Raw genomic sequence first — 53,111 nt, forward strand, 5'->3', positions numbered from 1 at the left:
GGTGTGGCACAGTGCAATCGGTGGCAGGGGTTAGTCTCAGCAACTAAATCCTACGCTGCTTCAAGTGCTTAAGCTACATCCGCCAGCCTTCTCCAACCGCCTCGTGCATAAAAGCGGCTAGGCTTGTCTTGGATTTGGAGTGGCCGGTTTCTCAGCAATCCGTCCAAATTTTACGGCCTTGACCTGACAATCCCATTTCGAAATGTAATGAAGTTGTGTTACTTGCATTGATGGCGGGTGATTCTGGATAGGACGCGCGCTTTTCCTGCTTCAGGAGCATCGTGGAAAGCATAGTCAATGGTTGAAAATCCTATCCATGCTTCCATCGTGCTCAACATCCATCGTGAAGCTGTCTTTTTGAGGCGTACGCTTCTTTCCCTTTCCGAGGCTGGGGCCTTTGCACGATCAAAAGGGATCTATCTGGAGTTGATTGCGGTTCTCGATAGAACAGATGACGATACCCGGCAGGTTCTGTCATCGTCCGACTTAAGTATCTATGAAAAAATCAAGATCATCGAGGTCGACAACGGATCCTTAGGGCCGTCTCGCAACGATGGAATTAATCAATCCTCAGGAGAGTATATCTTTACCGCCGATGCGGATGATCTTGTCTCATATAATTACTTTCATGATATCTTAATAGAAGCTCATAAAAAAGGTAACAACGCCCTTTATTTCCCCGAGCAAATTTTTTGCTTCGGGGGTGAGTATTCGATTGTCACCTATAAGGGATTGGAAGTCATTCCTCCCCAGACTTTCGTCGACAGGCAGCCTTACATATCCCGCCTATGTGCCCATCGGGACATATTTCTGAGCATTCCCTATGCGGATGTTCGACTCCAGAGAGGTTATGCTTACGAAGATTGGCATTTCAACGCGGAGGCAGTGGCCTTTGGCGTCGACATTCATACCGTTCCAGGAACAATCCTTTTCTATCGCCAGAGACCAGACAGCCTGTTGAAGGCCGCCGATGCGATCTCAATCCGACAAATACCGCCGACGCGACTCTTTGAGCCTACTGTCTATCTGAAACTTTCAGAGAGCCACGAACAACGCGGCCGGGTCGAGGGCGAAAACGTCAGGTCGGAACGGCCTGAACGTTTGAGGATCCGCCTTACGGAACATCCGCAAACAAAAGACTTCATTGCACGGGCCAACGCAATCGAGCCATCTATTTCAGCGGAAAGATATAAAACTTGCCGAGTCTACGAGAATTTCACGGGACCCTATCCTCTGGGAGCCGCCTATCGCGATCTATGCGACATCGTCCGAGATCGTGATTTCAGCGATGTGTTCCTGTTGCCCTTCATGTCACGAGGCGGGGCAGAGAAATATTTTCTGCATCTTATGGAGGCCCTGTACGAACTCGATCCTTTCAAGGACTTTCTCGTCGTTCTCGGTGAAGACCTTGACAACGCGCGATGGACCGAGCGCCTGCCGCCGAACGCTGTAGTCGTCGACATGGCTGTGCATTGCCGCGCGCTTTCATTGGACCAGCGCTGCGTGCTGACCTTGAAATTGATTGAAACATGTTCATCCGAGACACGGATCCACATGCGGCAATCCATATTCGTCGACCGGTTTCTGGGTTTGTATGGCGTCGTCCTGAAGGACAGAGAAAGCACCTATTACCGCTTTCCCGATATCGAGCGCATCAAGGACGGCCAATCATCGATCGTGGCTTCTTCTCTCGGACTTATCTCCGACAATCTCGATTATCTTTCCAAGATCATCTGCGACAGCATGACGACGATTGAGAAGGATCATCATCGACTCGGCCTGCAGACACATAAATGGCACTGCCTCCATGCTCCGGTCGAAGCGCCGGCGGTGCTGCCTCCGCGCGAAAACAACGCTGCCCGGCGCGTTCTATGGGCTTCACGCCTTGATACCGAAAAGAGACCTTCTCTGCTTCCCTTGATTGCCTCGCGCCTGAGCCGCAGCGCTCCTGATGCGCATATCGATGTATTCGGCGGATCCGTCTTCAACGGATTCGATCCCTTCATGTTGGAACGGCTACGCAACCTTCAATATCATGGGTCTTACAACGGCTTTGGCGCTCTGCCGCTCTCCCGGTTTTCAATCTTTCTCTACACAAGCCTGCATGACGGCATTCCCAACGTGATCCTGGAGGCCATGAGCCATGGCCTCACGGTCATCGCTCCCGATGTCGGAAGCATTTCCGAGATCGTCATCGACGGAGAAACAGGGATTCTGCTGCCATCTCTGGCTGATGATCGCGACATGGCCTCTTCTTATGTGCAAGCCATCCAGACTCTCTTGGACGATCCCGATCTCGCCCGCGGTTTGGCCGAAAAAGGTCGTGCCTATGTTCGCAGAGTGCACTCGCCTGACGTTCACATGAAACGCGTCGCGGAGCTTTTTGGTATTCAGCAGAGGCATCTTCAATATGCTTAAAAAAGTCGATGTCCCGCAAACGCCATTCGGCTCCGAAGACATCGAATACTACAAGTCTCTTGCGCGTCTTGCAGAACGACGGGCACGGGATATCCGCCGGACTGCCGCTCTCGACCGGGATAAGCTTGAGAAGCTGCTTGCTGAGAGAGAGTTTTCCGGAAACAAGGACGACTCCGAGAAGGAGCGTTTCAAGAAAACATGCGCTCGACTACAGGACAATTTGCGCAGTACCGAGAGGGAACTCAGAGAGTTCAAGAAGATCGATGAGGCATTGGCTGCTTCACGAGCGCACCGATTGGCGGCCGCCTATATCCGATTTGCCACAGGCAATTCTCTGCTCGCCAGGGCACTGTATCCTGTTCGCGTCTTCGCTCGTCTCCTATTTCCGCTTGAAGCAAGTGAGCGTCGGAAACGGTAGCCCTGGCGGTGAAGTTATGAGTGCCGTCGGAAAGAATCGGGTGAACGGGAGTGAGCGGGATCGCTTCAGTAAAAAGAGTTGTTCCCCCGAAGTTCGCTCTGACTGAGGAGCCCGACTGGTTCTCACATAGCGAGCAGGCGTTTTGTTGAGCTTGCTTACATCCAAAACCGGCAGACGAGGCATGAAAGGATCTTCCGTTGATGCCGCTCTACTCATCCGGTGAATGAGTTCAGGATCTGGGAGATGCTTTGAATGCCAGTCTCGAATGCCATTAGCAAAATCACCGGCAAATGCAAGCGCCGCACTCGTTGCATAGAATGATGAGCGAGCCGTTTTTGTTGATCTCCAGTTACGACGCTCTTCCGCTGCATCGCCTGCACGGATTCTGTTTTCAGGACGAAGATCTCATTCTCGGCGATGCCGGCTATGAGAAGTATATCGCGTCGAGGAAGAGGTATATTCAGCCGGGCCAAGATGGAGCTTACATCGTCGTCTGCACCCTCAATGGCGAGACGGTCGTGGGCACTGATTTCAGTGGTTACTGCAAGCTCTTTCTGTATCAGCGTGGAGAACGATGGGCCCTGTCGAACTCTTTCATTGAGCTTGTACGCTTTGTTGCAGATAAGGATCTGCCTGTCACAATCGACGAGGCTCACCTTTCCAGCTTTTTTATTGAAGGATCGTTTGGAGATCAGCTGACGTCCTTAAGAACCAGCGTCAAGGAAATCCAATTGGTGCCCTCGACCATGGAAGCCGTGATCGCCCGCACGTTTTTCGGGACCGCCGTGAAGTTGCGGATGACATCGGCTGCTTCTAATCGGACCACGCATGAGGATCATAAGGGCGCATTCCGCAACTACATGAAACTTTGGATTGGGCGCATGGCGACATTGCTCCGATCGGACCTTCACATGCGTGCTGACCTGACCGGCGGTCGGGATTCTCGTGCGGTTTTGTCTCTGATGCTGGCTGCGGCCCGCAATATCGGAGATGGGGTCATCCGAAAGGTCAACTTCACGAGCAACAAAACTTCCAAGAGCGACTTCGCGATCGCGAGGGGCATCGCAGAGAAATATCACTTGCGCTTCATGGATAAAGGTGAGGATCCGCGCATGCCCGTTCGCCGAGGCACGGCAGAGGCATATGAACAGTGGAAGTCTCTGTGTCTCGGTGTTTATGGCCCGATCTATTTCCCCGTCACCCGTCCCGTTCCAACCGCGGTCCAGCTCGGTGGGGCTGGCGGTGAGGGCCACAGGCGGTTTTATCCCGATATGGCGCCGGGCAAGTTCATCAGAGCCCACCGCATATTCATTCCCTCATCGACCCATTTCAGGAAGCTAAAGCGGGATATCCTTGAGGATCTCTCGATGCTGTGCGGAGGTGCTGAAGCCTCCGTTGATCCTTTGATCGTTCATTATCGTCATTTCCGCGATCGTTGCCATGGAGGACGCGCACCGCAATATGGAAATCTTCTCTCGCCGTTGTCGGGCGCCGCTCTGAGGCAGGCTTCCTCCATGTATCCATCCGATCAGATCGACCGCAGTCAGGTGCTGGCGGATATTCTCATCAATGCCGATCGCGAGCTGGCCGCAATGCCATACGATGACCCGGGGAAGTCGTTCGATGCGCGCAATTTTGGTGACGTGGTCGATGCTGGTGACGCAGTGGTCTCAGCCCGGACGGATGGACATGTCTTCGCGGGAGAAGTCATACCGGAGGAGCCGGGAGATTTCACGAAGGAGAGAGCTCTTCACCTGCTCAGAGATGACTTTCTGAAACACTACGAACAGATGCGGGGAGCTGGCTTCTTTCCCAGATATTATCTGGATCGAGCAAAGACGACCATCGAGGAAGCGGTTCTCGCTGGACGCTTCCCCCATGCCCGGAGTGGCGGTTCCATTTCACACGTGGTTCTCGCAGGCGAGCTTTCGCGCCTATCCCGGTAATCCAGATCCTCGTTCGGCCTCACAAGGCTTTAGATACATCAACAAAGCAGGGCGCTCCAACGATGGAGCGCCCTGCTTGTCTTTGACACCCGCTCCTCATGCGAAGAGCGGGCGCTTTGTTATGTGCCTTACGCCGCGAGCTGGCGCAGGACGTAGTGCAGGATGCCGCCGTTGCGGAAGTACTCGACCTCTTCCAGCGTATCGATGCGGCAATGGACCGGCACCTTGCGCACCGATCCGTCGGCGGAGGTGACTTCCATCTCCATGCGCTGGCGCGGCTTCAGATCGCCGGCAAGGCCCTTGATGGTGATGGTCTCGTCGCCCTTGAGACTTAAGCTCTCCCACGAGGTGCCCTGCTCGAACACGAAGGGGGCAACGCCCATGCCGACGAGGTTCGAGCGGTGGATGCGCTCGAAGCTCTCGGCGATCACGGCGCGCACGCCGAGCAGGTTCGTGCCCTTGGCCGCCCAGTCGCGCGACGAGCCGGTGCCGTATTCCTTGCCGGCGAGGATGACCAGCGGCACGCCTTCCTTCTGGTAGCGCATGGCGGCGTCATAGATGAACATCCGCTCGCCGGAGGGCTGGTGGATCGTGTAGCCGCCTTCGACCACGTGGCCGCTCTCGTCCTTCACCATCTGGTTCTTGATGCGGATATTGGCGAAGGTGCCGCGCATCATGACCTCGTGGTTGCCGCGACGGGTGCCGTACTGGTTGAAGTCGGCGACGCGCACCTGATGCGACTGCAGGTATTCACCGGCCGGGGAAGCGGCGCGGATGTTGCCTGCGGGCGAGATATGGTCGGTGGTGATCGAGTCCTGGAACAGGCCGAGGATGCGCGCGTTCAGGATGTCCGTGACCGGTTTCGGCTCCTTGGTCATGCCCTCGAAGTAAGGCGGGTTCTGCACATAGGTGGAACCGGGAGGCCACTCATAGGTGAGGCCCGGCTCGAAGGTGACCTTCTTCCAGTTGGCATCGCCCGAGAACACGTCGGCGTAGCGGGTCTTGAACAGCTCGCTGGTGATCGTGCGGTCGATGAACTCCTGCACTTCCGCCGAGGAGGGCCAGATGTCCTTCAGGTACACCGGCTGTCCGTCCGAGCCCGTACCGAGCGGATCCTTGGTCAGGTCCACCAGCATGGAGCCGGCGAGCGCATAGGCGACCACCAGTGGAGGCGAGGCGAGGTAGTTCGCGCGCACGTCCGGGTTCACGCGGCCTTCGAAGTTGCGGTTGCCGGAGAGCACCGACACGGCCACGAGGTCGTTGTCGTTGATCGCCTTCGAGATGTTTTCCGGCAGCGGACCCGAATTGCCGATGCAGGTGGTGCAGCCGAAGCCGACGAGGTTGAAGCCGAGCGCATCGAGGTCGCCCTGGAGGCCGGCCTTCTTGAAGTATTCCTCGACGATCTGCGATCCGGGCGCGAGCGAGGTCTTCACCCACGGCTTGGAGGTCAGGCCCTTCTTCACCGCGTTACGGGCGAGAAGGCCTGCGCCGATCATCACGCTCGGGTTCGAGGTGTTGGTGCAGGAGGTGATGGCCGCGATCACCACGTCGCCGTGGCCGAGATCGTAATTGGCGCCGTCCACCTTCACGCGCTTGCCAATCTCGCCGGCCTTGCGGAACTCCTTCTCCATGGCGCCAAGGAACTCGGTCTTGGAGTTATCGAGCGTCACGCGATCCTGCGGGCGCTTCGGGCCGGCAAGCGAGGGAACCACGTCGCCGAGGTCGAGCTCAAGGGTGTCGGTGAAGACCGGATCCGGCGTCTCGGCCGTGCGCCACATGCCCTGTGCCTTGGCATAGGCCTCGACAAGGGCGATGCGCTCGTCGGTACGGCTCGTGGTGCGCAGGTAGGCGATGGTCTTGTCGTCGATCGGGAAGAAGCCGCAGGTCGCGCCGTATTCGGGCGCCATGTTGCCGATGGTGGCACGGTCGGCGACCGACATGTCGTTGAGGCCGGGGCCGTAGAATTCCACGAACTTGCCGACCACGCCCTTCTTGCGCAGCATCTGGGTGACGGTGAGCACCAGGTCGGTGGCGGTCACGCCTTCCTTCAGCTTGCCGGTGAGTCTGAAGCCGATGACTTCCGGGATGAGCATGGAGACCGGCTGGCCGAGCATGGCGGCCTCCGCCTCGATGCCGCCGACGCCCCAGCCGAGAACGGCAAGGCCGTTGACCATGGTGGTGTGCGAATCGGTGCCGACCAGGGTGTCCGGATAGGCCACTTCCTCACCGGAAACCGGGTCCTTGCGCGTCCAGACGGCCTGAGAGAGGAATTCCAGGTTCACCTGATGGCAGATGCCGGTGCCCGGGGGAACGACGGAAAAGTTCTCGAAAGCGGTCTGGCCCCACTTGAGGAAGCGGTAGCGCTCGCCGTTGCGCTGATATTCCAGCTCCACGTTGCGGTCGAAAGCCTTCGGGGTGCCGAATTCGTCCACGATCACCGAGTGGTCGATGACGAGATCGACGGGCACGAGCGGGTTGATCTTGCGCGGGTCTCCGCCGAGATTCTTCATGGCATCGCGCATGGCGGCGAGATCCACCACGGCCGGAACGCCGGTGAAGTCCTGCATCAGGACGCGGGCGGGACGATAGGCAATTTCCTTCTCGTCCTTGCCCTTGTTGTCGAGCCAGGCGGCCACGGCCTCGATATCGGTCTTGGTGACCGTGCGGCCGTCCTCGTAGCGCAGAAGGTTCTCGAGCAGCACCTTCATGGAGAAGGGCAGCTTTGAGGCGCCTTTCAGGCCGTTCTTCTCGGCCTCGACGAGGGAGTAATAGGTATAGGTCTTGTCACCGACCTTGAGGGTCTGGCGGGCATTGAAGCTGTTGTTGAGCGTCACGGCGAATCCTCGCGTGCATTTGGGTTACGAACATGTGTTCGGCCGAAAGCGCGATAAGCGCGCGCCGCTCCGGGGGCGCCCGGACAGGGAAGGAAGCGCGCGAGGCGGATTGGACGCCTTGGCGCGCGGCGCAGCCAGGGGTGCTATAGATCATTTCGAGCCGTCCCGCTACACGGTTTAGAACCATTCTGGGGTGCAATCAGGGCAGGGGTCTTGGGGTTTGCGTCTGAGCGTTAACAATTTGGCCTGCGAGAGGGGGGAGCGCCGTATTTTCGAAGGCGTTTCGTTTACCTTGTCTCCAGGCGAGGCTCTGGTGATCACCGGCCGCAACGGTGCCGGCAAGTCCTCGCTCCTCGAGATCCTCGCCGGCCGGCTGCATCCCGCAGCCGGCGTGATTCTTCTGGAGGAGGCAGGCGAGCGGACCCTGCCCGAATGCCTGCATTACGTGGGTCATCGCGATGCCCTGAAGGCGGCGCTCACGGCCGAGGAGAATCTCACCTTCGCCCGCGATTTCCTCGGCAACCCGGCCTTGAAGCCGCGCGAGGCTCTGGACGCGGTGGGGCTCGCCCATGCAGCCCGGCTGCCGGTGGCCTATCTCTCGGCCGGGCAACGTCGACGGGTTGCGCTCGCCCGGCTGCTGGTGGCGAAACGGCCGCTCTGGCTTCTCGACGAGCCGACCTCGGCTCTTGACACCGCGTCTCAGGAAACCTTGCGTCTCCTCCTGGAAAGCCATCGGGACAATGGCGGTATGATCGCGGCCACGACCCATTCGCCGCTGTTTCTGAACGATGCCAAGGAGATCAGGATCGAGCGGACCCCATCTCCCTCGGTATTCGCGGGAGAAGGCGCATGATTCGCTCCTTCCGTGCTCTCCTGGTCCGCGACCTGAAACTCGCCGCGCGTGTCGGCGGCTCGGGCGTCATGGGCCTCATCTTCTTCCTGATGATCGTGACGCTGATTCCCTTCGCGCTCGGGCCCGATCTCAACCTGCTCTCGCGTATCGGCCCAGCGATCCTCTGGATCGCGGCCCTGCTCGCGACGCTCATCGGTCTCGACCGGCTGTTCCAGGCCGACCAGGAGGATGGGTCGCTCGATCTCCTAAGACTCTCGCACGCGCCTTTGGAAATCGTCGTGCTCGCGAAGGTATTCGCCTACTGGCTCGTCACGGGCCTGCCGCTCGCCATTGCGGCTCCGTTTCTCGGCCTCCTCGTTGCTCTGACACCCGAGGGCATGCTTGCCATGGTGGCGACATTGCTCGTCGGCACGCCCGCGCTCACCTTCATCGGCGCGGTGGGGGCGGCGTTGACGTCGTCGTTACGACGCGGCGGGCTGATCCTAGCGATCCTGGTTCTGCCCTTCATGATCCCGACCCTGATCTTCGGGGTTTCGGCCGCCAATGCAGCTCTGGGCGGGACGATTCCGTTCGCGACACCCTTCCTGATCCTGATCGCCCTGTCGCTGATCGCGGCGGTGGTCGGCACGGTCGGCGCGGCTGCGGCCCTGCGGTCGGGGGAGTAGGGGCTCTTCCATCGAATCGCATCAGCCTTGCCCGAGGCCATATATCTGACTAAAGTCAGAGAATGGATCAGCGCCAGATCGAGCAGGTTCGCCGCTTCAACCGCATCGTCACGCAACATGTAGGCGCGCTGGAAGACAGCTATCTCCAGCGGGGTCGCCCGCTTGGACAGGCACGGCTTCTCCACGAGATCGGTCCGGATGGGATCGAGGTGCGGATCCTGCGCGACAGGCTCAAGCTCGATTCGGGCTATGTCAGCCGTCTGCTTCGCTCGCTCGAAAACCAGGGCCTTGTGAAGACTCAGCATCGGATGGGCGATGGCCGGGTCCGCCATGTTGTCCTGACGTCAAAAGGGTGCGCCGAGCGAGCAACCTACGATGCACTGTCCGATGAACTCGCTGCGTCCTTTCTGATGCCCCTCGATCAGGTCCAGCGCGAGCGCCTCATCAACGCCATGGCAGACGTCGTGCGCCTATTGCGGATCGGCGAGGTGGAGTTGCGCCTTGAGGCGCCCGACAGCGCGGCCGCGCGCTCGTGCCTGGAGCAGTATTTCAGGGAGCTTGCCGAGCGGTTCGACGTCGGCTTCGACCCTGCCAAAAGCAATTCGGCGAGCGCCGAGGAAATGTCGCCCCCGGCGGGTTTCTTCATCGTCGCCTGGCTCGACGGCCAGCCCGTTGGCTGTGGAGCGCTCAAAGTCGCAGACGGCATCACAGGCGAGATCAAGCGGATGTGGACGTCGCCCACCGCACGCGGCCTCGGGATCGCGCGAAGGGTGCTGCGGGCGCTTGAGGAAAAGGCACGCGAGGTCGGTCTCGCGAGGCTGCATCTGGAAACCAACCGCGCCCTGACGGAGGCTCAGGTGTTGTATCGTCGGGAGGGCTACGAGGAGGTCGCGCCCTTCAACAGCGAGCCCTATGCGCATCACTGGTTCGAGAAACGGCTGTCACCGAAATCTTCATGAACGGCCGAAGGCCGTCTCGAATTCCTCCACGCCCTCGCAAGTGAAAGTCAGCACGCGGCCGGCATCGCGCCGGACCCATTGTTTCTCGATCAACCGGTTGAGAATCGCGGCGCCGAGTGCGCCGCCGAGATGGCTGTGGCGCTCGCTCCAGTCGAGGCAGGCGCGACAGACGGGACGGCGGCCCTTTTCCAGCTTCGCGAGATCGATGCCGAAATCGGCGAAGAAGGTGCGGCCCTTCGTCGTGAGGGCGAGGTCCTGCCCGCCCTCGATGAGGCCCTGCCGCTGCGCGCCTTTCAGCATCGCAACGCCGCGTTCGCCGGCCAAATGGTCGTAGCAGACGCGGGCGGATCGCAGTGCTGCGTCCTTCGGGCCGGTTCTGACGCGGGTGGCACCGGTGCGCTGGGCCAAGCCCATCAGGGCCTCCAGCACCTGTGCCACATCTGGCCCCGAGAGCCGGAAATAGCGGTGCCGCCCCTGTTTTTCGGCGGTGAGCAGATTGGCGGCATCGAGCTTGGCGAGATGCCCGCTCGCCGTTTGGAGCGTGACGCCTGCAGCCTGCGCAAGCTCGCTTACAGTCAGCGCCCGCCCATCCATGAGGGCGGTGAGGATATTGGCGCGGGCCGGATCGCCGAGGAGTGCGGCCACGGACGCGATGACGGGACCTTCTTTCATACTTCGATCATAACCGAACCATCGACGTCGGACAATCGGCTAGAAACGAGCGTGGTTCAGCCAAAAGGATGTTTTGAGATGATCACCTGCTTCATCCGCTACGAGATCGACCCGTTTAAGGTGGAGGCTTTCAACGAATATGCTCGCAACTGGGGCCAGGCCATTCCCCGCTGCGGCGCGGATCTCATCGGCTATTACGCGCCGCACGAGGGCTCGGCCACGACGGCCTACGGCCTCTACAACATCAGGAGCCTTGGCGAATACGAGGCCTATCGTGAGCGCCTGCGCAACGATTCCGGTGGGCGCGCCAATTACGAATTCGCTAAAAGGGAACAGTTCATCCGCCGGGAAGACCGGATCTTTCTCCGGCTTGCCTCGGCCCCTCATGCGGAGCTTATCAAACCATGATCGCGGTGATCTTCGAAGTCTGGCCGGCCGGGGACGACGGACGGCACCATTATCTCGATCTCGCCGCCGCCCTGCGCGCCGATCTGATGGAGATGGACGGCTTCATCTCCGTCGAGCGCTTTCAGAGCCTGACTGAGCCCGGAAAACTGCTGTCGCTGTCGTTCTGGCGCGACGAGGAGGCGGTGCGGGCCTGGCGAAACCTGCCGTCCCATCGTGCCACGCAAGGAGAGGGCCGCGCCGGTGTTTTCAGCAATTACCGCCTGCGAGTCGCGAGCGTGATTCGCGATTATGGCCTGAACGAGCGCGAGGAGGTGCCTGCGGACAGCCGCGCGGCGCACGCCGGCATCACGGCCGCAGGCTGATTCCGAAAGCCTGCTCGATGGCGGCTTTTCCGTTGCGCTCAACCCGATAGATCGCCCGATAGAGGCCGGGGCGAAAGCCGCCCTGCGGCTGCTTCACGCCGGCAAAAGCCATCCATTGCGCCTTGTCGCGGTCAAGCGGCGGGGCCTTGTTCTGGGCGAGCGGCTTGCCGTCGGGATCGAACAGGGTGAGCGTCTGCACGTCGCCGCCTTTGAGGCCGATGGCGCGGATGAAGGCCACCAGGGCAGGAGACTTGGTCGTGGGCGTGTCCTGCTCGACGGATCCCGATTCGATCGCTTCCATCGTCACCGGACCGGGGGCGAAACCTTTGTTGAGCACAGAGCCGCCCTGATAGGCGAGCGTTCGCTGGAGCGAGGCTTCCCAGAGAGATTTGCCGCCGCCGCAGGATTTTTCCGTCGCGCCATAGGCGAAGGGATCGACCGGCTTGCCGTCCTTGATCACTGTGAAATGCAGATGCGGAAACTCGGTCAGCCCGGACAAACCGATCTGCCCGATCTTCTCGCCCGCTTTTACCTCGCGGCCGGAGCGCACCGTGAGGCTGCCCTTCGCCATGTGGCAATAGGCGGTACGCCAGCCATTGCCGTGATCGATCACCACGGCATTGCCGCAGCCGATCTGGCTGATCCGTTCGCGGTCCTCCGCCTTCACGAATGTGTCGGGAACGCCCTCACGGGTGCTGGCGACCTTTCCATCTGCTGCGGCAACCACGTCGATCCCGGTCTTCTGTGCCAGCATGTTCGGCAGGCGGATGTCGGTGCCGTCATGCCCGTCTTCCCCAACGGCGCCGCATTGATAATCGCGCATGGCAGGCGAGGGGTCGTGATCGACGTATTTCTGGATGAAGCAGGTGTGGCCGACCTCGCAGACGACCGGCAGGCGCAGGGTGATGTCCTGCGCTGCTGCGGGAAGAGCGAGGGTGAGGCCGATGAGGCTCAAGAGTCCAAGGCGCATGATCGCTCCGCAACAATGATACGGAATTATAGGCCGTTTCGCGTGGCGGATGAAGGGCACGAAATTAGGCTTCGCTGTCATTCCCGGCCGGAGCGCAGCGGGAGGGGAAGGGAATCCATCAGCACAGGGTCTGATCATGGATCCCCTTCCCTCGCCTCCGGCTCACCGGGGACGACACCCATTCCGTCATGGCCGGGCTCGTCCCGGCCATCCCGATCAGGAAAGCACCGAGCTTCCATAAAGCGGGATCACCGACACAAGGTCGGTGATGACGAGGGTGAGGACCAGGGAGACATTAAAGCCAAGGTCCTACGCACATTTCCGGAATGCTCGAACGGCTCCAAAGTTCTTAAAAGCCCGCAAGTGGCGAAATCGTTATTCGGCTTGCGGCGATGTCTCCGTTGCAGGCACTCTTTAAGACCGCTACATCGAGCCCCATGATCCGAGAGTTTGCCAATCCGACCCGCTTCATGAGCCTCAGCGGCACTTTTCTGCCGTGGCTGGGCGGTCTGGCGGCACTGCTGATGGCCGTCGGGCTTTACATGGTCTGGTTTACGGCGCCCGCCGATTACCAGCAGGGCGAGACGGTCAAGATCATGTACATCCATGTCCCAGCGGCCTGGCTGTCCCTGTTCTTCTACATGATCATGGCAAGCTCCGCCCTTGGCACGCTCGTCTGGCGCCATCCGCTCGCGGACGTGTCGCAAAAGGCGGCCGCGCCCATCGGGGCAGCCTTCACGCTGATCTGCCTCGTCACCGGCTCGCTCTGGGGCAAGCCGATGTGGGGCACCTATTGGCAATGGGATGCGCGCCTCACCTCCATGCTGGTGATGCTGCTGATCTATCTCGGCATTCTCGCCCTCTGGCGCGCCATCGAGGAGCCGAATCGAGCCGCGCGTGCTGTGTCGATCCTCACGCTTGTCGGTGCGGTGAATGTGCCGATTGTGAAGTTCTCCGTCGATTGGTGGAACACCCTGCACCAGCCGGCCGCCGTGTTCCGCCTCGATGGGCCGACGATCCATTCCTCCATGCTCATCCCGCTCCTGATCATGGCGGTGGCCTTCACCCTGACAGGCCTCGCGCTGCATCTGTCGGGCATGCGCACCGAGATCCTGCGCCGCCGGGTGCGCACGCTCACCATTCTCGAGGCCGAGCGCCTCGACTTACAGGTGGCCTGAACGATGTCGCACACGTTCTTCATCGCGTTTTCCTATATCCTGACGGCGCTGGTCGTGATCGGATTGATCCTGCGCGCCGTGATCGACCACCGCATCCAGGTCCGTGCGCTTGCCGATCTCGAGGCGCGCGGCATCGGCCGGAGGTCCCGCCGTGGCTGAAGTTGTTGAGCGCCCGCGCTCTCGTCTGATTTTCCTGTTGCCCGCGCTCGTCTTCATCGCCCTGGTGGTACTTTTCGGTGTGCAGCTGATCTCAGGCCGCAACCCGGCCGAGGTCCCCTCGGTGCTGATCAACAAGCCCGTTCCGAGCTTCAACCTCGCCCCGCTCGAAGGGCTTCTGGCCAATGGCCAGGCCGTGCCCGGCTTCTCGAACGAGGATCTGAAGGGCCGCGTGACGGTGGTGAATGTCTGGGCCTCCTGGTGCGCGCCCTGCCGCCAGGAGCATCCGCTGCTGGTCGATCTCGCCAGGGATCCGTCGATCCGCGTCGTCGGCATCAACCAGAAGGATAATCCGGACAACGCCCGCCGCTTCCTCGGCGCGCTCGGCAATCCTTACGCGGCTGTCGGCGTCGATCCGAACGGCCGCGCTTCCATCGACTGGGGCGTCTACGGCGTGCCCGAAACCTTCATCGTCGGCCCCGACGGCACCATCCGCCACAAGCATATCGGGCCCCTGACGCCGGAGAATTTTGAGGCGTTCAGGGAAAAGTTGCGGTTGGTGGCAGTTCGGTAATAATATTACTCTCCAGTAGGTAAGTTGGGGAGAATATTAGGCATGCCAGCTGAGCTGAAGGACGGAGTACAACCTGAAGGTCGCTACTTCTTCCAAAGAAGCAAGGTACTGGGCTTTTTTGCTCTCGCAATCGCCATCGCATTACTGTTTCTGTTCTTGGCGTATGAGCTGTCCGATCCTGATTGGTATCCCACCGGGAGACGGATGCGAAATGGCCTTTGGGGCCATTTGCTCGTTGCTGTGCCATGGTGGTTACGTACGACGCTCTTTGCAGGATTAGCCGCGGCCATATTCCTGCTCTTCGCCTGTATGCTTTTTCATGCTCTCGATAGGAAGCCGGATTGTATTATCGGTCCAGAAGGTATCAGTCGGAATGCAATCTTTCGGACTCTGAAGATCTCGTGGCTCGAACTTCAGTCGATCAGTTTTCAAGAGAACGGAATAAAATTTGCAGGAACAGCACGTCTAGATCCGCTCAAGAAAATCGAGATTGTAATTGATTCGATGTTTTTCATCGGATCGAAGAACGAAGTTCTCAATTTGATCCGTCATTATCGTCCAGATATCATCATTAATGAGCAAACACAGGCCCCTTAGAGTCTGACTCAAAATGCGGCTATCCGCTGCCACCGAGGTGTCTTCCTGGCGCTCCCCGCACCTGAAACGGTGAAAATCTGTCCCGTTTGGGCCTGATTAAGCTTCCTATTCCTGCCAGGATGCAGCCACAGGATGCGTTCCGGGAGTTTTCAGTCAGCCTCTTAGGCTCGATGATCTAATTGCCAAATCCCGCACGCTTGAGCCGGTTGATCGCAACGTCGAGTGCCGACAGAAACGCCGAGCGGTCCTTTTGCGAAAACGCCTTTGGTCCGCCCGTCACCTCGCCCATGGCGCGCAGGTCTTCCATCAGGTTGCGAGTGGCGAGCGCCATGCCGATGGAGGCTTCCGTGAAAGGCTTTCCGGTCGGGCCGATCACCTCGGCGCCGGCCTTCACGCAGCGGCTCGCCAGCGGGATATCGGCGGTGATCACGATGGCGCTGCGCCGGGCGCGCTCGGCGATCCAGTCGTCGGCTGCATCGAACCCCGAACTCACGATGACCCGCTCGATCAACGGATCCTGCGGCACCTGCAGGAAGGAATTCGAGACCACGAAGACCTTGACCCGGTGGCGCTCGGCGACGCGATAGACCTCCGACTTCACCGGGCAGGCATCCGCATCGATATAGAGGGTGATCGCCTGGAAGACCTCGCTCATGGGCCATATATTCCTGTGAGATGCGGGGATGATGCCGGGTCTGACCGGCTGGCCGTGACGGCGTAACCAATCGGTAATCGGCGTTGCGGCACGTATTGGCCGGACCATATAAATCCTTGGAAGCAGAAAGAAACCCGTGACTCCGCGATACCGCATCCGCGCCGCTCTCGGCCTGATCGACAGCCTGCGTACGACGCCTGTCTTGAGCGATGCCACGCACCGGCTGATCCGTGAGGCCGATATGGGCGCCCTGCAGCGGGCCGGGCTCGCACGCATGGTCACGGCCGGGCTGCTGCTGCTGGCCGTCGTCATCACCACAGCGAGTGTCGAACTCACCAACCCGATGGCGCTCAAGCAGATCTGGGCCGCAGAGTTGACCCTGGTGCTGTTCGGAGCCCTCGGGTGGGTCGGAGCCTGGCTCGCCTCGAAACGGATCGCCATCACGAAGCTGCCGGTCATCACCGCCATTCTCGACGCCTGCCTCATTCTCGGCAATCTTGGCTACACGCATTGGGGGCTAGGCGTTCCCGGCAGCCTTTTTTCGGTTTTTCCGGTCGCCTGGGTGGTGCCGATCACCATGGCGGCGGCGGCAATCCATTATCAGCCCCGGCTTCAGGCCTTCGTCGCGGCCATCTATGTGATTGGTCTCTCCCTCCTGGCCTTCGGCGGCGGTTTCGTAAGTCCCGCGGAGCGCCAGCAGGAACTGGTCGGGATGGGGGGACTGTTCTCGATGCAGGCCAATCTGGTGCGCATCGTCATGGTTTTCGCCGCGGGCCTGATTCTGATCCTCGTGGCGCGGCAGGGGCGCCTCATGCTGGAACGGGCCGTGCGGGAGACAACCTTGCGCGTGACGCTCACGCGCTATCTGCCGCGCGAACTCGCCCCTATCCTGACCGACCAGGCTTTCGCGTCCTTACGTCAGGGGCGGCGCATTCCGGTGAGTTTGCTCTTCGTCGACATCCGGGCCTCGACCACCTTCGGCGAGACCATGGAGCCGGCGCAGCTTGCCGTCTTCATCACCTCGTTCCGCCGCCGGGTCTTGCGAGCGGCAAGCCGGCACGGCGGCGTCATTGACAAGTTCACCGGCGACGGGGCTCTCATCCTTTTCGGCGTGCCGGGCGCGCAGGAGGGGGACGCGGAGCGCGCGCTCGCCTGCGGCCGCACGCTGCTGAACCTGATCGAGCGCTGGAACACCAAGCGCGGCTTCAGCCCGCCGGTGCGCCTCGGCATCGGCATCCATACGGGTGACGTGTTCTGCGGCGTGGTGGGCGACGAGAGCCGGCTCGAATTCACCGTCGTCGGCGAGACCGTCAACATCGCCTCGCGCATCGAGCAGGCGACGAAGGCGGCCGGCTGCGAATTGCTGGCCTCGCAGGAAACCGTCGTGGCGGCGGGGGAGGAGGCGCTCTGGATGGAGGTGGAATGCGATCCCCTGCCAGGAGTGACGCGCAGGATGGTGCTGATGAAGCCGGTGGGGTGAGGGGGCATCGTTTCCCGTCATGGCCGGACTTGTTCCGGCCATCCACGTCTCAAGAAACACGGCGGGTTAAGACGTGGATCCCCGGGACAAGCCCGGGGATGACGAGGTGTTTGGGTAAAAGGCTTAAACCTCTTCTGCCTTTTTCACCTCATGCCGCAACAGCAGCGGTGTCTGCGCCAGCGCGAAGGCGATGGTGAGCGGCATGATGCCGAAAACCTTGAAGCTGACCCAGAAATCAGTGGTCTGCGTGCGCCACACGATCTCGTTCAACACAGCGAGCGCGAAGAAGAACAGGGCCCAGCGCAAGGTGAGCTTGCGCCAGCCTTCCTCGTCGAGCGCAAACACGCTGTCGAGCACGATCTGCAGCAGGGGTTTGCGGAAATACAGGCCGCCGAGCAGCACCAGCCCGAACATCGTGTTCACGATGGTGGGCTTGAGCTTGATGAAGGTCTCGTCCTGCAGGAACAGCGTGAGTCCGCCGAACACTACCACCACGATACCCGACACCATCGGCATGATCGGCAGCTTGCGGATCAAGGCGTAGCTGATGCCGAGCGCGACCACGGTCGCCACGATGAAGATGCCCGTGGCGGCGAAGATGCGCTGACCTTCCGGGAAGCCGAACCGGTCGCCATAGGCGTTGCCGATGAAGAACAGAGCGAGCGGCCCGAGTTCGAGGGCGAGCTTGAGCAGAGGCGGGAGGCGCTTTTCGTCGGTCATGAGGTTGCTTCTAACCCGGCAATGGCTTTTGCGAAATCCCGTGCGGTGAAAGGTTCCAGGTCCTCCACGCCCTCGCCGACCCCGATGAAATGCACTGGCAAGCCGAACTTGGCAGCAAGTGCCACCAAGATGCCACCCCGCGCCGTGCCGTCGAGCTTGGTCATCACGAGGCCCGTGACGCCCGCCGCCTTCTGGAACAGCTCGACCTGGCTGATGGCGTTCTGGCCCACCGTCGCGTCGAGCACGAGCAGCGTGGCGTGCGGCGCGCTTGGATCGAATTTTTTCACCACGCGCACGATTTTTTCGAGCTCGGCCATGAGACCGGCCTTGTTCTGCAGGCGGCCGGCCGTGTCGATCAGGAGCACGTCGGTGCCGTTGGCCTTCGCCTCCTGGAGGGCGTCATACGCCAAGCCCGCCGCATCGGCGCCCTGCTCGCGGGCGAGGACCGATGCGCCGACACGCTCGCCCCACACCTTCAGCTGCTCAATGGCGGCGGCACGGAAGGTATCGCCGGCGGCGAGCATCACCTTCAGGCCCTGCTGGCGGAACTTCTGGCTGAGCTTGCCGATGGTGGTGGTCTTGCCCGCCCCGTTCACGCCGACCATGAGGATCACGAAGGGCTTTTTCGTGCGGTCGATGGTGAGGGCTTGGGCGACGGGCTGGAGCGCCTTCTCCACCTCGCCGGCGAGGATGGCCTTTACCTCCTGTGGCGAGATCTCCTTGTTGTAGCGGCCCGACGCAATCGCCTCGGTGATCCGCATGGCGGTCGACACGCCGAGATCGGCCTGGACCAGGGCATCCTCGAGTTCTTCGAGCGTGGCATCGTCGAGCTTGCGCTTGGTGAAGAGGCCGGTGACGCTCTCCGACAGGGAGGACGAGGTGCGGCGCATGCCCTCCGTCAGGCGCTGCCACCAGCCGCGAGAAGCGGCAGGCTTGGGTTCCGGAGCCGGAGCGGGAACGACCTCGGCGGGTGCAGGTTCAAGGGCCGGCAGATCCGCGGCCGGAATGTCCGCTCTCAGCACGGGGCCTGCTTCGGTCACGATCTGCGGCAGCGGCTCCAGCGGCGCGGCACCCTCCGGCTCGAAACCTTCCACAGGCTGGAGATCGGCGCCTGCCAGTTCCGGCGGCGTCTTGCTCTCTTCCGGCGTGTCGGGAGAGGCCGTGGTCACGGTTGGGGGAGCGGCCGTGAGATCGTCCGCAGCGGTCGCAGGCGGAGACGGCATCGCCTCCGGCTCGCCGCCGGCCTGCGGCGTCTCCGGTGCCGGTTCGGGTGCGACGGGGGTATCAGCCTTGCGCCCGAACAGACGGGAGAGGAAACCGGGCTTGTCGGGCTTCGTTTCGGCCATGGGTCTTGCTTTGCCTTGTCAACACTGTGCTTGCTTTAACGCGCGTGCCTCCATAGCGCATCGTGCGGAAAAGTGGATCCGGTTTTCACGGGCGTGGCCCTACGGGCCGCTGACGCGACCCTACGGGTTCGCTCCGAACGATGCGCCACCATGAAGCTTAAGCATCGGATGGATCCCAAAAGTGGCTTCCACTTTTGGGTCCGATGCTCTAGCCGAGGCGTCATGAATGCGGAAGAGATAGTAAGCCGATTGCTCTATCGCGATGCCCTGATGCTCGTGATCGACAAGCCCGCCGGGCTGCCGGTGCATCCTGGCCCCAAGGGGGGCGAGACCCTATTTCATCATCTCGATGCCCTCCGCTTCGGTTTGCCGCGCCGGCCGGAGGCTGCGCACCGTCTCGACAAGGACACCTCCGGCTGCCTCGTGCTCGGCCGCCACCCGAAGGCCATCGCGCGGTTGAATGAGCTTTTCCGCAAGAACGAGGTCGACAAGGTCTATTGGGCCGTGGTCGAGGGCGGGCCTCAGGCCGACGAGGGCGAGATCGATCTGCCGCTTGCGCCGAAATCGCCCGACCGCGGCTGGTGGATGAAGGTGGATCCGAAGGGCCAGCCTTCGCTGACGCATTGGCGGGTCTTGGGGCGGGGCGAGGGCCTGTCTCTCCTCGAACTGCGCCCCATCACCGGCCGTACCCATCAGCTGCGGGTTCATTGCGCGGCGATGAATTTTCCGATCCTGGGCGATCCGATCTACGGCACGGCCCCGCGCTTCAACGGCCCGGGCCTGCACCTGCACGCGAGAAGCGTCACCGTGCCGCTCTACCCGAAGAAGCCGCCGATTTCCGTGGAGGCTCCGGTACCCGAGCATATGCGGGAACGGGTGGAGGCCTGCGGTGTCATCCCGGACGGCGCAGCCGATCCGGGATCGTCCGAAATTTAAGGCACTACATACGGCTTACGATTCCGGGTTCCGCTTCGCGGCCCCGGAATGACGGTCATGTTACGCCGCCAGCAAATCCTTGCCGTCGTGCCCCGCGATGGTGGTCGGCACGATCTCGCCTGGCGTGACAGGCCTGTCGAAGCGAACCAGCGTAAAGCCTTCCGTGCGGCCGAGCCGGTTCGACTCGATCAGCACGTTGCGACGCGCACCGACCTCCTCACCGAGATGCTTCAACAACGCAGCCTCGCCCTTCTCGCGCAGGCGGCGGGCGCGATCCTTCACCACGTCGCGGGCGACCTGCGGCATGCGCGCGGCCGGGGTGCCGGGGCGGGGCGAGAAGGGGAAGACGTGGAGATGCGTCAGGCTGCATTCCTCGACGATGTCGAGGGAACGGGCGAACATCTCTTCCGTCTCGGTCGGAAAGCCCGCGATGATGTCGGCGCCGAAGACCATATCGGGGCGAAGTTTCTTCACCTGTTCGCAGAAGGCGATCGCGTCTTTCCGCAGATGGCGGCGCTTCATGCGCTTCAGCACCATGTCGTCGCCGGCCTGGAGCGAGAGATGCAGATGCGGCATCAGGCGGGACTCGTTGGCGATGACGTCGAGAAGGTCGTCGTCGGCCTCCACCGAGTCGATGGAAGAGATGCGCAGGCGCTCCAGCTCCGGCACGTGGCGCAAAAGGCTCTTCACCATCGTGCCGAGCTTCGGTTCGCCGGGCAGGTCCTTGCCGTAGCTGGTGATGTCGACGCCGGTGAGCACCACCTCGCGCGAGCCGTGCTCCACAAGGGTCCGCACCTGCTCCACCACCGCGCCCATGGGCACGGAGCGGGAATTGCCGCGGCCGTAGGGGATGATGCAGAAGGTGCAGCGGTGATCGCAGCCGTTCTGCACCTGCACGAAGGCGCGCGTGCGGCCGCGCATGCCGTCGATGAGATGTACGGCGGTTTCCTTCACCGCCATGATGTCGTTGACCAAAACCTTCTCGCTCGTGCCGATGCCAAAGTCGCGCATCCCGGCCCAGGTCTCGGCCTTCATCTTTTCGTGGTTGCCGACGACCTGCGACACTTCGGGCATGGCCGCGAAGGTCTCAGGCTCCACTTGCGCGGCGCAGCCGGTTACGACGATGCGGGCATTCGGCTTCTCGCGCGCGAGTTTGCGGATCGACTGGCGCGCCTGGCGCGTCGCCTCGCCGGTGACGGCGCAGGTGTTGACGATCACGACTTCGCCGAGGCCCGCTTCCTCCGCGTGGCGCTGCATCGCCTCCGACTCGTAGGTATTGAGCCGGCAGCCGAAGGTGACGACCTCGACCGCCATCACGCCACCTCGGTGAACAGGGCGGGGGAGAAGGTACCCTCGTGCTCCAGCTCGGTCGGGCCGGTCATGAGCACGTGGCCGTCGTTCTCGCGCCATTCGATGACGAGGTCGCCGCCGGGCAGCGTCACCACGGCCTTGCGGCCGGTCAGGCCCTTACGCGACGCCGCGACGAGAGTGGCGCAGGCGGCCGAGCCGCAGGCACGCGTGGCGCCAGCGCCGCGCTCCCAGACGCGCAGCACGATGTGGTCCGGGCTCGCAACCTGAGCGAACGAGATGTTGGCGCGCTCGGGAAGCGCCGGATCGTGCTCGAAGACCGGGCCGATGGCGGCGAGGTCATAGGCCCGCGCGTCCTCGACCCAGAAGATGACGTGAGGGTTGCCCATGCTGACCGCTGAAGGACCCTGAAGCTCGGGTGCCTCGGGGAGCCTGGTGTCGACCGCGATGGTGCGGGTATCCGGGTAGGGATCGCGCAGGGGAATCTCGCTCCAGGCGAGGCGCGGCGGGCCCATATCGACGGTAAACACCGTGTCCGAGACGCGTTCCACCGGCAGCAAACCGGCCTTGGTCTCGAGCACGAGATCGCCCTCGACCGGGCGGCTCATGGCCGGATCGGCCGTCATCGCCCAGGCGACGCAGCGGGTGCCGTTGCCGCAGGCGCCGGATTCCGAACCGTCCGTGTTGTAGATGCGCATGAAGGCGTCTGTGCCCGGCGTCACCGGATCGTGCAGCACCATGAGCTGGTCGAAGCGCGAGCGCGGATCGGCCGCGATGGCGCGCGCTTCCGCTGGGCTCACGTGATGGGCGGAGCCGCGCAGGTCGAGCACGGTGATCTCGTTGCCGAGACCGTTCATTTTCAGGAAGCGGCTGTTCGAAAGGGCACTCATGCGGGCGTATATGGCTTAAAATGCCGAAAATCGCGAGAGGGATCGCACTCGTCTGCGGCATTATCGTCTAAAAGGCCTGCACGATCCGGGGGATGCTGGTGGCGATGATGATCAGGCCGACCGCGACCATGAGGGGCCGGGTCGGCACGCGGCTCACCACGAAGCCGCCCAGGGGAGCCGCCAGGACGCCGCCGAGGATGAGGCCTGCGGCCGAGCTCAGCTCCGACCAGCCCAGGCTCAGGATGAAGGTGGCGGAAATCACCGAGGTGACGAGAAACTCGGTCAGGTTCGTGGAGCCGATCACCTGCCGGGGGGCGTGGCCGCGACCGATCAGGGAACTCGTGACGATGGGCCCCCATCCGCCACCGCCCATGGCATCGAGGACGCCGCCGCCGGCGCCGATCCAGGGCACCATCCAGTCCCGCACCGCGCGGGGCCAGAGCGGCCGGAACGCCTTGAAAACGATGTAGAGGCCGATTCCCATGAGATAGGCCGACACCACGGGCTGAATCGTCTTCGCGTCGATGTTGGAGAGAATGAAGGCCCCGATGGCGCCGCCGATCATGCCGGCCGGTGCGAGCCGGGCCACCAGATGCCAGTTCACGTTGCGATGGGCCACGTGGGAAGCGCCGGACGCGGCGGTGGTGAAGATCTCCGTCACATGGGTGACGGCGCTGGCGGTCGCCGGCGGTATGCCGAAGGCGAGAAGACTCGTGGTCGAGAGCACGCCGAACGCCATGCCGAGCGCCCCGTCGACGAGTTGGGCCCCGAAGCCGATCAACGCGAAAATCAGAAAATCTTCCATTCCTTGGGCGGCCTCAACGAGGGACAATGACGACTTGAGCATAGGCCAGAGACATGATGTTCCGAGAGGGCGTCAGGCACCCGGCCAGAGGATTTTTGTGCATCCCATGAATGGACGGCCTGCTGCAATCCGCCCTCCACAGAGGCGCACGGACGGCCTCGCCGCTGCAACAAATCCCCCCTATGGTGCTGCCCCATATCCCTTCGTGATTCGCGGGTGAGGCGTCTTTTTCATGCGGCTGCGCTCTACAGGTCTTCTACTCGTTCTCGCCCTCTGCTCGAGCGTGGCGCTTGCGCAGACGCCCCCAGTGGCCAATCCGCCGCCGGCCGCACCCAAGGCTCCGGCTTCATCTTCCGCTCCGGCAAGTCCGGTCACGCCTGCCGCGCCGCAGAGCACCCCGAGCCCGGCCCCGATACAGCCGCCCGCGGCCCCTCAGGCCCCGGCAACTGCGCAGCCGGCCCCAGCCGCTCCAGCTCCGGCACCGACCACATCCGCGCCTGCCCAACAAGCCGGGCGCACGACCCTGTTCCCGAACCCGAGCGATCCGACCGGCGTGGAAGAGGGCGTGCTGATGGCAAAGCCCACGGTGGTGCTCAAGGGCATCAGCACCTGGGACGATGCCTTCACCAATCTGAAAGAGGCCTTTGCCAAGATCGAGGGCGAGCTGAAGAAGGCCGGGATCGCGCCGACGGGCCGCCCGCTGACGATCTTCGTCGACACGGACGACAACGGCTTCAAATACGAGGCGATGGTGCCGATTGCCCAAGTGCCGGAGGGCAAGACCGAGCTCACACCCGAGATCAAGTTCGGCAAGACGCCGGAGGGCAAGTCCTTCCGCTTCGTGCATAAGGATGCCTATGACGAGATCGACGGCACCTACGAGACGATCACGGCCTATCTCGACATCAAGGAAATCGTCGCCAAGGACGCCTTCATCGAGGAATACGTGAGCGACTTCACGGATTCGCAGGACACCAATTTCGAGGTGAACATCTACGTTCAGCCGAAAGAATGATCGCCCTCTTCGATCTCGACGGGACCCTGACGGATCCGAAAACGGGCATCACCCGCTCGGTACAATATGCGCTCGAAAGGCTCGGCCGCCCCGTTCCGGAGGCAGATGCGCTGACCTGGATGATCGGGCCGCCGCTGATCGCAGGCTTCACGGAGCTTCTGGGCAGGGCCGAGGACGTTCAGGAGGCCGTGCGCCTCTACCGTGAGCGCTACAGCGATGTCGGCCTGTTCGAGAACGAGGTCTATGCCGGCATTCCGACCTTGCTCCAGAATCTGCAGGAGAAGGGCACCCGCCTCTATGTCGCGACGTCGAAGCTGCATGTCTTCGCGCGACGGATCCTCGACCATTTCGACCTGTCGCGCTTTTTCATCGAGATCTACGGCTCCGAGCTCGACAACCGAAATGCCGACAAGCGCGATCTCATCCGGCATATTCTCGAGCAGGAGCGCTTCGATCCCGCAGGCGCCGTCATGATCGGTGACCGGAAGCACGACGCCATCGGCGCCAAGGCGAACGGCATCACGTCCATTGGCGTGACCTGGGGCTATGGCTCCCGGCAGGAGCTGTCGGAGGCAGGCGCCGCCTGCCTCGTGGACGATCCACAGGGGCTGACGGCTCAGATTCTCACGCTGACGGCGGCGTCCACACCTCCCCGGGCCGCAACGCCCTGAACCTTTCCGCCGGAATCTCGGCCGCCTGGAGCGCTGCCGTCAGCTCCTGTGGCGGCTCGTCGACGCCCTCGTTGGTGAGCCGGAACGTGCCCCAATGGTGGCCGAGTGCCTGCTCCGCCTCGACGATGCGCAGCACTTTTACCGCATCCTCCGGGTTCATATGCTGCGGCTCCATGAACCAGCGCGGCTCATAGGCGCCGATGGGCAGATGAGCGAGGCGCAGGCGTCCGAAGCGCTCGCGCACCCGGTGAAAAATCTTGCCGTCGCCGAAGCCGGTATCGCCGATATGGTAGATCGTGCCCTGAGGCGTGGTGAGCACATAGGCACACCAGAGGGCCATGCGCCGGTCGTTGATGCCCCGCGCCGACCAGTGATTGGCGGGCTCGACATGGACCGTGACGCCGTTGCCGAGATCCACCGATCCGCCCCAGTCCCGCGTCTCGACCGGGATGTCCGGGAGTTCGGCCCGGATGACCGCATCGTTGCCGAGCGGCGCGATGAACTTGGGGCGATATCGCTGCCAGAGCCTCCCCAAGGTCTCGATGTCGAGATGATCGTAATGGTTATGCGTGATCAGCACCGCATGGATCGGCGGCAGATCCTCGAAGGCGATGCCGGGCGGATTGACCCGCTTGGGGCCGGCGAAGGAGACTGGACTCGCTCGCTCGACAAACACCGGATCGGTGAGAATGTTGAGCCCCGCCACCTGAATCAGGAACGAGGCATGGCCGATCAGCGCCGTGCGCAAGCCCTCCACCACGGCCGGAGGCTTGTCCCGGAACGGGCTCGGAAAGGTTTCAGGCCAGTCCTTGCGCCCGCCGCCGAGCTGCCAGCGGGCAAGCTCCAGAAACCCCTTGTCCTGCGGCTGGCTCGGCGAGAAGAACCGCACGCCGTCGAAATGATCGCTGATCGGACCTTCGTAATAGCGGTTGGTCGCCCGGGCGGCCGTCATCCAGCCGAGAGCGCCGGTGGCAGCGAGGACGGGAAGGCCGAGGGCCTTGAGGAGGGTGCGGCGGTTCATTGAGGTACTGTCTGTGGTGAAGCTTTAAGCGTGGGGATGCTGAGACTGATAAGCAAGAGCACGCAGCGTCATCCCGGACAGCGCAGCTGATCCGGGATCGTAAGGCAAGTATGGCGCGTGTACCGCAAACGATCCCGGATCTTCGCTGCGCTTCGTCCGGGATGACAGCTTGGGGAGGCCTTAAGACATCGCATCTTCGGCCTTTTCCTTGACTCTGCTGCCTTTTCCCCTTACGTGCTGACCGCAAATCTGTAGAGCGAGCCCTTTTGAGCCGCCGACCAGCCCGAGAGGCTGGAGGTCAACGTCCGACAGCGCGATGCGCCCTCGGGCGCGCTTTTATTTGGTCTCGCGTCAGGAATGGTGACGGATGTCGGACGACACATTGCGCATCGAGGACGCGGTCAACGAGACCTGCCCGTGGTCGGGAAAGCCGATCGCGGCGGATTCGCTCACCCTCTATCGCGGCGAGGTCGTCGGGTTCTGCAATCCCGGCTGCCGCGACAAGTTCAAGGCGGCGATCGACCACTTTGAAAAGGCCCTTGCCAAGAGCGATGTACCTCTCATCGCAAAAGGAATTGAGTGATCATGTTCGAAGGCCTTTCCGACAAGCTTTCCAATATCCTGAACGGGCTGACGCGCCGCGGCGCGCTCACCGAGGAGGATGTCAACGCGGCCCTGCGTGAGGTCCGCCGCGCTCTGCTCGAGGCTGACGTGGCGCTTGAGGTCGTGCGCTCCTTCACGGACAAGGTGCGTTCCCGCGCCGTCGGCGCCGAGGTGGTCAAGTCGGTCTCCCCCGGCCAGCAGGTGGTCAAGATCGTCCACGACCAGCTCGTCGAGATGCTGGGCTCGGACGCGGAGGTGATCAGCCTCAATGCGGTTCCGCCCGTCGGCATCCTCATGGTCGGTCTCCAGGGTTCGGGTAAGACGACCACCACGGCCAAGATCGCCAAGCGCCTGACGGACCGCGAGAACCGCCGCGTGCTCATGGCCTCCCTCGATACCCGCAGACCGGCCGCGATGGAGCAGCTCGCGGTGCTCGGCAAGCAGGTCGGTGTCGACACGCTGCCCATCGTCGCCGGCCAGTCGGCGGTGCAGATCGCCCGCCGCGCCATGGAAGCCGCGCGTCTCGGCGGCTACGACGTGGTGATGCTCGACACCGCCGGCCGCGTGACCGTGGACGAGGCGCTGATGGTCGAGGCGGCCGATGTGCGCGCCGCCACCAATCCGCACGAGGTGCTGCTCGTCGCCGATGCGCTCACCGGCCAGGATGCGGTCAACACCGCGCGCGCCTTCGATCAGCGCCTCGGCGTCACCGGCATCGTGCTGACGCGAATGGACGGCGATGCCCGCGGCGGCGGCGCGCTCTCGATGCGCGCTGTGACGGGCAAGCCGATCAAGCTCATCGGTACGGGCGAAAAGGTCGATGCGCTGGAGGAGTTCCACCCGAGCCGCGTCGCCAACCGCATCCTCGGCATGGGCGACATCGTCTCGCTCGTCGAGAAGGCAGCGGAGAATTTCGACCAGGCGCAGGCCCAGCGCATGGCCGAGAAGATGCGCAAGGGCAAGTTCGATCTCGAAGACCTGCGCGATCAGCTGAGCCAGATGGAAAAGCTCGGCGGCCTCGGCGGTCTGATGGGCATGCTGCCGGGCGTCGCCAAGATGAAGGCGCAGCTCGAGAACGCCAATCTCGACGACAAGATCATCAAGCGCCAGCGCGCCATCATCGATTCCATGACGCCCTCCGAACGCCGCAACCCGGATATCCTGAAGGCCTCGCGCAAGAAGCGCATTGCGGCGGGCTCCGGCGCGAAGGTCGAGGAGATCAACAAGCTGCTGAAAATGCACCGCCAGATGGCCGACGTCATGAAGATGATGGGCGGCGGCAAGGGCAAGGGCATGGCCGGCGCGCTCGGAAAGATGTTCGGCATCGGTGGTGGCGGTGGCATGCCCCAGCCGACGCCGGAGCAGATCGAGGCACTGCAGAAGCAGATGGGCGGCAAGCTGCCCGACTTCCCTGGCGGCGCCGGCGGCCTTCCGCCCATGCCGAAGGGTGTGCCGGGCCTGCCCGGCCTGGGTGGCGGCAAGATCCCGGGGCTCCCGGGAATCGGCGGCTTCCCGTTTGGAGGCAAGAAGAAGTGAGTTTTGAAATGACAGCTGCTGAGCTTCTTCAGCGCGCTCATGCGCTGTCAAGGAGATTGGAGAATGCGGGAATCTGGAATGAGATCCGCTTCTTCCGTGAGGACGGGCTCACCGTTCTCGCACGCGTTCCCGGTGAATACTGGGAGATTGATCTGCTCGAGGACGGTGCAACCGATGTGGAAGTGTTCCGAACCGCGGGTGACTTGGAGGACGAGTCCTCTATCGAACGCCTGATCAGCGAATTTGGTGAAAAGCCTAAACATTAGGAGCTAAAAATGTCCCTGAAGATCCGTCTCACCCGTGGTGGTGCGAAGAAGCGTCCCTATTACCGCATCGTCGTTGCCGATTCGCGCTCCCCGCGCGATGGCCGCTTCATCGAGAAGGTCGGCACCTACGACCCGATGAAGGCCAAGGACGATGCCGGCCGCGTCGTTCTCGACAACGAGAAGATCCAGGCCTGGCTCGCCAAGGGCGCCCAGCCGACCGACCGCGTCCTGCGCTTCCTCGACGCCGCCGGCCTCCTGAAGCGTTCGCCGCGCAACAATCCGCAGAAGGCCGTCCCGGGCAAGAAGGCCCAGGAGCGCGCTGCCGAGAAGGCCGCTGCGGCTGCCGCCGGCGAAGGCGAGGCTGCGTAAGCATCCCAATGAAGCGGGGGCGTTCGAATATGCGTGGCTCCAACCCTCTCCCCGAAGCGGGAGAGGGTGCCTCTCGCGTCAGCGAGAGGCGGGAGAGGGGCCGCGCTCAATCGAAGAACGCCCCCTCTCCCGGCTTGCTCCGCTCGCCACCCTCCCCCGCGGAGGGGGGAGGGCGAGTCGTGCAGCCACAAGACGATCTCGTCCTCGTCGGCGAGTTCGGCCGCGCCCATGGCCTGAAAGGCGAGGTGCGGCTGAAATCCCATACCGGCGATCCGCAGGCGATTGCCGATTACAAGCCGCTGATCGCATCCAACGGCAAAACCTATTCTCTCAAGAACGTGCGGCCTGCTCCCGGCGGGGCGCTCGATCTACTCATCGCAATCGTCGACGGCGTTACCACGCGCGAAGCCTCTGAGGCGCTCAACCGCGTTGAGCTTTATGTCGCGCGCGACAAGCTTCCGCCGCCCGACGAGGATGACGAATTCCTGCTCGCCGACCTGATCGGCCTTTCCGTTCAGACCGAAGCGGGCGAGATCGTCGGCAAAGTGGTCGACGTGCCCAATTACGGCGGTGGCGATCTGTTGGAAATCGCGCCCACGCAAAAAGGCCCGACGGCGTTCCTGCCCTTCACCAAGGCCTTCGTGCCGACTGTGGATATAGCGGGCAAGCGCGTCATCGCATCGCCACCGGACGATCTGTTCGAACAGGCGAAACCTGCACCCGAGCCTGAGGACGAGGCGTGAGCTTTTCCACCACCATCCTCACCCTTTATCCCGATATGTTTCCAGGCCCGCTCGGCATGTCGCTCTCGGGCGATGCGCTCGCGCGCGGCGTGTGGTCGCTCACGGCGAAGAACATCCGCGACCATGGCCTCGGCCGTCACCGCACGGTGGACGATACGCCGGCCGGCGGTGGTCCCGGCATGGTGATCCGCTGCGACGTACTGGCCGCAGCCATCGACGCCAATGTGCCGGCGGACGATCCGCGCCCGAAGCTTCTCATGAGTCCGCGCGGCAAGCCGCTGACGCAATCGCGTGTGCGTGAACTCGCGGCCGGTCCGGGCGTCGTCATCGTCTGCGGTCGGTTCGAGGGCGTGGACGAGCGCGTGATCGAGGCGCGCGGCTTGGAGGAAGTCTCCATCGGCGATTACGTGCTCTCCGGCGGCGAGATGGCGGCGATGATCGTGCTCGATGCCTGCGTGCGGCTTCTGCCCGGCGTCATGGGCAAGGAAGCCTCCGGTACCGAGGAGAGTTTCGAGTCGAACCGCCTCGAATATCCGCATTACACGCGTCCCCGCGAATGGGAGGGGCGGCCCATTCCCGATGTGCTTCTCTCCGGCAACCATGCCATGATCGAGCGCTGGCGCCGCGCGGAATCGGAGCGGATCACGCGCGAGCGGCGGCCAGATCTTTTGGAGTGAAGGCCAATCCGGGAGTCGCACATGACAACGCAGAACATCTACGACGATCCTGGATTCTTCGAAAACTACAGCCGCCTTCCGCGTTCGCAAGACGGCTTGTCCGCTGCCCCGGAATGGCCCTCGCTGCGGGCTCTTGTTCCTGATCTCAGCGGCCGCAGGATCGTCGATCTCGGATGCGGTTATGGCTGGTTCTGCCGCTGGGCGCGCGAGCATGGCGCGCAGCGCGTGCTCGGCCTCGATGTCTCTGAGCGCATGCTGGCACGGGCGGCAGAGATGACGTCCGATCCCGGCATCACCTATCGCCGCGCCGATCTCGAACAGCTCGATCTCGGCGCCGAGACATTCGACTTCGCCTATAGCTCGCTCGCGCTGCATTACATCAAAAATCTCTCCGGTCTCCTGACCGAACTGCACCGTGCTCTTACTCCTGGCTCAAAATTCGTCTTTTCGGTCGAGCACCCGATCTTCACGGCGCCGACGAAAGCTGGCTGGTCCCTCGGCCCGGACGGCCGCAAGACATGGCCGCTCGATTCCTATCAGAAGGAAGGTCTGCGTCGGACGAATTGGCTCACTGACGGCGTGATCAAGCGGCACCGCACGCTCGGAACCAACCTCAACCTGCTCATTCGCGCCGGCTTCACGATCGCGCATGTGGAGGAATGGGCGCCGAGCGATGTGCAGACCGCCGCTCACCCCGAATGGGCGGAAGAGCGCGAACGTCCGATGTTCCTGCTCATCGCAGTCCAGCGTTGAACAAAGGAGACATATCGATGGTGCAGGGTTTCGAGCATGTGGGCATGACCAGCAGCGATCTCGACAAGACTATCGCGTTCTATTGCGGACTGTTGGGACTGAAGGAAGTCTTGGTCAAGCGCACGGGCGAGGGCGGGCGCATCGCGTTTCTCGAAATCGGCGGCGTGATGCTCGAAATCGTCGAGCCGGCTGCCGGCGCGAAAACGCCGGCGTGCGAGGTTCCGATCACCGAGGCCGGAATCCGCCACATCACGTTTCGTGTCGACGATGTCGAGGCGGTCTACGACACGCTTCGCGCCGCCGGTGTGGACTTCACCATTGCGCCGCGTCAGGCGGTGAATGCGGAGCTCATCCGCAAGGTCGCCTTCTGCAAGGATCCCGACGGCATCGTCGTTGAATTCCTGGAGCGTCAGCCCTCATCCTGAAGCGGCATTCGCTCCGAGCCTCGCTCCAAACGTTTTCAGATATTTCATGCCCGTATCGCACATCACCGTGACGATGGTTGCATCCGGTCCCAGTCGTTCGGCCAGACGCAGGGCCGCGATCACGTTGGCGCCGGTGGACGTGCCGGCAAACAAACCTTCCTCGCGTGCGAGCCTGAACGCCATCGCCATGGCCTCTTCCGTCGAGACACGCTCGATCCCATCGGCGATGGTCTGCTGCCAGAGCGGCACAACGTAGCCTGCGCCGATCCCGTCGATCTTGTGCGCGCCCGAAGGGCCGCCGGAGAGCACGGCGGATTCCGCAGGCTCGACGGTAACAATCCTGATCGTGTCATGATGGCGCCGCAGGCCCTCTGCGATTCCCCGTAAGGAAGCTGCCGTTCCGACGCTCTGGACGAAACCGTCGATGCGGCCCTTCGTCTGCTGCCAGATCTCGTCGGCCATCCGGTGATAGGCCGCGATCTGGTCCCGGTTCTTCATCTGGTCGGTCCAGAACGAGCCTTTCGCCTCCGCGATGATGCGGGCTTCTTCGATCATGTCCTTGGTCAGCTTCTCGGTCATGCGGCCGCTGTCGCTTTTCACGATATGCAGCGTCGCGCCGAGGAGCCGCATGTGATCGAGCTTCTCTTGTGCGAAGGCGTCGGAAGTGACGATGTCGAGCGGGTAGCCCTTCACGGCGCAGACGAGCGACAGGGAAACGCCGGTGCTGCCGCCGGTATATTCGACCACGGTGCCACCCAGCCTGAGCCGCCCATCCGCCTCCGCCGCCTCGATCATGGCGAGCGCCATCCGGTCCTTCATGCTGCCGGTAGGATTCTCGTTCTCCAATTTCAGCAGGATGCGGGCGCCATTGGCGGGACGGATGTTGCGCAGGCCGATGAGAGACGTGTTGCCGATACGGTCGAGAATGGTGTGGGGCTGTGCGGTCATGAGCTTTGTCCAAAAACGTCCGCCCTCATAGGCCGAGGTGAACCGCGTGTCAGGTCCGGAATCCGGACTTCTCCAAGCTTCCTTGCCATGGTAGCGCTTCATCCATGGCAGATTACGGTCAGTTCTGTTCCGTGGCCCGCGCCCACGAGGCCATCGGCGGGCGCTGGACGCTTCTCGTGGTGCGCGAATTGCTATGCGGCGGCCGGCGCTTCAACGACATCCGCCGCGGCATCCCGCGCATCTCCCGCACCATGCTTTCCGAGCGCCTGCAGGAATTGGTGCATGTCGGAGCCGTAACACGCATCGAAGGCGAGCACGGCCCGGAATACGCGCTGACGGAAGCAGGCCGGGAGCTGATGGGCATCGTCGGTGCCCTCGGCACCTGGGGTCAGCGCTGGTTGCCGCGGAGTGCTGAGGATGAGGATCTCGATCTTGAGCCTGTGCTCGTCGATATGCAGCGGCGCGTCCGCACCGATGCTCTGCCGCCCGAGCCCATCGTCCTCCGCTTCGAAATCGAAGGACAGCGCCAGCCCCGCTTCCTGCTCATGAAGGAGGCCGAGGTCTCGCTCTGCACGCAGAACCCGGGCTTTCCCGAGCCGCTCTGCGTTCGGACCCGCCTCCCGGCATTGGTGGCTTGGTGGCGGGGCGATGTGAGCTTTGCCGAGGCGCAGCGGATGGGGCTCGTGGTGGAGGGGCCAAGAGCTTTGGCGCGGGCGTTTCCGGACTGGTTCGAGCGGTATCTGTTCGCGGAGGTCACTCCAGCAGATCGGAAATGAGACTTGGAAGCTCAGGTTTCCCATTTCGTCATGGCTGGGCTTGTCCCGGCCATCCACGTCTTTAGAACCGCAGCGCTGCAAAGGCGTGGATCCCCGGGACAAGCCCGGGGATGACGCAGAGGGTGGGAGGGCAGCCAGCTTACAGGCTCGACAATCCTCCCAATCTCCTGTATAGGCGCGACCTCAACTTAAAACAGGACGCCGAAATCCCGCGGGTTTTGAGATCGCTCAAGGCCACGCAACGGCAGGAGTATTACGATGAACCTCATTCAGCAGCTCGAGCAGGAGCAGATTGCCAAGCTCGCCAAGACCATTCCCGTCTTCCAGCCCGGCGATACCGTGATCGTCAACGTGAAGGTGAAGGAAGGCGAGCGTACCCGCGTTCAGGCCTATGAGGGCGTCTGCATCGCCCGCTCGGGTGCCGGCCTTCACGAGAGCTTCACGGTCCGCAAGATCTCCTACGGCGAAGGTGTCGAGCGCGTGTTCCCGCTCTACTCGCCGTTGGTCGAGTCCATCAAGGTCGTGCGCCGCGGCGCCGTCCGTCGCGCCAAGCTGTACTACCTGCGCGACCGTCGCGGTAAGTCGGCCCGTATCGCCGAGCGCGCCGAGAAGAAGACCGAGACCCCGGCTGCGGCCGAGTAAGGCTCTCGTCTCAATCTTCAGAATTGCAAAGGCGCGGCTGAAACCGCGCCTTTTTGCTAGTGAAGCACGTAGTGAAGCACGCTTGGCGGCAAGCAATCGCGACAAAAATATAATTGCGCGATACCCTTTGTCTGCTATGCGATCGTTTCAAGGCGGTGTGCGCTCAGGACATCTTCCCGTTCGGACGTGAGGCCGCTAAACACGCCAGACCACCATTTTTCGACCGTTGGAAGAGACACATGGCTAAGCCCCGCACCCTCTATGACAAGATCTGGGACGACCACGTCGTCGATCAGCAGGATGACGGGACGTGCCTTCTCTACATTGATCGCCACCTCGTCCATGAGGTGACCAGCCCGCAGGCCTTCGAAGGCCTGCGCGTCGCCGGGCGCCAGGTGCGCCAGCCGCACAAGACTCTGGCCGTGGTCGATCACAACGTGCCGACCTCCGACCGCTCGCACGGCATCGAGGATCCGGAATCGGCCACTCAAGTTGCGACGCTCGCCCAGAACGCCAAGGATTTCGGCGTCGAGTATTATGACGAGCTCGACACCCGCCAGGGCATCGTCCATGTGGTGGGCCCGGAGCAGGGCTTCACGCTGCCCGGCATGACCATCGTCTGCGGCGACAGCCACACCTCGACCCATGGCGCCTTCGGCTCGCTCGCCCATGGCATCGGCACGTCGGAGGTCGAGCACGTGCTCGCTACCCAGACGCTGATCCAGAAGAAGGCCAAGAACATGCGCGTGACCGTGGACGGGCAGCTGCCCGCCGGCGTCACCGCGAAGGACATCATCCTCGCCATCATCGGCGAGATCGGCACCGCCGGCGGCACCGGCCACGTGATCGAATATGCGGGCGAGGCCATCCGGTCGCTGTCGATGGAAGGCCGCATGACGATCTGCAACATGTCGATCGAGGGCGGTGCCCGCGCCGGCATGGTGGCTCCCGACGAGAAGACCTATGCCTATCTGAAAGGCCGTCCCAAGGCGCCGCAGGGCGAGGCCTGGGAAGCAGCCGTACGCTACTGGGATAGCTTGCGTACGGATGAGGGCGCCTTCTTCGACACCGAGATCCGGCTCGATGCCGCGAACCTGCCGCCCATCGTCACCTGGGGCACCTCGCCTGAGGATGTGGTCTCGATTGCCGGTGTGGTGCCGAACCCGGACGACATCCAGGACGAGAACAAGCGCCGTTCCAAGTGGCGCGCTCTGGAATATATGGGCCTCACGCCCGGCACGAAGATCACCGACATCACGCTTGACCGCGTCTTCATCGGCTCCTGCACCAATGGCCGCATCGAGGATCTGCGCGAAGTGGCGAAGGTGGTCGAAGGCAAGCGCGTTGCCGAGAGCGTCAACGCCATGATCGTGCCCGGCTCCGGTATCGTGAAGATGCAGGCCGAGGCGGAAGGTCTCGACAAGATCTTCAAGGCCGCCGGCTTCGACTGGCGCGAGCCCGGCTGCTCCATGTGCCTCGCCATGAACGCCGACCGCCTCGCGCCCCATGAGCGCTGCGCCTCCACCTCGAACCGCAACTTCGAGGGTCGCCAGGGCTTCAAGGGCCGCACGCACCTCGTCTCGCCAGCCATGGCGGCAGCAGCGGCCATCGCGGGTCGGTTCGTGGACATCCGCTCATTTTGATATAGTATCCGGCCATGACATACCGTTCATGGCCGATCTTCTCCCTGGCGGTCGCCCTTCTGCTGGCGGCGGCTCATCCTGCTCTTGCGCAGAAGCGGGACGATGCCGCTGCCCGGAAGCATTCCTGGGAATGCACCAAGAAACAAAGCGAGTTCGAAAGAACGCTCGGCATGCTGCGGCAATATCCGGATGCCGAGCTTCGATTTTTTCTCGCGAACGAGTCGGGCGCAAAGCCTGATTTTCCTGTCTGCTACAACCGGCGTGAGCGGCTGAAACGAGACATTGAGATTGCTCAATGGAGACAGACGAACTTTCCGGAATGTCGTGCCGTGTTCAACGAACGCGAAGCCAAATTAGACAAAGACGCAAAAGAACGCGGTAGACCGAGAAAATCGATCAAAGAGCGAATTGCAGAATACAACGCCTCCTGCTCGCAAACGATGGCGGGCACGCTCTGAAGAACATGGCGAAAAGGCCATGCTCGCATTCGATGGCATATGAGCCAAGGTACGATTGTCTCGGCACATCGCATCCTGGGTAGAGCGTCGTGGACGCCCGACGGGGTTCGTTTTAGCCATCCCGACCGCTTGATTTCGGAGGAGACGCAATATGGACCGATTCACCGGCGGCTGCCTGTGCGGCAAAGTCCGGATCGTGGCGTCGGGACGCCCATACCGGGTCGGCCTTTGTCACTGTCTCGATTGCCGCAAGCATCATGGGGCCCTTTTTCACGCTTCCGCAGTGTTCCCTCAGGATGCGGTGACGATCGACGGCGAAACACGCGACTACGCCGGGCGGTTTTTCTGTCCATGCTGCGGCTCGTCCGTTTTCTCACGCACCGCGGACGAAATCGAAGTGAACCTGGGATCCCTGGATGCCCCCGACCAACTGAGGCCAACCTACGAACTCTGGACCATCCGTCGCGAGTCCTGGTTGCCGCTGTTTCCGCTCACGAGACGATACGACCGCGACGCCAAAGGTCGCTTTGAGGAGTAGGTCGCACGAACGGCGCGAAGGCGACGTGACGAGGTGACAGAGATGTATGCCTTGATCGACACCTCGAACCAGATGCTCGAGGACAAGTGCCTTCGACATAGAAGGCGAAATCCGCGCCACCGTCCGGGCCGGCCAGACGTCATGCAGCGTCAATGAAACTATGGGAAAAGGCCGTGACCCGCTGAGGTCACGGCCTTTTCCAAGACAAAAGCCTCGATGGCTCAGTCCACATAGGCCCGCCGGCCGGCATAGACGCGACGGCATTCCTCGACCGGACGGCGTACCACCACGCCATTGGGACGGACCCGCTCGCGGATCACGGTCCGGCAGACCGTCCGCGACCGGACCGGGCGCACCACGCGCCGCTCGACGATGCGCTCGCGATAGCGCGGAGCGTAATGCCGCTCCTGCGTCACGCGAACGCCCGAGGGACCGACCCGCACATCCACCCCCTGTGCCGAAGCCGCACCGGCGCCGAGAACCACCAGCCCGGCCGCAGCCAGGATACTCAACATCCTACGCATCGTTACCTCGTTAACGCTTGAACTATCCAGGGCTGTTAACGGCGGAGAGCCGGAGGCGTTCCGTTGCGAAGGCGCGATCCAAGCGCCATGGTAAAGCAAGCGTGAATGTTTGGAGGAGGGATCCATGAGTGACCGGGACCGGGAAGCCCGTGAGGCGCGCGAAGCGCTGGAGCGGGTCCAGCGGGATTCGGAGACCCTCGGTTCGTCGGCGCTTGCCCGCATGGGACAGCGCGCGGGAGACCATTTCGGCGCCAAGGACGCTATCGGGGCGGCCGAGGGCGGCGGCACTGATCCGATCGAGCTCTGGGGCCGCCGCATTGGCCGCGCCCTATCGCTCATCGGCGTCGTCATCCTCGCCATATGGCTTCTGATCCAGTTGAGAATCCTCTGACACCATGACGAGTTTAGCCGATCTCCAGGCTCCCTCCCTCGCCGATCTCGAAACCCTGGCCCGGGACGCCTATGCCCGCCTGCCGGAGGAGTTCCGCCGTCTCTGCGAGGGCGTGGTGATCCGGGTCGAGGACTTTCCCGACGATGAGACGATGCGCGAGATGGAGTGCGAAACGCCCTTCGACCTGCTCGGCCTCTTCCGCGGCATCGGCCTCGCCCAAGGCGGTGGGATGATGCACACAGGCCAGTTCCCCAACATGGTCTGGCTCTACCGTCGCCCGATCCTCGATTACTGGGCCGAGCACGAGGAGAGTCTCGGCGGCATCGTCACCCATGTGCTGGTCCACGAGATCGGTCACCATTTCGGCCTCTCCGACGATGACATGGAGGCGATTGAAGCTGCGGCGGGATGAGGGCCGCACGATAAGAGCAGAATTCATGATGGAGGGGCACGTCGGTCGGCGGGCAGGCAACAGATGCTATTCCGGATGCGTCGGCTAAGCGGCTGCCAGCATCTTGTCTCGACCGAATTCTGCTCCCACCCCTGGGTCGCAGATCTCGCGATTTGAGTAGAGTTCTCAAAGTCGACATTGCGCCATTCAGGCTATCGTTGACATTCTAGGACGATTGACCTATGCCCTCTCTAGGACAAATGCCCTAGGGCGCTGGCAAGGGAAAAATCGCATGGGAGCGACTGATACCCGCCGACAGATCGTAGAAGCGGCGGACCGGCTCTTTTATGAGCATGGTTTCGAGGCGACGTCCTTTGCCGATATCGCCAAGGCGGTCGGGCTCTCGCGCGGAAATTTCTATTACCATTTCAAGACGAAGGATGAGATTCTCGGCGCAGTCATCGCGCTACGCATGGCAAATACCGAAGCCATGCTCGATGCATGGGAAGAGAGCGCATCTACCCCTGCCGAACGCATCCGCAGTTTCATTCACATCCTCATTATGAATCGCGCGAAGATCATGGCCTATGGTTGCCCTGTCGGCACGCTCTGCAACGAACTCGCCAAGCTCCACCACTTCACCAAGGACGATGCTGCTGAACTCTTCACCGTTTTCCGCAATTGGCTCGCAGGCCAATTCGCAGCCCTTGGCCGTGAGGCTGACGCTGATACGCTCGCCCTGCACATCCTGATGCGAAGCCAGGGGGTCGCTACCCTCGCCACGGCATTCCGTGACGAAGCCTTCATCCGCCGCGAGGTGGAAGACATGGATGCATGGCTCGAGGCGCAACACCTTGAGCGATCATCTCTTCAATAGCCCGCTTGACCCCAACCCTCTTTATGGAGCTCCTATGTTCATCGTCACGCTTCGATTTGCCAACAAGGCAAAAGCCCCGCAGCTCATGGACGGGCATAATGCTTGGATCAAACGCGGCTTCGAAGAAGAAGTTTTCCTCCTAACCGGGAGCCTCCAGTCGAATATGGGAGGAGCGATACTTGCCCACAACACATCGCGCATCGATCTCGAAGCGCGTGTTCAGGAGGATCCGTTCGTCACAGAAGGCGTGGTCAGTGCTGATATTCTCGAAATCGCACCAGGCCGCGTCGACGACCGCTTGGCCTTTCTGAAGGTGTGACCAAACGTGCTAGTCCACGGCATCGGCCACCACTTTGGCCTCTCCGATGAAGACATGGCGGTCATCGAGGCAGCGGTGGGATAAGCCTTGTAGGCTACCATCGGCCTGAGGCTGCGCCACATAGCTCCTGCCCGACGACAAACCGGCTCGCCGCCCGGCGGCCGCATTCCGTCCTTATTCAGGAGAGGATTCATGGCACAGACTGTGGCCGAACAATTCATCGAGATCCTGGCCGCTGCGGGCGTCAAACGCGTTTACGGAATTGTCGGTGACAGCCTCAACGGTCTGACCGACGCCATTCGCCGCCAGGGCGGGATCGAATGGATCCCTGTCCGGCATGAGGAGGTCGCAGCCTTCGCGGCCGGCGCCGAGGCGCATCTGACGGGCGAACTCGCCGTCTGCGCGGGAAGCTGCGGACCGGGCAACCTGCATCTCATCAATGGTCTGTTCGACTGCCATCGCTCGCGCGTGCCGGTGCTCGCCATCGCGGCCCATATCCCGTCCGCCGAGATCGGCAGCGGCTATTTTCAGGAGACGCATCCGGAAAATCTCTTCCGCGAATGCAGCCATTATTGCGAACTCGTCTCTGCTCCCAGCCAGATGCCGCGCACCCTCGAGGTCGCCATCCGCGAGGCATGGGCCAAGCGCGGTGTGTCGGTGCTGGTGCTGCCCGGCGACGTTGCCCTGCAGACGGCCGCTGCGCCATCGACCAAGCTCGACGGGCTGCTGCCGCAGGCTCCCGTCATTACGCCCGCGCCGGACGATCTCGACCGTCTCGCGACTCTGCTCAACGACGCTAAGCGCATCACGATCCTGTGCGGCTCGGGCTGCGCCGGGGCTCGTGACGAGCTGATGGCCCTAGGCGAGCGCCTGCAGGCGCCCATGGTGCATGCCATGCGCGGCAAGGAGCATGTGGCATGGGACAATCCCTACGATGTCGGCATGACCGGACTGATCGGCTTCTCGTCCGGCTACTACGCCATGTGCGATTGCGATGTCCTGCTGATGCTCGGCACCGATTTCCCCTACCGCCAGTTCTATCCGGACGGTGCCGACACGCGCATCGCGCAGGTCGATATCCGCGGTGAGCAGATCGGCCGCCGCGTTGCGGTCGATATCGGCGTGGTGGGCGATGTTCGCGCGACCTTAGCGGCCCTGCTGCCGCTTCTCGATCCGAAGAGCGATGGCAAGCACCTCGCTAAAGCGCGGGAGCATTATGCCAAGGCGCGCCAGGCACTGGACGATCTCGCCGTCGGAAAGTCCGGCAAGCGGCCGATCCATCCGCAGCAGGTTGCCAAGGCAATCAGCGATCAGGCGGCCGATGACGCTGTGTTCACCTGTGATGTCGGCCTGCCGACGGTCTGGGCGGCGCGCTATCTCGCAATGAACGGCAAGCGGCAGCTTCTCGGGTCGTTTTGGCATGGCTCGATGGCCAATGCGATGGCGCAGGGGATCGGCGCGCAGGCCGCTTTTCCCGGCAGGCAGGTGATCTCGCTTTCGGGCGACGGCGGCTTCACCATGCTGCTGGGCGATCTCCTCACCCTGGCGCAGCAGCGCCTGCCCCTGAAGATCGTGGTGTTCAACAACGGCACTCTGGGTTTCGTCGAGCTCGAGCAGAAATCCACCGGCTTTCTCGATTTCGGCACGGAGCTTCAGAACCCGAACTTCGCAACCATGGCCGGAGCCATCGGTATTCGTGGGATCAGGCTCGAGGACCCGGCCGAGGTGGAGGAGGGGATCGCCGCCGCCCTGGCCCATGGCGGGCCAGTCCTGGTCGATGCGGTGGTGAACCGCACGGAGGTCGCCATGCCGCCGTCTATCACCCTCGACATGGCGAAAGGCTTCACCCTCTACATGGTCAAGGCTGTGCTCAGCGGCCGCGCCGACAAGGTCTATGACCTCGCCAAGACGAATCTCTGGCGCTGAGGGCCAGTGCCTATCCCGCCGCGACCATCGTTGGCCTAGCGGTCATCAAAAGCCTTTGATATGAGGCACCTGACAGCGGCTCGATGGCCGCCCGAAGGGATGTGAGGACCATGGACAAGTTCACCGTGCTGGAAAGCGTCGCGGCGCCGCTGCGGATCATCAATATCGACACCGATATGATCATCCCCAAGCAGTACCTGAAGACGATCAAGCGCACGGGGCTCGGCACGGGCCTCTTTTCCGAGATGCGCTATCGTGAGGACGGTTCGGAGAACCCGGATTTCGTGCTCAACCAGCCGGCCTACCGCAAGGCCAATATCCTGGTAGCGGGCGACAATTTCGGCTGCGGCTCGTCCCGCGAGCACGCCCCCTGGGCGCTGCTCGATTTCGGCATCCGCTGCGTGATCTCCACCAGCTTCGCTGACATCTTCTACAACAACTGCTTCCAGAACGGCATTCTGCCGATCAAGGTAAGCCCCGAGGACCTGGAAAAGCTCTTCGACGATGCGGAGCGCGGCGCCAATGCCACGCTCACAATCGATCTGGAAAAGCAGGAAATCCGCGGTCCCGACGGCGGCTCGGTCACCTTCGATATCGACCCGTTCAAGAAGCATTGCCTGCTCAACGGCCTCGACGGCATCGGCCTCACCATGGAAAAGGCGCCTGCCATCGACGCCTTCGAGAAGAAGCTCTCCGAGCGCGCCTGGGCTTAACCTCTTCGCCTATTATCCGTCATGGTCGGGCTTGTCCCGGCCATCCACGCCTTAGAACTGCAGCATCTAAAAGGCGTGGATCCCGGAACAAGCCCGGGGATGACAGGGACAGAACGGATTCCAGTCCCGTTTTCACAAGATTAACCAAATTCCCTGCAATGTGCCGGGCATGAACACCATTCTTGCCCCCACTCTTCTCGTTCTCGCAAGCCTTGCTGCTGCCGCGCCGGCTATGGCTCAGGCCAATTTCGGCTCGTGCCTCGCCTCTTTACGCAGTCAGGCTTCTGCCAAGGGCATTTCCGGCCAGGCTTTCGATGTCGCGACCCGCGGCGTCACGCCGGATCTGACGATCCTCGATCTTATGAACAACCAGCCCGAGTTCAAGACGCCGATCTGGGATTATCTCTCGGCGCTCGTCGACGAGGAGCGGGTGCAGGACGGCCGCACCGCCATGCGCCAATGGGGCCAGGCGCTCGCCTCGGCCGAATCGCGCTTCGGCGTCGACCGCCATGCGATCGCCGGCGTCTGGGGCGTGGAATCAAATTTCGGCAAGGATATCGGCGGCCGGCCGCTGATCCAGTCGCTGTCGACGCTCGTCTGCTACGCGCCGCGCCGCAACGAGTATTTCAAGGGCGAGCTGATGGCGACGCTCAAGATCGTGCAGGACGGGGACATCAACCCGGCGAACTTGCGCGGTTCCTGGGCCGGCGCCTTCGGCCATACCCAGTTCATGCCCTCGACCTTTCAGCGGCTTGCCGTCGACGGCGACGGGGATGGGCGCCGCGATATCATGAACTCCGTGCCGGATGCGGTGCATTCGACCGCCAATTTCCTCAAAAAAGCCGGCTGGGTGAACGGCCTGCCCTGGGGCTACGAGGTGCGCCTGCCGGAAAGCTTCAATGCCGGCCTTGCCGGGCGCAAGAACAAGAAGCCGCTTGCCACCTGGGCCGCCATGGGTGTGCGTCGCGTCGACGGACGTCCGCTCGCGGGCAATTACGCCGCCGGCATCATCATTCCGGCCGGCATCAACGGCCCGGCCTTCCTCGTCACCAAGAATTTCGACGCGGTCTATTCCTACAATGCGGCCGAATCCTACGGGCTCGCCATCGCGCTGCTCGGCGACCGGCTGAAGGGCCTGCCCGGCATCCAGACCGCCTGGCCCACCGACGATCCGCCGCTCTCGCGCGCCCAGCGCCGAGAGCTGCAGCAGCTGCTCACCGCCCGCGGCTACGACGTGGGCGAGCCGGACGGCAAGATCGGCGCCAAGACTCGCGAGGCCATCAAGGACGTGGAGCGCCGCATCGGCCTTGAACCGCGGGGCCGTCCGGGCGGCAAGGTGCTGGAAGCGCTGCGAGGGTAAGCTCGCGCGCCTCCCGCAGCCCCATCAGCTAGAGCATCGGACCCAAAAGTGGATTTGCACTTTTGGGATCGATCCGATGCTTCTTTCCTTGACTAGCGCATCGTGCGGAAAACCGGATCCACTTTTCCGCACGATGCGCTAGTTGCAGTGGCAGTGAGTTTGGAGTTGTACTGATTCCATGCTCATCGCCATTCTCACCGACATCCACGGCAACCGCGAGGCTCTGTCGGCCTGCCTCGCCCACGCGCGTCTGCTTCATGTCGATCGTCTGATTTTTCTCGGCGACTATGTCGGCTACGGCGCCGATCCGGCCTGGGTGGTCGATACGGTCAGGGGACTCGTGGACAAGGGCGCCGTGACGCTTCTCGGCAATCACGATGCGGCCATCGACGGCTCCGACGAGGATATGAACAGCGTGGCTCGGGAAGCGATCCGCTGGACACGCAATCAGCTCGGGATGGAGCAGCGGCGTTTCCTGGCCGGCCTTCCCCTCATTCATGAGGAGGGGAGCGTCCTTTACGTTCACGCCAACGGCTATGCCCCGCGCAACTGGGACTACATGGCGGGTCCCATGGAGGCGATCCGGCATTTCAGCCGGGTGGACGCGCATATCACCTTCTGCGGGCATGTCCATGTGCCGATGCTTTACCACATGAGCACCACCGCCAAGGTCGGCACCTTCTCGCCGGTGGCGAACAATGACATCCCGCTTCTGCCGACCCGCACGTGGCTCGCGGTGATCGGCGCCGTCGGGCAGCCGCGCGACGGAGTGGCGGCGGCGAATTACGCGGTCTTCGACACCGCCCGTCAGACCCTGCGCTATCTGCGCGTGCCCTACGATACGGCTACCGCCGCCCGCAAGGTGCGCGAGGCGGGTCTGCCGGAAAAGCTGGCGCTTCGCCTCGAACAGGGCCGCTGATTCATGCGCTGGCGCTTGCATCCAGGCATGGTGATCGACGGTTTTACCCTCGAGGAGAATCTTGGCACCGGCGGCATGGCGCAGCTCTGGGCGGTCACGCGTGACGATGACCCGACGCCGCTGATCATGAAGATCCCGATGCTGATCGACAGCGACGATCCGCTGCCCATCGTCTGCTTCGAGACCGAGCAGATGATCATGCCGCGCCTGACGGGCCCGCATGTGCCCCGCTTCGTCGCGGCGGGGCCGCTCGATCCCATGCCCTACATCGTCATGGAGCGGATTCCCGGAGAATCGTTGAAGGCGCGGCTCGACGAGGTTCCCCTGCCCTGGCCCGAGGTCGTCGCCATCGGGGCGAAGGTGGCGCATGCCCTGCACGATCTGCATCTCCAGCATGTGATCCATCTCGATATCAAGCCGAGCAACGTGATGATCCGTGAGAGCGGCGAGGCGGTTCTCATCGATTACGGCTTTGCCCGGCACGAGCGCCTGCCCGATCTCCTGGCCGAGGAGTTTCGCGAGCCCTTCGGGACCACGCCCTACATGGCGCCGGAACAGGTGCTGCAGGACCGGGCCGATCCGCGCAGCGATCTCTTTGCCTTCGGCGTGATGCTGTATTTCTTCGTCACGGGCGAGCGCCCCTTCGGCAATCCGCGCGGCGGCCAGATCCGCCGTCGCCTGTGGCGCGATCCGGTGCCCCCACGGGCACTCAATCCCGATTGTCCGCCCTGGCTGCAGGAGGTGATCCTGCGCTGCCTGGAGATCGATCCGGACGACCGTTATGCCACGGCGGCTCAATTGGCCCTGGACCTGGAAAATCCCGCGCAGGTGAAGCTGACCGAGCGCGCCGAGCGATTGGAGCGGGACGGCGGCGTGAAAACCTTCCGGCGCTGGCTCAAAGCGCGCAAGGCGCAACCGCTGGAGGCGCCCAACATCGCCGGTCATCTGTCGCGGGCGCCCATCGTGCTCGCCGCCATCGACCTGTCGCCGGGAAGCGAAGATCTCGCCGATTCCTTGCGCATGATGATCGGCCGCATCCTCTCCATTGAAAGCGAGGCGCGCATTGCCTGCGTCAACATCCTGAAGACCTCGCGCATCGCCGTCGACATCCTGGAGGACGAGGAGGGGAGAAGCCTCCATGTCCAGCGCCTTGTTCAGCTCCGGCACTGGGGCGCGGCGCTCGATGTTCCCAAGGAGCGGATCACCTACAGCGTGCTGGAGGCGCCCGATCCGGCTTCCGCGCTCGTCGATTACGCCCGCCACAACAATGTCGACCATATCGTCATCGGCGCCCGGGCCTCCTCCGCTCTGCGGCGCTACCTGGGAAGCGTCTCGTCCCGTGTCGTGGCCGAGGCGCCCTGTTCGGTGACGGTCGTGCGGACGCCCAGGGACCGGCGGATCGTGAACGAGTGACCGATCTTCGCCTAACGACCAACGCGACAAAAGCTTGCCAAGCCGTCCGTTCGGCCTTTTAAGAGCCCTGCAATTCGATCACGACAGAACAAGGGTCTTGCCATGGCAACGCACAAGCTTCTCCTTCTCCCCGGCGACGGCATCGGCCCGGAGGTCATGCGCGAGGTCGAGAAGATTGTGGGCTGGTTCCGCAAGCGCGGCGTCGGCTTCGAGACCGAGACGGATCTTGTCGGCGGCTCGGCCTATGACGCCCATGGCGCGTCGATCTCGGAAGCCGCGATGGATCGCGCTCAGGCTGCCGATGCGGTGCTCTTCGGCGCCGTCGGCGGGGCGAAGTGGGACAGCGTGCCTTATGCGGTGCGCCCCGAAGCGGGCCTGCTGCGTCTGCGCAGGGATCTCGGCCTCTTCGCCAACCTGCGTCCGGCGATCTGCTATCCGGCGCTGGCCGATGCCTCCTCGCTCAAGCGCGAGGTGGTGGAAGGCCTCGACATCATGATCGTGCGCGAGCTCACCGGCGGCGTCTATTTCGGCGAGCCGAAGGAGATCGTGACTCTGGAGGACGGCTCCCAGCGCGCCGTCGACACGCAGCTCTATCACACGCACGAAGTGGAGCGCATCGCGCGCGTCGCCTTCGATCTTGCCAAGAAGCGCCGCAACAAGGTTTCTTCGGCCGAGAAATTCAATGTGATGAAGACGGGCGTGTTCTGGCGTCAGGTCGTCACCCGCGTCCATAAGGCCGAGTTCTCGGACGTCCAACTCGAGCACGTGCTCGCCGACAACTGCGCCATGCAGCTCGTGCGCTACCCGAAGCAGTTCGACGTAATCGTCACGGACAACCTCTTCGGCGACATCCTCTCCGACATCGCCGCGATGCTCACCGGCTCGCTCGGCATGCTGCCCTCCGCCTCGCTCGGCGCCGAGGATCCGGCGACCGGCAAGCGCAGGGCGCTCTACGAGCCCGTGCACGGCTCCGCGCCGGACATCGCCGGCAAGGGTCTCGCCAACCCCATCGCCATGATCGGCTCTTTCGGCATGGCGCTCCGCTATTCCTTCGGCCTCCTCGACGAGGCGGATCGCCTGGACAAGGCCATCGCCAACGTGCTCGCCTCCGGCACCCGCACCAAGGACATCGCAGCCCCCGGCATGAACGCGGTCGGCACGCAGGATGTGGGCGATGCCATCGTCAAGGAGCTGGAAGCCCAGTCGTAACAGCAAAAGCCCCGGGTCATGCCCGGGGCTTTCCGTAGCATCAGACCCAAAAGTGGAATGCACTTTTGGGATCCATCGGATGCTCATTTTTAACTGGCGCATCGTTGGGCGCGGAAAACCGGGCCCACTTTTCCGCACGATGCGCTAGGGAAATATTATCGGATCGAGCCTGTCACCCCGACTTCCGGAACACCGAACATGGGGAAGGGGTTGCGCGCGCCGACGAAAGGTCCTCCGATCGGATCGGGCAGCGTGCCTTCGCCGAAGCGGTCCTTCTGGAAACCGTAGGGCGGGTTTGCAATGGAGGAGATCATCGGCGCCGTGACGTAGCGATTCAGCGATCCGACCGGCGCCACTGGGCCGGGATCGAGGAAGCTGCGGGGTTGGACTCGGAGAACGAGGGGACGATCCTGGGCCTGCGCATCAGCCACCACCGAGATGGTCGTGAGCGCAGCCAATGAAGCCAGACCCAAAAGTGCGAAGCGGTGCATGGGTAATCCTCCAAGAACGGCGCATGGACCTTCTGTTGTGCGCCGTCAACACATGCAAATACTGTCAGAACAAGGCGAGGCCGTTAAAATGGTTCCGCTGAAGCGTGACATTTACCAAAGGGTGAGAAGGACAACGGCCGATGCAGGATAAGCCCAAGCTTGGTTTCGATCTATCGGCAAAAAAGGGTCTGAGTCTTCTGGGCGAGACACCACTGGTTGCCGAGGCCCCCGAGGAGTTCCTTGACGACGAGACGACGCCGATCGCGCGCTTCTTCGTTCGCAACAATGGCCTGTTGCCTCCACCGGTAGAGAATGCAGAGGCTTGGAGCTTCACCATCGATGGCGAGGTCGAGTGCCCGCTTCAGCTGACGCTGGCGGAATTGAAAAGCCGCTTCCCGCACAAGACCTTCCGCATGGTGCTCGAATGCGGCGGCAATGGCCGCTCCTTCTTCGCGCCCAAGGCCGAAGGCAATGCCTGGACCAATGGTGGCGCCGGCAGCGCCGAATGGACGGGCGTCTCGCTCGGGGATGTTCTCCGCGAGGCTGGCCTGAAGAAGACCGCACTGTTCACCGGTCATTTCGGCGCCGATCCGGACAAACACGGCAACTATCAGCATCAGGCCATGTCCCGCGGTGTGCCGATCGAGAAAGCCCTCGAGGAGCACACGCTTCTCGTCTGGGCCATGAACGGCGAGCCCTTGCCCTTCATCCATGGCGGACCGTTACGCCTGATCGTGCCGGGCTGGCCGGGATCTTTGAGCCAGAAATGGCTCGTGCGAATCTGGATCCGCGACCGCGAGCATGACGGGCCGGGCATGACGGGGCTTTCCTATCGAATGCCGGTTCAACCCCTGCCGCCGGGCTCTGATGGTGAAGGGGTCGAAACCCGTGTTCTTGAGTCGATGCCGGTGCGCAGCATCGTTACTGCGCCGGCCGATGGCGGGCGTTTTTCGGAAGGCACGCGCTCCATTGAGGTGCGCGGTGCCGCCTGGGCGGGCGACGATGACGTGACGCGGGTCGAGGTGACCCTCGACGGCGGTGCGACCTGGATCGAGGCATCCATGAAACCGCCGCGTAATCGCTATGACTGGGTGCGCTGGCAGGCCAATCTGGCTCTGCCCGGCGATGGCTATTACGAGATCCATGCCCGCGTGACCGACAGCCAAGGTCGTGCCCAGCCCTTCCGCGCCGCCAACTGGAACCCGAATGGCTATGGCTGCAATGTCATGCACCGAGTCGCGGTTACGGTCGGGCGGGAGGTTTGACCGCCACCGAGGCCGTGCGGGCGCTCGGCCCGCAGGCATCCGTGCGCTTGCGATCTGCCTGAGCGAAGATCGCCTTCAAGGACGGGCTGGCGGCGCCTGTCAGGGCGATGCCGTCGATGAAGCAGGCGAGCTGCGCCTCATCGGGAGCGGAAGATCCGCAGAGCCAGCCCTGGAAACCGAACTCAGCCGTTGCATCTGAGAACCGGAAGGCCTGGCAGGCCTGTTCGCCCTTGTTCGCCAGGGTCAAGGGTGCAGCTTCCACGGAGCCGAACTTCGTCGCGATCATCTGGCTCTGGCCCTGATGGGCCACTGCGAGGCCGGAACGCGCCGCCCTGCGGACCGTGTCGATATAGAAGCTTCCCGCCGTCTCGGCGATGCCTTGCACGATGGCCACCTGTGCATGGCGGAAGTCGCCGAAGCGCCCGAGAATCAGGGTGTCCTCCCGCGCGCCGTTCGCATGCTCGCGTGCTTCCGATGTGACGGAGGCGGATGTGCTTGCCAGCGCATAGATGGCCGGGGAGGGGGACAGCGATTTCCAGGCTGGCGCCGGCGCGACGAGAACAGAGGATGGAACGGTCTTCTGGCGTTGGGCCGGGCGGATATTCTGCTGCTGCTCAATGGCGAAGTAGACCAAGCCGGCGATGCTGCAGGACGACATCAGGACGATGCGGAGCCAGGGCAGGGGCTTCCGGCGCAGGCGACGAGCCGGGCGTTCGTCGACCCATTCGGCGACGTCGTCCTCATCCCATTCGGCATAAACCGCCCGCGGCATCGCTTGAAACCAGTCAACCTGCTGATCACGTCATCCCCATGTTCTACCGTGACACTGGCCAGGCATCGAAAGGTTTTGCTAAGCAAGGTAAACCAAAGCTTAACCGATCAGAGTCCTGCATGCCCGATATCGTCGTCCGCCTCGCCGCCCAGGAGGATGCTGCCGACGTTGCGGCCTTGGTCCGCGCCCTGGATCTGCACTATGTCGGCCCGGATGTGGCTCAACCGATCGAGCCGACACGAGAGATGGTCGAGCGCTCGATGCGGGAGGCTGAAGGGACCCGTTACGCTCTGGCCTACCGCGACGGGTGCGCCATCGGACTGGTCTGCTTCGCCGTGCTGAGGCCCGGTTTCAGGCTCACCGGACTTCTCTTCGTCAAAGAACTCTTCGTGGAAAGCCACGCACGGGGTCAGGCGGTCGGTGCCGTGCTCATGCGCTGGCTCGCAGAGCACGCCCGCGCGCAGGGCCTCACCCGGATCGACCTCACGACCGATGGTACCAACACGGGCGCGCAGACGTTCTACGAGCGCCTCGGCGCCGAGCGGATGGACAAGGTGTTCTATCGCTTCAATCTCTCGACCGACGTGCTGACGGGAGATTGAGACCGCTCAAACCCAAGAGAACGCTTGACGGCAGCGTAACTTTGGTGTGTTGCTGGCGGCGTATCGAAGCCCGACCGGGCTTTTAGATGGACGATGGCAATGGCGATGCTCACTCAGATGACGAGCAAAACGAAAACCGCCACGACGGCCGTGAAAACGACGGCCGAATAAGCCTCGTCGTCCCCGGTCCTCTCTCCCGTCGGGGCGAGAGGCGACACCCAAACAGGGTTCCTATATCTCCCGGGGAGAGCGACAACAGGAGAAGATCAATGGGTTTCAAGATCGCCGTCGTCGGTGCGACCGGCAATGTGGGCCGCGAGATGCTCGGCATCCTCGCCGAGCGGGCCTTCCCGGCCGATGAGGTGGTGGCTCTCGCCTCCCGCCGCAGCCAGGGGTCGGAAGTTTCCTATGGCGACAAGACCCTGAAGACGAAGGCTCTCGACACCTACGATTTCTCCGATGTCGATCTGTGCCTCATGTCCGCCGGCGGCGAGGTCTCCAAGGAATGGTCGCCCAAGATCGCCGCTCAGGGCGCGGTCGTGATCGATAACTCTTCCGCCTGGCGCTATGATCCGGACGTGCCGCTGGTAGTGCCGGAGGTGAATGCCGAAGCGCTTCGCGACATGAAGAAGGGCATCATCGCCAACCCGAACTGCTCCACCGCCCAACTCGTCGTGGCGTTGAAGCCGCTTCATGATGCTGCCACCATCAAGCGCGTGGTCGTCGCCACCTACCAGTCGGTCTCCGGCGCGGGCAAGGATGGCATGGACGAACTCGACCGCCAGACCAAGGCGCTCTACTCGCTCCAGGACGTGCAGGAGAAGAAGTTCCCCAAGCGCATCGCCTTCAACCTGATCCCGCACATCGATGTGTTCATGGAGGACGGGTACACGAAGGAAGAGTGGAAGATGGTGGCCGAGACCAAGAAGATTCTCGACCCGAAGATCAAGCTCACGGCAACTTGCGTGCGTGTGCCGGTCTTCATCAGCCACTCGGAAGCCGTGAACGTGGAATTCGAGAAGCCGATCACGGCCGATGAGGCGCGCGACATCCTGCGCGCGGCGCCCGGCATCATGGTGGTTGATAAGCGCGAGCCCGGCGGCTACATCACCCCGCACGAGGCGGCCGGCGAGGACGCCACCTACATCTCCCGCATCCGCGAGGACATCACTGTCGAGAACGGCCTGTCCTTCTGGTGCGTCTCCGACAACCTGCGGAAAGGCGCGGCGCTCAACGCCGTGCAGATCGCCGAAGCCATGGCCAACCGTGGCCTGCTGAAGCCGAAGAAGCAGGCGGCGTAATCACCCAGAAGACAAGAGGCCGCCTCCGGGCGGCCTTTTTCATTTAAAGCGATCCCGCGTCGCGAGCGCTGAACAGGGAAATCCGTTCCGGCACCTCTTCCACCGCCGGCTTGAACGCGCCGGTTTCGGGGTCGCGCACCAGCAGAACGCCGGTTGCCACGCCGAAATAGGCGCCATGGAGCCGCAGCTTGCCGCGCTCCACCAGGATGCGCACGCAGGGGAACGTCATCAGGTTCTTGAGGCTGTTTTCGACGGTGGCCAGCTCCAGGCGCGTCAGATACTCCGCTGGATCGCCTTCGCGCGGGCCGATCCGCTCGGCGGCGGGCGCGATGAGACTCATCCAGCGGCCGATGAAGTCGCCCGGCGAGAGTGGGGCGGTATCATCCGCGAAGGCGCGCACGCCGCCGCAGCGGGCATGGCCGAGCACCACGATATGCTTCACCCGCAGGGCCTGCACGGCGAATTCGAGCGCGGCCGAAGTGCCGTGGTAATCGCCGCCGGTCTCGAAGGGTGGCACGAGATTGGCCACGTTGCGGACGACAAACATCTCGCCGGGGCTCGCATCGAAGATGACCTCCGGCGAGACGCGGCTGTCGCAGCAGCCGATGATCATGACCTCGGGCGATTGTCCTTTTTCCGCCAGAGCCTCGTAACGGTTCCTCTCGCGTGGAAGGCGTTCGTCGAGAAAGGCGCGGTAGCCTTCGGTCAGACGTTGCGGGAACATGGGCGTCCTTCCATTACGGGTGGGTGATCTCGGCAAGCTTGGCGAGTTCGATATTGGCTCCGCACAGGAGCACGCCGATCCGCTCGCCTGAGCGGGGGTTATAGGCACCTGAGATGAGCGCCGCCAGTGCGGCAGCTCCGCCGGGTTCGGATGCAATGCGATAATCGCGCCAGAGCAACCTCTGCGCATCGCGAATCGCCACGTCGGTGACGAGCGCTACGTGATCGACCGTGCGGCTGCAGATGGAATAGACCAGATCGCCGGTGTTCTTCGCGCCGAGCGAATCGGCCGCCACCGAATCCACGTCCACATCGACGGGCCGTCCGGCTTCGAGCGAGGCATGGAGCGCGCGCGAGCCCTCCGGCTCGACGCCCACGACCTTCACGCGACCCGCCCACCAGCTCGACACGCCGCTGATCAGCCCGCCGCCGCCCACGGCGACGAGGACGGTATCGAGGGCTGGACCATCCTGCTCCCATTCGAGCGCGGCCGTACCTTGACCGATCATGGTGCTCTCGGCCGCGAAGGGATGGATGCGTAGCGCCCCGCTCTCCTCCACGTAGAGATCGCAGGCCGCTTGCGCATCGGCATAGCGCGCCCCGCCGATGACCACCTCGGCGCCGTGCGAACGGATGACAGCGATCTTGGCGGAACTCGAGATTTCCGGCACGAAGATGCGCGCCCTCACGCCGGGTTGGCTGGCCGCATAGGCCACTGCCGCACCGTGATTACCGCCCGAGGCTGCCGCGACGCCCGCGGCAGGGATCTCTTTCGAGAGCAGTGTGTTGAAGGCGCCGCGGGTCTTGAACGAGCCCGCGTGCTGCAGGAATTCGAGCTTCAGGCTCACCGGCCCGTCATGGCCGAAGGCGTTGCCCAAGTTCAGGACCGGTGTGCGGCGAACATGGGGGGCGATGCGGGCATGGGCCGCTTCGATCTCGGAGCGTGTGATGGTCATGAGCTACCTGCGGAGCGTCCAGATGGCGACCGGAAGGCCGTGTGCGTCACGGCCGGGCGGATCGGGAAAAGATTGTCCCCCACCTCTCGCGAGATCGAGCGCCACGGTCAACCCCGCAAGCGCATCGAGAAAATCGTCCTGGGCGGCTCCGCGAGGAGGGGGAGCCTCGATGAGAGCATCGGGAAGAAGCCCGGATTCCCTAAGAAGCTCGCGACGAAGCGCCATGCCGGGACCGTAGGGAACGCCCTTCACCTTCTTCGGCTGGAGGAGCGCCTGGCATTCGTTCAGTGCCCAGAAGGCGAGTTCGGGATGCACCTCGTAGACGCGCGGCATGAGATCGGGCCGCGCCCGCAACAGGGCATCGATCTCGCGGATCTTCGGGAAGATGGCGAAGCCCTGCCGCGAAACCTTTCGCGACGGGTCAGAGGTCGCAGCCGCGATGGTGCAGGCCTCGGCGTAATCCATCGCCTCGACGGCGCTACGCGAGGGAATGGCGAAAACGGAGGATTGCCGCTCGCCGAGCAAGGAACGAATCAACTGCTCCGGTGCGCGGCCCGATCCTTGTGTCCGGTCGGGCAGGCCGATGGGCATATCGACGGCGATCACGGCAGGCTGCTCCGGGGCATCTGCAATATCGGCGAGCGTCGGCGCCGTCACGATGCGATGGGTGTTACGATCGTCTACCCGCAGGAGCACCGCGATCCACCCGGCCCGGCAGCCATCGA

The 53,111-nt window shown here is 62.9% G+C and carries 61 protein-coding genes and 1 pseudogene (1 of these 62 running past the window's edge); 43 read left to right on the plus strand and 19 right to left on the minus strand.

What is annotated here, in order from left to right:
• Positions 1-297 precede the first annotated feature (297 nt).
• Positions 298-2,418, plus strand: a complete 2,121-nt coding sequence (locus tag ACS5Q1_RS18950; RefSeq protein ID WP_473099643.1) for a glycosyltransferase — start codon at positions 298-300, stop codon at positions 2,416-2,418.
• Positions 2,411-2,836: a hypothetical protein gene (locus ACS5Q1_RS18955; protein ID WP_473099644.1), complete on the plus strand. Its 426-nt coding sequence runs from the start codon at positions 2,411-2,413 to the stop codon at positions 2,834-2,836. Before ACS5Q1_RS18950 ends, ACS5Q1_RS18955 begins: the two co-directional genes overlap by 8 nt.
• Positions 2,837-3,048: 212 nt before the next feature.
• On the opposite strand, the gene ACS5Q1_RS18960 is transcribed toward ACS5Q1_RS18955, so the two are convergent.
• The gene (locus ACS5Q1_RS18960) at positions 3,049-3,492 is read right to left on the minus strand and encodes a hypothetical protein (protein ID WP_473099645.1); all 444 of its coding nucleotides are present in this window, start codon (positions 3,490-3,492) and stop codon (positions 3,049-3,051) included.
• Positions 3,493-3,527: 35 nt separating this feature from the next.
• Positions 3,528-3,662: a hypothetical protein gene (locus tag ACS5Q1_RS18965; protein ID WP_473099646.1), complete on the minus strand. Its 135-nt coding sequence runs from the start codon at positions 3,660-3,662 to the stop codon at positions 3,528-3,530.
• 55 nt (positions 3,663-3,717) lie between these two features.
• On the opposite strand from ACS5Q1_RS18965, the gene ACS5Q1_RS18970 reads away from it, so the two are divergent.
• Positions 3,718-4,782, plus strand: a complete 1,065-nt coding sequence (locus tag ACS5Q1_RS18970; RefSeq protein ID WP_473099647.1) for a hypothetical protein — start codon at positions 3,718-3,720, stop codon at positions 4,780-4,782.
• A gap of 128 nt (positions 4,783-4,910) precedes the next feature.
• On the opposite strand, the gene acnA is transcribed toward ACS5Q1_RS18970, so the two are convergent.
• Entirely contained in the window at positions 4,911-7,616 is a 2,706-nt protein-coding gene (acnA, locus tag ACS5Q1_RS18975) for an aconitate hydratase AcnA (RefSeq protein ID WP_473099648.1), read from the minus strand.
• A gap of 220 nt (positions 7,617-7,836) precedes the next feature.
• Here acnA and ccmA point away from each other — a divergent pair, with 220 nt between their 5' ends.
• From ccmA to ACS5Q1_RS18990, 3 genes are all read left to right on the plus strand, one after another.
• Positions 7,837-8,469: a heme ABC exporter ATP-binding protein CcmA gene (gene ccmA, locus ACS5Q1_RS18980; RefSeq protein WP_473099649.1), complete on the plus strand. Its 633-nt coding sequence runs from the start codon at positions 7,837-7,839 to the stop codon at positions 8,467-8,469.
• Complete coding sequence (gene ccmB, locus ACS5Q1_RS18985) at positions 8,466-9,134, plus strand: heme exporter protein CcmB (protein ID WP_203441910.1); 669 nt, start codon at positions 8,466-8,468, stop codon at positions 9,132-9,134. The genes ccmA and ccmB overlap by 4 nt, the downstream gene beginning before the upstream one ends.
• Before the next feature lie 62 nt (positions 9,135-9,196).
• Positions 9,197-10,093: a bifunctional helix-turn-helix transcriptional regulator/GNAT family N-acetyltransferase gene (locus ACS5Q1_RS18990; protein WP_473099650.1), complete on the plus strand. Its 897-nt coding sequence runs from the start codon at positions 9,197-9,199 to the stop codon at positions 10,091-10,093.
• Here ACS5Q1_RS18990 and ACS5Q1_RS18995 read toward each other — a convergent pair.
• Positions 10,088-10,765, minus strand: coding sequence for an ArsR/SmtB family transcription factor (locus tag ACS5Q1_RS18995; protein ID WP_473099651.1), 678 nt, complete (start codon positions 10,763-10,765; stop codon positions 10,088-10,090). The two genes, ACS5Q1_RS18990 and ACS5Q1_RS18995, sit on opposite strands and share 6 nt — an antisense overlap.
• 78 nt (positions 10,766-10,843) lie before the next feature.
• Between ACS5Q1_RS18995 and ACS5Q1_RS19000 the strand changes: the two genes are divergently transcribed.
• Both ACS5Q1_RS19000 and ACS5Q1_RS19005 read left to right on the plus strand, forming a co-directional pair.
• The gene (locus ACS5Q1_RS19000; RefSeq protein ID WP_473099652.1) at positions 10,844-11,173 is read left to right on the plus strand and encodes an NIPSNAP family protein; all 330 of its coding nucleotides are present in this window, start codon (positions 10,844-10,846) and stop codon (positions 11,171-11,173) included.
• Positions 11,170-11,535: an antibiotic biosynthesis monooxygenase family protein gene (locus ACS5Q1_RS19005; RefSeq protein ID WP_473099653.1), complete on the plus strand. Its 366-nt coding sequence runs from the start codon at positions 11,170-11,172 to the stop codon at positions 11,533-11,535. The genes ACS5Q1_RS19000 and ACS5Q1_RS19005 overlap by 4 nt, the downstream gene beginning before the upstream one ends.
• Here the strand turns inward: ACS5Q1_RS19005 and ACS5Q1_RS19010 are convergent.
• Positions 11,519-12,505: a M23 family metallopeptidase gene (locus ACS5Q1_RS19010; protein ID WP_473099654.1), complete on the minus strand. Its 987-nt coding sequence runs from the start codon at positions 12,503-12,505 to the stop codon at positions 11,519-11,521. The genes ACS5Q1_RS19005 and ACS5Q1_RS19010 overlap by 17 nt on opposite strands.
• Before the next feature lie 437 nt (positions 12,506-12,942).
• Between ACS5Q1_RS19010 and ACS5Q1_RS19015 the strand changes: the two genes are divergently transcribed.
• From ACS5Q1_RS19015 to ACS5Q1_RS19030, 4 genes are read left to right on the plus strand one after another with little or no spacing between them, the layout of a single operon-like run.
• Positions 12,943-13,683: a heme ABC transporter permease gene (locus ACS5Q1_RS19015; RefSeq protein ID WP_473099655.1), complete on the plus strand. Its 741-nt coding sequence runs from the start codon at positions 12,943-12,945 to the stop codon at positions 13,681-13,683.
• Between the two features lie 3 nt (positions 13,684-13,686).
• Positions 13,687-13,842, plus strand: coding sequence for a heme exporter protein CcmD (gene ccmD / locus ACS5Q1_RS19020; RefSeq protein ID WP_203441917.1), 156 nt, complete (start codon positions 13,687-13,689; stop codon positions 13,840-13,842).
• Positions 13,835-14,413: a DsbE family thiol:disulfide interchange protein gene (locus tag ACS5Q1_RS19025; protein ID WP_473099656.1), complete on the plus strand. Its 579-nt coding sequence runs from the start codon at positions 13,835-13,837 to the stop codon at positions 14,411-14,413. The genes ccmD and ACS5Q1_RS19025 overlap by 8 nt, the downstream gene beginning before the upstream one ends.
• A 42-nt stretch (positions 14,414-14,455) precedes the next feature.
• Positions 14,456-15,010 (plus strand): hypothetical protein, encoded by a 555-nt coding sequence (locus ACS5Q1_RS19030; protein ID WP_473099657.1) that lies wholly within the window; start codon positions 14,456-14,458, stop codon positions 15,008-15,010.
• Between the two features lie 175 nt (positions 15,011-15,185).
• Here ACS5Q1_RS19030 and ACS5Q1_RS19035 read toward each other — a convergent pair whose 3' ends face one another.
• Entirely contained in the window at positions 15,186-15,665 is a 480-nt protein-coding gene (locus ACS5Q1_RS19035; RefSeq protein ID WP_473099658.1) for a YaiI/YqxD family protein, read from the minus strand.
• 136 nt (positions 15,666-15,801) lie between these two features.
• Between ACS5Q1_RS19035 and ACS5Q1_RS19040 the strand changes: the two genes are divergently transcribed.
• Entirely contained in the window at positions 15,802-17,145 is a 1,344-nt protein-coding gene (locus tag ACS5Q1_RS19040; RefSeq protein ID WP_473099659.1) for an adenylate/guanylate cyclase domain-containing protein, read from the plus strand.
• A gap of 123 nt (positions 17,146-17,268) precedes the next feature.
• Here ACS5Q1_RS19040 and ACS5Q1_RS19045 read toward each other — a convergent pair whose 3' ends face one another.
• Together ACS5Q1_RS19045 and ftsY are read right to left on the minus strand one after the other, a co-directional pair.
• On the minus strand, positions 17,269-17,865 hold the full coding sequence (locus ACS5Q1_RS19045; RefSeq protein WP_473099660.1) for a septation protein A: 597 nt from the start codon (positions 17,863-17,865) through the stop codon (positions 17,269-17,271).
• Positions 17,862-19,211: a signal recognition particle-docking protein FtsY gene (gene ftsY / locus ACS5Q1_RS19050; protein WP_473099661.1), complete on the minus strand. Its 1,350-nt coding sequence runs from the start codon at positions 19,209-19,211 to the stop codon at positions 17,862-17,864. Before ftsY ends, ACS5Q1_RS19045 begins: the two co-directional genes overlap by 4 nt.
• Before the next feature lie 222 nt (positions 19,212-19,433).
• Here ftsY and ACS5Q1_RS19055 point away from each other — a divergent pair, with 222 nt between their 5' ends.
• On the plus strand, positions 19,434-20,147 hold the full coding sequence (locus ACS5Q1_RS19055) for an RluA family pseudouridine synthase (RefSeq protein WP_473099662.1): 714 nt from the start codon (positions 19,434-19,436) through the stop codon (positions 20,145-20,147).
• A 60-nt stretch (positions 20,148-20,207) separates the two neighbouring features.
• Here the strand turns inward: ACS5Q1_RS19055 and mtaB are convergent, their stop codons facing one another.
• From mtaB to ACS5Q1_RS19070, 3 genes are all read right to left on the minus strand, one after another.
• The gene (gene mtaB / locus ACS5Q1_RS19060; protein ID WP_473099663.1) at positions 20,208-21,461 is read right to left on the minus strand and encodes a tRNA (N(6)-L-threonylcarbamoyladenosine(37)-C(2))-methylthiotransferase MtaB; all 1,254 of its coding nucleotides are present in this window, start codon (positions 21,459-21,461) and stop codon (positions 20,208-20,210) included.
• A complete protein-coding gene (gene dapF / locus ACS5Q1_RS19065) occupies positions 21,461-22,345 on the minus strand; it encodes a diaminopimelate epimerase (RefSeq protein ID WP_473099664.1) in 885 nt (294 codons plus the stop codon). The genes mtaB and dapF overlap by 1 nt, the downstream gene beginning before the upstream one ends.
• 67 nt (positions 22,346-22,412) lie before the next feature.
• On the minus strand, positions 22,413-23,150 hold the full coding sequence (locus ACS5Q1_RS19070; RefSeq protein ID WP_473099665.1) for a sulfite exporter TauE/SafE family protein: 738 nt from the start codon (positions 23,148-23,150) through the stop codon (positions 22,413-22,415).
• Positions 23,151-23,382: 232 nt separating this feature from the next.
• Between ACS5Q1_RS19070 and ACS5Q1_RS19075 the strand changes: the two genes are divergently transcribed.
• Both ACS5Q1_RS19075 and ACS5Q1_RS19080 read left to right on the plus strand, forming a co-directional pair.
• Complete coding sequence (locus ACS5Q1_RS19075; protein ID WP_473099666.1) at positions 23,383-24,165, plus strand: GyrI-like domain-containing protein; 783 nt, start codon at positions 23,383-23,385, stop codon at positions 24,163-24,165.
• Entirely contained in the window at positions 24,162-24,836 is a 675-nt protein-coding gene (locus tag ACS5Q1_RS19080; RefSeq protein WP_473099667.1) for an HAD family hydrolase, read from the plus strand. Before ACS5Q1_RS19075 ends, ACS5Q1_RS19080 begins: the two co-directional genes overlap by 4 nt.
• On the opposite strand, the gene ACS5Q1_RS19085 is transcribed toward ACS5Q1_RS19080, so the two are convergent.
• Complete coding sequence (locus tag ACS5Q1_RS19085) at positions 24,790-25,857, minus strand: MBL fold metallo-hydrolase (RefSeq protein WP_473099668.1); 1,068 nt, start codon at positions 25,855-25,857, stop codon at positions 24,790-24,792. The two genes, ACS5Q1_RS19080 and ACS5Q1_RS19085, sit on opposite strands and share 47 nt — an antisense overlap.
• A 367-nt stretch (positions 25,858-26,224) precedes the next feature.
• Here ACS5Q1_RS19085 and ACS5Q1_RS19090 point away from each other — a divergent pair, with 367 nt between their 5' ends.
• From ACS5Q1_RS19090 to ACS5Q1_RS19125, 8 genes are all read left to right on the plus strand, one after another.
• Complete coding sequence (locus ACS5Q1_RS19090; RefSeq protein WP_203441931.1) at positions 26,225-26,440, plus strand: eL24 family ribosomal protein; 216 nt, start codon at positions 26,225-26,227, stop codon at positions 26,438-26,440.
• Between the two features lie 2 nt (positions 26,441-26,442).
• Entirely contained in the window at positions 26,443-27,996 is a 1,554-nt protein-coding gene (gene ffh, locus ACS5Q1_RS19095) for a signal recognition particle protein (RefSeq protein ID WP_473099669.1), read from the plus strand.
• A complete protein-coding gene (locus ACS5Q1_RS19100; protein ID WP_203441933.1) occupies positions 27,993-28,262 on the plus strand; it encodes a hypothetical protein in 270 nt (89 codons plus the stop codon). Before ffh ends, ACS5Q1_RS19100 begins: the two co-directional genes overlap by 4 nt.
• A gap of 9 nt (positions 28,263-28,271) precedes the next feature.
• Positions 28,272-28,631, plus strand: a complete 360-nt coding sequence (gene rpsP / locus ACS5Q1_RS19105) for a 30S ribosomal protein S16 (protein ID WP_473099670.1) — start codon at positions 28,272-28,274, stop codon at positions 28,629-28,631.
• 134 nt (positions 28,632-28,765) lie between these two features.
• The gene (gene rimM, locus ACS5Q1_RS19110) at positions 28,766-29,374 is read left to right on the plus strand and encodes a ribosome maturation factor RimM (protein WP_473099703.1); all 609 of its coding nucleotides are present in this window, start codon (positions 28,766-28,768) and stop codon (positions 29,372-29,374) included.
• Entirely contained in the window at positions 29,371-30,051 is a 681-nt protein-coding gene (gene trmD, locus ACS5Q1_RS19115; protein ID WP_473099671.1) for a tRNA (guanosine(37)-N1)-methyltransferase TrmD, read from the plus strand. The genes rimM and trmD overlap by 4 nt, the downstream gene beginning before the upstream one ends.
• Positions 30,052-30,072: 21 nt before the next feature.
• On the plus strand, positions 30,073-30,804 hold the full coding sequence (locus ACS5Q1_RS19120) for a class I SAM-dependent methyltransferase (RefSeq protein WP_473099672.1): 732 nt from the start codon (positions 30,073-30,075) through the stop codon (positions 30,802-30,804).
• Positions 30,805-30,821: 17 nt separating this feature from the next.
• Positions 30,822-31,229 (plus strand): VOC family protein, encoded by a 408-nt coding sequence (locus tag ACS5Q1_RS19125; RefSeq protein ID WP_473099673.1) that lies wholly within the window; start codon positions 30,822-30,824, stop codon positions 31,227-31,229.
• Here the strand turns inward: ACS5Q1_RS19125 and ACS5Q1_RS19130 are convergent.
• Entirely contained in the window at positions 31,221-32,177 is a 957-nt protein-coding gene (locus ACS5Q1_RS19130; protein ID WP_473099674.1) for a PLP-dependent cysteine synthase family protein, read from the minus strand. The genes ACS5Q1_RS19125 and ACS5Q1_RS19130 overlap by 9 nt on opposite strands.
• Before the next feature lie 104 nt (positions 32,178-32,281).
• On the opposite strand from ACS5Q1_RS19130, the gene ACS5Q1_RS19135 reads away from it, so the two are divergent.
• The 5 genes from ACS5Q1_RS19135 to ACS5Q1_RS19155 all read left to right on the plus strand — a co-directional run bounded on the left by ACS5Q1_RS19135 (position 32,282) and on the right by ACS5Q1_RS19155 (position 36,234).
• Positions 32,282-32,953: a winged helix-turn-helix transcriptional regulator gene (locus ACS5Q1_RS19135; protein WP_473099675.1), complete on the plus strand. Its 672-nt coding sequence runs from the start codon at positions 32,282-32,284 to the stop codon at positions 32,951-32,953.
• Between the two features lie 258 nt (positions 32,954-33,211).
• On the plus strand, positions 33,212-33,595 hold the full coding sequence (gene rplS / locus ACS5Q1_RS19140) for a 50S ribosomal protein L19 (RefSeq protein ID WP_473099676.1): 384 nt from the start codon (positions 33,212-33,214) through the stop codon (positions 33,593-33,595).
• A gap of 239 nt (positions 33,596-33,834) precedes the next feature.
• Entirely contained in the window at positions 33,835-35,238 is a 1,404-nt protein-coding gene (gene leuC / locus ACS5Q1_RS19145; protein WP_203441942.1) for a 3-isopropylmalate dehydratase large subunit, read from the plus strand.
• Positions 35,239-35,252: 14 nt separating this feature from the next.
• Positions 35,253-35,696, plus strand: coding sequence for a hypothetical protein (locus ACS5Q1_RS19150; RefSeq protein ID WP_473099677.1), 444 nt, complete (start codon positions 35,253-35,255; stop codon positions 35,694-35,696).
• Between the two features lie 151 nt (positions 35,697-35,847).
• Positions 35,848-36,234, plus strand: a complete 387-nt coding sequence (locus ACS5Q1_RS19155) for a GFA family protein (protein ID WP_473099678.1) — start codon at positions 35,848-35,850, stop codon at positions 36,232-36,234.
• Positions 36,235-36,455: 221 nt separating this feature from the next.
• Here ACS5Q1_RS19155 and ACS5Q1_RS19160 read toward each other — a convergent pair whose 3' ends face one another.
• On the minus strand, positions 36,456-36,758 hold the full coding sequence (locus ACS5Q1_RS19160; RefSeq protein WP_473099679.1) for a hypothetical protein: 303 nt from the start codon (positions 36,756-36,758) through the stop codon (positions 36,456-36,458).
• A 124-nt stretch (positions 36,759-36,882) separates the two neighbouring features.
• Between ACS5Q1_RS19160 and ACS5Q1_RS19165 the strand changes: the two genes are divergently transcribed.
• The 11 genes and pseudogenes from ACS5Q1_RS19165 (at position 36,883) to leuB (ending at position 46,276) form a co-directional block, all read left to right on the plus strand.
• A complete protein-coding gene (locus ACS5Q1_RS19165) occupies positions 36,883-37,149 on the plus strand; it encodes a hypothetical protein (protein WP_473099680.1) in 267 nt (88 codons plus the stop codon).
• A 4-nt stretch (positions 37,150-37,153) separates the two neighbouring features.
• Complete coding sequence (locus tag ACS5Q1_RS19170; RefSeq protein WP_473099681.1) at positions 37,154-37,561, plus strand: metallopeptidase family protein; 408 nt, start codon at positions 37,154-37,156, stop codon at positions 37,559-37,561.
• A 271-nt stretch (positions 37,562-37,832) separates the two neighbouring features.
• On the plus strand, positions 37,833-38,417 hold the full coding sequence (locus tag ACS5Q1_RS19175) for a TetR/AcrR family transcriptional regulator (RefSeq protein ID WP_473099682.1): 585 nt from the start codon (positions 37,833-37,835) through the stop codon (positions 38,415-38,417).
• A gap of 34 nt (positions 38,418-38,451) precedes the next feature.
• Entirely contained in the window at positions 38,452-38,736 is a 285-nt protein-coding gene (locus tag ACS5Q1_RS19180) for a YciI family protein (RefSeq protein WP_473099683.1), read from the plus strand.
• Between the two features lie 3 nt (positions 38,737-38,739).
• A pseudogene (locus tag ACS5Q1_RS19185) lies at positions 38,740-38,820 on the plus strand (metallopeptidase family protein); the annotation flags it as partial.
• Between the two features lie 108 nt (positions 38,821-38,928).
• On the plus strand, positions 38,929-40,662 hold the full coding sequence (gene poxB / locus ACS5Q1_RS19190) for a ubiquinone-dependent pyruvate dehydrogenase (RefSeq protein ID WP_473099684.1): 1,734 nt from the start codon (positions 38,929-38,931) through the stop codon (positions 40,660-40,662).
• 110 nt (positions 40,663-40,772) lie between these two features.
• Entirely contained in the window at positions 40,773-41,375 is a 603-nt protein-coding gene (gene leuD, locus ACS5Q1_RS19195; RefSeq protein ID WP_203441950.1) for a 3-isopropylmalate dehydratase small subunit, read from the plus strand.
• A 169-nt stretch (positions 41,376-41,544) separates the two neighbouring features.
• Entirely contained in the window at positions 41,545-42,735 is a 1,191-nt protein-coding gene (locus ACS5Q1_RS19200; RefSeq protein WP_473099685.1) for a lytic murein transglycosylase, read from the plus strand.
• Positions 42,736-42,913: 178 nt separating this feature from the next.
• The gene (locus ACS5Q1_RS19205; RefSeq protein WP_473099686.1) at positions 42,914-43,654 is read left to right on the plus strand and encodes a metallophosphoesterase family protein; all 741 of its coding nucleotides are present in this window, start codon (positions 42,914-42,916) and stop codon (positions 43,652-43,654) included.
• Positions 43,655-43,657: 3 nt separating this feature from the next.
• Entirely contained in the window at positions 43,658-45,067 is a 1,410-nt protein-coding gene (locus ACS5Q1_RS19210) for a serine/threonine protein kinase (RefSeq protein WP_473099687.1), read from the plus strand.
• Between the two features lie 102 nt (positions 45,068-45,169).
• On the plus strand, positions 45,170-46,276 hold the full coding sequence (leuB, locus tag ACS5Q1_RS19215) for a 3-isopropylmalate dehydrogenase (protein WP_473099688.1): 1,107 nt from the start codon (positions 45,170-45,172) through the stop codon (positions 46,274-46,276).
• Between the two features lie 155 nt (positions 46,277-46,431).
• Here the strand turns inward: leuB and ACS5Q1_RS19220 are convergent, their stop codons facing one another.
• The gene (locus ACS5Q1_RS19220) at positions 46,432-46,767 is read right to left on the minus strand and encodes a hypothetical protein (protein WP_473099689.1); all 336 of its coding nucleotides are present in this window, start codon (positions 46,765-46,767) and stop codon (positions 46,432-46,434) included.
• Positions 46,768-46,907: 140 nt separating this feature from the next.
• Here ACS5Q1_RS19220 and ACS5Q1_RS19225 point away from each other — a divergent pair, with 140 nt between their 5' ends.
• Positions 46,908-48,032: a sulfite oxidase gene (locus ACS5Q1_RS19225; protein ID WP_473099690.1), complete on the plus strand. Its 1,125-nt coding sequence runs from the start codon at positions 46,908-46,910 to the stop codon at positions 48,030-48,032.
• Here the strand turns inward: ACS5Q1_RS19225 and ACS5Q1_RS19230 are convergent.
• Positions 48,010-48,804, minus strand: coding sequence for a hypothetical protein (locus ACS5Q1_RS19230; protein ID WP_473099691.1), 795 nt, complete (start codon positions 48,802-48,804; stop codon positions 48,010-48,012). The two genes, ACS5Q1_RS19225 and ACS5Q1_RS19230, sit on opposite strands and share 23 nt — an antisense overlap.
• Positions 48,805-48,923: 119 nt before the next feature.
• Between ACS5Q1_RS19230 and ACS5Q1_RS19235 the strand changes: the two genes are divergently transcribed.
• Positions 48,924-49,406 (plus strand): GNAT family N-acetyltransferase, encoded by a 483-nt coding sequence (locus tag ACS5Q1_RS19235; protein WP_473099692.1) that lies wholly within the window; start codon positions 48,924-48,926, stop codon positions 49,404-49,406.
• Positions 49,407-49,675: 269 nt separating this feature from the next.
• Positions 49,676-50,707: an aspartate-semialdehyde dehydrogenase gene (locus ACS5Q1_RS19240; protein ID WP_473099693.1), complete on the plus strand. Its 1,032-nt coding sequence runs from the start codon at positions 49,676-49,678 to the stop codon at positions 50,705-50,707.
• Positions 50,708-50,750: 43 nt separating this feature from the next.
• On the opposite strand, the gene ACS5Q1_RS19245 is transcribed toward ACS5Q1_RS19240, so the two are convergent.
• The 3 genes in view from ACS5Q1_RS19245 to ACS5Q1_RS19255 are tightly spaced (at most 13 nt apart) and all read right to left on the minus strand, a layout consistent with a single transcriptional unit that may run on beyond the window.
• On the minus strand, positions 50,751-51,431 hold the full coding sequence (locus tag ACS5Q1_RS19245; protein ID WP_473099694.1) for a carbonic anhydrase: 681 nt from the start codon (positions 51,429-51,431) through the stop codon (positions 50,751-50,753).
• Positions 51,432-51,444: 13 nt separating this feature from the next.
• Complete coding sequence (locus ACS5Q1_RS19250; RefSeq protein WP_473099695.1) at positions 51,445-52,386, minus strand: threonine/serine dehydratase; 942 nt, start codon at positions 52,384-52,386, stop codon at positions 51,445-51,447.
• 3 nt (positions 52,387-52,389) lie between these two features.
• Positions 52,390-53,111, minus strand: partial view of a DUF429 domain-containing protein gene (locus tag ACS5Q1_RS19255; protein WP_473099696.1) — the 3' portion only. 16 nt of this gene lie beyond the right edge of the window; the window shows 722 of its 738 coding nt (coding positions 17-738); its start codon lies beyond the right edge, outside the window; the stop codon is at positions 52,390-52,392.

Source organism: Microvirga sp. GN3, assembly GCF_055792825.1.

Coding starts and splice junctions, on each gene's coding strand:
- ACS5Q1_RS18950 (WP_473099643.1), top strand. CDS start 298: ATGGTTGAAAATCCTATCCATGCTTCCATCGTGCTCAACATCCATCGT.
- ACS5Q1_RS18955 (WP_473099644.1), top strand. CDS start 2,411: ATGCTTAAAAAAGTCGATGTCCCGCAAACGCCATTCGGCTCCGAAGAC.
- ACS5Q1_RS18970 (WP_473099647.1), top strand. CDS start 3,718: ATGGCGACATTGCTCCGATCGGACCTTCACATGCGTGCTGACCTGACC.
- ccmB (WP_203441910.1), top strand. CDS start 8,466: ATGATTCGCTCCTTCCGTGCTCTCCTGGTCCGCGACCTGAAACTCGCC.
- ACS5Q1_RS18990 (WP_473099650.1), top strand. CDS start 9,197: ATGGATCAGCGCCAGATCGAGCAGGTTCGCCGCTTCAACCGCATCGTC.
- ACS5Q1_RS18995 (WP_473099651.1), bottom strand. CDS start 10,765: ATGAAAGAAGGTCCCGTCATCGCGTCCGTGGCCGCACTCCTCGGCGAT.
- ACS5Q1_RS19000 (WP_473099652.1), top strand. CDS start 10,844: ATGATCACCTGCTTCATCCGCTACGAGATCGACCCGTTTAAGGTGGAG.
- ACS5Q1_RS19005 (WP_473099653.1), top strand. CDS start 11,170: ATGATCGCGGTGATCTTCGAAGTCTGGCCGGCCGGGGACGACGGACGG.
- ACS5Q1_RS19010 (WP_473099654.1), bottom strand. CDS start 12,505: ATGCGCCTTGGACTCTTGAGCCTCATCGGCCTCACCCTCGCTCTTCCC.
- ACS5Q1_RS19015 (WP_473099655.1), top strand. CDS start 12,943: ATGATCCGAGAGTTTGCCAATCCGACCCGCTTCATGAGCCTCAGCGGC.
- ccmD (WP_203441917.1), top strand. CDS start 13,687: ATGTCGCACACGTTCTTCATCGCGTTTTCCTATATCCTGACGGCGCTG.
- ACS5Q1_RS19030 (WP_473099657.1), top strand. CDS start 14,456: ATGCCAGCTGAGCTGAAGGACGGAGTACAACCTGAAGGTCGCTACTTC.
- ACS5Q1_RS19035 (WP_473099658.1), bottom strand. CDS start 15,665: ATGAGCGAGGTCTTCCAGGCGATCACCCTCTATATCGATGCGGATGCC.
- ACS5Q1_RS19045 (WP_473099660.1), bottom strand. CDS start 17,865: ATGACCGACGAAAAGCGCCTCCCGCCTCTGCTCAAGCTCGCCCTCGAA.
- ftsY (WP_473099661.1), bottom strand. CDS start 19,211: ATGGCCGAAACGAAGCCCGACAAGCCCGGTTTCCTCTCCCGTCTGTTC.
- ACS5Q1_RS19055 (WP_473099662.1), top strand. CDS start 19,434: ATGAATGCGGAAGAGATAGTAAGCCGATTGCTCTATCGCGATGCCCTG.
- mtaB (WP_473099663.1), bottom strand. CDS start 21,461: ATGGCGGTCGAGGTCGTCACCTTCGGCTGCCGGCTCAATACCTACGAG.
- dapF (WP_473099664.1), bottom strand. CDS start 22,345: ATGAGTGCCCTTTCGAACAGCCGCTTCCTGAAAATGAACGGTCTCGGC.
- ACS5Q1_RS19070 (WP_473099665.1), bottom strand. CDS start 23,150: ATGGAAGATTTTCTGATTTTCGCGTTGATCGGCTTCGGGGCCCAACTC.
- ACS5Q1_RS19075 (WP_473099666.1), top strand. CDS start 23,383: ATGCGGCTGCGCTCTACAGGTCTTCTACTCGTTCTCGCCCTCTGCTCG.
- ACS5Q1_RS19080 (WP_473099667.1), top strand. CDS start 24,162: ATGATCGCCCTCTTCGATCTCGACGGGACCCTGACGGATCCGAAAACG.
- ACS5Q1_RS19085 (WP_473099668.1), bottom strand. CDS start 25,857: ATGAACCGCCGCACCCTCCTCAAGGCCCTCGGCCTTCCCGTCCTCGCT.
- ACS5Q1_RS19090 (WP_203441931.1), top strand. CDS start 26,225: ATGTCGGACGACACATTGCGCATCGAGGACGCGGTCAACGAGACCTGC.
- ffh (WP_473099669.1), top strand. CDS start 26,443: ATGTTCGAAGGCCTTTCCGACAAGCTTTCCAATATCCTGAACGGGCTG.
- rpsP (WP_473099670.1), top strand. CDS start 28,272: ATGTCCCTGAAGATCCGTCTCACCCGTGGTGGTGCGAAGAAGCGTCCC.
- ACS5Q1_RS19120 (WP_473099672.1), top strand. CDS start 30,073: ATGACAACGCAGAACATCTACGACGATCCTGGATTCTTCGAAAACTAC.
- ACS5Q1_RS19125 (WP_473099673.1), top strand. CDS start 30,822: ATGGTGCAGGGTTTCGAGCATGTGGGCATGACCAGCAGCGATCTCGAC.
- ACS5Q1_RS19130 (WP_473099674.1), bottom strand. CDS start 32,177: ATGACCGCACAGCCCCACACCATTCTCGACCGTATCGGCAACACGTCT.
- ACS5Q1_RS19135 (WP_473099675.1), top strand. CDS start 32,282: ATGGCAGATTACGGTCAGTTCTGTTCCGTGGCCCGCGCCCACGAGGCC.
- rplS (WP_473099676.1), top strand. CDS start 33,212: ATGAACCTCATTCAGCAGCTCGAGCAGGAGCAGATTGCCAAGCTCGCC.
- leuC (WP_203441942.1), top strand. CDS start 33,835: ATGGCTAAGCCCCGCACCCTCTATGACAAGATCTGGGACGACCACGTC.
- ACS5Q1_RS19150 (WP_473099677.1), top strand. CDS start 35,253: ATGACATACCGTTCATGGCCGATCTTCTCCCTGGCGGTCGCCCTTCTG.
- ACS5Q1_RS19155 (WP_473099678.1), top strand. CDS start 35,848: ATGGACCGATTCACCGGCGGCTGCCTGTGCGGCAAAGTCCGGATCGTG.
- ACS5Q1_RS19160 (WP_473099679.1), bottom strand. CDS start 36,758: ATGCGTAGGATGTTGAGTATCCTGGCTGCGGCCGGGCTGGTGGTTCTC.
- ACS5Q1_RS19165 (WP_473099680.1), top strand. CDS start 36,883: ATGAGTGACCGGGACCGGGAAGCCCGTGAGGCGCGCGAAGCGCTGGAG.
- ACS5Q1_RS19170 (WP_473099681.1), top strand. CDS start 37,154: ATGACGAGTTTAGCCGATCTCCAGGCTCCCTCCCTCGCCGATCTCGAA.
- ACS5Q1_RS19175 (WP_473099682.1), top strand. CDS start 37,833: ATGGGAGCGACTGATACCCGCCGACAGATCGTAGAAGCGGCGGACCGG.
- ACS5Q1_RS19180 (WP_473099683.1), top strand. CDS start 38,452: ATGTTCATCGTCACGCTTCGATTTGCCAACAAGGCAAAAGCCCCGCAG.
- poxB (WP_473099684.1), top strand. CDS start 38,929: ATGGCACAGACTGTGGCCGAACAATTCATCGAGATCCTGGCCGCTGCG.
- leuD (WP_203441950.1), top strand. CDS start 40,773: ATGGACAAGTTCACCGTGCTGGAAAGCGTCGCGGCGCCGCTGCGGATC.
- ACS5Q1_RS19200 (WP_473099685.1), top strand. CDS start 41,545: ATGAACACCATTCTTGCCCCCACTCTTCTCGTTCTCGCAAGCCTTGCT.
- ACS5Q1_RS19205 (WP_473099686.1), top strand. CDS start 42,914: ATGCTCATCGCCATTCTCACCGACATCCACGGCAACCGCGAGGCTCTG.
- ACS5Q1_RS19210 (WP_473099687.1), top strand. CDS start 43,658: ATGCGCTGGCGCTTGCATCCAGGCATGGTGATCGACGGTTTTACCCTC.
- leuB (WP_473099688.1), top strand. CDS start 45,170: ATGGCAACGCACAAGCTTCTCCTTCTCCCCGGCGACGGCATCGGCCCG.
- ACS5Q1_RS19220 (WP_473099689.1), bottom strand. CDS start 46,767: ATGCACCGCTTCGCACTTTTGGGTCTGGCTTCATTGGCTGCGCTCACG.
- ACS5Q1_RS19225 (WP_473099690.1), top strand. CDS start 46,908: ATGCAGGATAAGCCCAAGCTTGGTTTCGATCTATCGGCAAAAAAGGGT.
- ACS5Q1_RS19230 (WP_473099691.1), bottom strand. CDS start 48,804: ATGCCGCGGGCGGTTTATGCCGAATGGGATGAGGACGACGTCGCCGAA.
- ACS5Q1_RS19235 (WP_473099692.1), top strand. CDS start 48,924: ATGCCCGATATCGTCGTCCGCCTCGCCGCCCAGGAGGATGCTGCCGAC.
- ACS5Q1_RS19240 (WP_473099693.1), top strand. CDS start 49,676: ATGGGTTTCAAGATCGCCGTCGTCGGTGCGACCGGCAATGTGGGCCGC.
- ACS5Q1_RS19245 (WP_473099694.1), bottom strand. CDS start 51,431: ATGTTCCCGCAACGTCTGACCGAAGGCTACCGCGCCTTTCTCGACGAA.
- ACS5Q1_RS19250 (WP_473099695.1), bottom strand. CDS start 52,386: ATGACCATCACACGCTCCGAGATCGAAGCGGCCCATGCCCGCATCGCC.